A 57,218-nucleotide genomic window follows, 5' to 3' on the forward strand; every position below is an offset into this window, starting at 1 on the left:
CGAGCTGCTGCACTTCCTGTGGCAGTCGCGGCGTGGCGCGTGCCACGCGGTTCTGCACCTGCACCTGGGCCTTGTCCAGATCCGTGCCCAGCGCGAAGGTCGCGGTCAGGGTCAGGTTACCGTCGGAGGTCGCCTGGGAGTCCATGTACAGCATGCCTTCGACGCCGGTGATTTCCTGCTCCAGCGGCGTGGCGACGGTCGAACCGATGACTTCCGGGTTGGCGCCCGGGTAGTTGGCGCGCACCACCACGGTAGGTGGCACGACTTCTGGATACTCGGAGATGGGCAGCTGGAACAGTGACAGCAGCCCCGAGATGACGATCAGGATCGACAGCACCGCGGCGAAGACCGGGCGCTTGATGAAGAAGCTGGAGACGTTCACGTACGGCCTCCTGCTGCCTGGCGGTCGGCCTCGGCCAGCGCCGCGGCATCCTGATCATTGTCGTGCGACGGCTGATCCTTCTGGTGTTGCGTCAGGCGAGCGACACGCTCGGCGAGGGCCTTGAGGGCACCATCGTCGGACATCTCGACCAGCTTGGGCGTGATCGGCATGCCCGGGCCTGCCTTGGCGGGGCCGGCGGCCAGCACGCGATCACCGGCGGCCAGGCCATCGGTGACGGCACGCAGCGGGCCAAAGCGCGGGCCAGTGGTGATGCCACGGTAGGCGAGGGTGTCATCTTCGCCGATCACCAGCACGAACTGACGATCCAGATCGGTGCCGATGGCACGCTCCGGGATCAGCACGGCATCGCGAATCTCGGGGGAGGCGATGCGCAGGCGCGCGAAGGCGCCTGGCCGCAGGGCAGGGTCCTCTGCGGCGAAGGTGGCGCCAATGCGCAGGGTACCGGTATCGATGTCGACGCTGTTGTCGATGAAGTCGAGCTCGCCCTGGAACGGGAAGTCCTGCTGGCCTGTCAGCTGCAGTTCCACCGGCAGATGATCCTCGGCGGAGACGTCGGCAAAGTCCTGATTCCAGGTCAGCTCGCTGATGTCGATATAGGCGTCCAGCTGGCGAGTTTCCACCAGGGTGGTCAACACGCTCTGACCGGCTTGAACGGTATTGCCGCGCGTGATGCGGGCATTGGACAGTCGGCCATCGATCGGGGCACGCACCGTGGCGTAGTCGAGATCCAGACGGGCGCGCTCGAGCTGGGCGATGGCGGCCTTGAGCTGGGCGTTGAGACCGGAGACGCTGGTGCTGCGTGAATCGGCTTCCTCGCGGGAGATCAGGTTGCGCTTGACCAGGCTGGCCGCGCGTCCGGATTCACTGCGGGCGTTGGCCAGTTCTGCCTTGACGCGAGCCACCTCGGCTTCCAGACGATCAACCTCGGCCTTGAAGGGGCGCTGATCGAGGCGGACCAGCGGGGTGCCGGCGCTCACCTGACTGCCTTCGGTGAACAGGACCTCTTCGATTTCACCGCTCACGCGCGGGCGCAGCTGTACGCTCTGCGGAGATTCCAGGCGGGTGGTGTAAGTGTGCCAGGCCGCGACCGGCTGAGCCTTGGCCGCGACGACTTCCATCGTGGGAGGTGTCGGCTGGGCGCCAGCGGAAGCCTCGTCATCGCCTTCACTGCAGGCGCTGAGCGCAAGGAGACCGCCAAGGGTCAACAGCAGGGAAGAGGCGATACGAGAAAGGCGCGCCGGACGTGAAGGATGTCTCGACATGGGCATGACATGGGAGGCGATCTTACTTCTTCTCGCCGAAGTACTTGGTGTGGATGGTGTCGTAGGTACCATCGGCCTTCAGTTCCGCCAGTGCGCCGTTGATCTGCTCGGCCAGGTCCTTGTCACGCTTGCGCATGGCGATACCGAAGCCGTCGCCGAAGTATTTCTTGGGCTCGGTGACCACTTCCCCCACGGCCTTGTAGTTGCCGTTGCCGCCATCGATGAGGGTGGACTTGCCGACCGGGAAGTCGAGGAAGGCGATGTCGAGGCGACCCGCATCCATGTCCAGCACCAGGTCATCGGCGGTGGTGTAGCGCTTGACCTCGGCATTCTTGGCGTAGAGATCCGTGACGTAGTTGTCCTGCAGGGTGCCGCGCTGCACGCCGATGGCCTTGCCCGCCAGGGCCTCGGTGGAGGTGGCGCTCAACGCGCTGTCGGACGGCGCGAACCAGGCAGACGGCGGCGTGATGTAGGTGTCGGAGAACAGCACCTTCTCACGGCGTTCTTCGTTGATGGTCATCGAGGACATGATGGCATCGTACTTGCGTGCCATCAGGCCGGGGATGATGCCGTCCCATGCCTGGATGACCCACTCGCAGTCGCGGTTGATCTTCGCGCAGATGGCATTGCCCAGCTCGATGTCGAAGCCGGTCAGCTCGCCGTCCGGTGTCTTGTATTCCATCGGCTCATAAGGCACATCGACGCCGATGCGCAGTGTCTCGGCGGCCTGTGCGCCACCGGCCATCAGTGCTGCACCCAGCAGGGAAATTCCCAGAAGCTTCTTCATGTCGTTCCCGTTCCTCGTTGTTGTTGGTCGAGCTGACGTGTCAGCGACACCAGACGCTCCCTGTTCAATTCAATGGTTTCAAGTGTGCCAGCAGACGTTTCTCCAGCTGCCTGAAGATGGCAATGATGGTGAAGGTCAGACACAGATAGATGGCGGCGACGAACAGGAAGGCCTCGAAGGGGGCATAGAAGCGTGCATAGATGTCACGCGCCGCCCCGGTGAGATCCAGTAGCGTCACCACGCTGCAGATGGCGCTGGCATGCAGCATGAAGATGACTTCATTGCCGTAGGCCGGCAGTGCACGTCGGAAGGCACTGGGCAGAATGATGCGACGCATCATCTTGCCCCGCGACATGCCATAGGCGCGTGCAGCTTCCATCTCGCCCTTGGGCGTGGACTGGATGGCACCATGGAAGATCTCGGTGGTATAGGCCGCGGTATTGAGCACGAAGGCCAGCAGCGCCGGGACGAAGGGGTCACGGAAGTACTCCCACAGCCAGGTGTCCTGAATGCTGGGGACATGCACGCTGGTGATTCCCAACGAGATGTCGAAGCCATCGAAGAACACCACTCCGTAGTAGATCAGGTAAAGCTGGATCAGCAGAGGGGTACCACGGAAGACATAGGTGTACAGGTAGACCGGCATCTTGATCCAGCGGCGGCGCGAGCCGCGCAGGATCGCCAATGGCACGGCCAGCACCAGCCCGATGATCAGCGACAGGAACACCAGCTGCACCGTGGTGACCAGCCCCTCCCAGTAGTGCCAGAGAGTGGTGGCGGTGAAGATGTAGTTGTCGCTCAGCACATCATCGAGCATCTGGCCAAGCTGGGCGATGATGCCTGTCGGGCCCGCATCGTTCAGTTGTTCCATGCGCTGGCCTCCCCGAATCCGGTGTTGTAGCGCTTCTTGAGGCGCGAAAGCCCCCATTCGGACACGGTGGCGATCAGCAGATAGCCCGCCGCGACCGGCAACAGGAAGGTGAAGGGCTCATGGGTCGCCTTGGCGGCCTCGCTGGCGACACGCACCATGTCGACCAGCCCGATCACCGACACCAGGGCGGTGGTCTTGAGCAGTACCATCCAGTTGTTGCCCAGCCCCGGCAGGGCGTGACGCATCATCAGCGGGAAGCGAATGCGCTTGAAGACCTTCCAGTTGCTCATGCCATAGGCACGTCCGGCCTCGATCTGGCCAGCATCCACTGCCATGAAGGCACCGCGGAAGGTCTCACCCATGTAGGCGCCGAAGATGAAGCCGATGGTGATGACGCCCGCGGTGAATTCGTCGACGTTGACGAAGACATCGATGTCATAGCGGTCATACAGCCAGTCGGTGACCATGTTGATGCCGATCTGACCACCGAAGAACAGCAGCAGCATCAACACGATGTCCGGTACGCCACGGATGATGGTGGTGTAGAGCGTCGCGATCCAGCGCAGTGGTGTGGAACGCGACATCTTGGCGGTCGCTGTCATCAGCCCGAGGGCGATGGCCAGCAGCTGGGCCAGCACGGCCAGCTGCACCGTGACCCAGGCACCCTCCAGCAGACTTGGCCCGTAGCCTTGTAGGTCGATCATGGGAATCCTCCCGTGAAGCGCCGTGCAAACCGCTCAGCGGTTTACTGGCTGTTGGCGGTCGCGGGGCGCTGGCGAAGTACTTGGCGTTGAGACGCTCGAGCGTGCCGTCGGCCTTCAGCGTGTCCAGTGCCTCGTCGATGGATTTCTTGAGATCACGATCGCGCTGCTTCATGGCGATGCCGAAGCCGTCACCGAAGTACTTCTTCGGTTCGCTGATGGCGCTGCCGGTATTGACGAAATTGCCATCATTGGCCTCGACCAGGGTGTCCTGACCGACCGGCAGATCAAGGAAGGCGACATCGACGCGACCGCTGTCCATGTCCAGCACCAGATCATCCAGTTTGGTATAGCGACGCACCTCGGCCACGCTGGCGTAGAGGTCGGTGACGTAGTGATCCTGCAGGTTGCCGCGCTGGACACCGATCACCTTGCCCTTGAGAGCCTCGGCATCGAGGCTGTCCGCGCCGGCCAGTGGGCTGTCCGCCTTGACGAACCAGCCGGACGGCGGCGTGAAGTAGGGCGCGGAGAACAGCACCTGACGTTCACGCTCCGGGTTGATGGTCAGCGCGGACATGATGACGTCGTATTTGCGTGCCATCAGGCCCGGGATGATGCCGTCGAAGTCCTGCTCGACCCACTCGCAGCGAGTGGCGAGCTGCTCGCAGATGGCATTGCCCAGCTCGATCTCGAAGCCGGTCAGCTCACCGCTCGGCAGCTTGTAGCCGAAGGGCGCGTAGGGCACGTCGATGCCGAGGCGCAGCGGGTCCGGTACATCGGCGGCCTGCACGGCGCCTGCCGAGATGGCGAGAGTGGAGAGGCCGAGGGTGAGGCCCATCAGGGCGCGTGTCGCGAACTGTTTCATCACTTTCATTCCTGAAATCTCTTGCGCCTCGAGGCCTGCCGATGGCATGGCGCTCGCGGTGCTGAATCATGTGCCGGACACGGGATCACCGTGCCGGGGGAAGCGCCGGCGGAGCGAGCGGTTGATCAGAGCCGTCCGTCAGTCCTGTTCATCAGTCCTGCCTGTCAGTACTTGGGCGCCAGGAACTGCTTGAGTCGCTCTGACTGGGGATTGCCCAGTACCTCAGCCGGATCGCCGGCTTCCTCGACCAGACCCTGATGCAGGTAGACCACCTGACTCGAGACGTCGCGCGCGAAGCTCATCTCGTGGGTCACCACCACCATGGTGCGGCCTTCCTCGGCCAGGTCGCGCATCACCTTGAGCACGTCACCGACCAGTTCCGGGTCGAGTGCCGAGGTCGGCTCGTCGAACAGCATCACTTCCGGCTCCATCGCCAGGGCGCGCGCGATGGCACCACGCTGCTGCTGGCCCCCCGACATCTGGGCCGGGTAGTAGTCGGCGCGTTCGAGCAGGCCGACGCGATCCAGCAGGCTGCGCGCGTGCGCGATGGCTTCTTTCTTTGGCTTGCCGAGCACGTGGATCGGCGCCTCGATGACGTTTTCCAGCAGGGTCATGTGTGACCACAGGTTGAAACCCTGGAAGACCATCGACAGGCGCGCGCGCATGCGCTCGACCTGACGCCAGTCCATCGGCTCGCGACCGCGGCGGGTGTCCTTGAAGCCGATCTGCTCGCCATGGACGAAGATGTCGCCACCGTCCGGCTGTTCCAGCAGGTTCATGCAGCGCAGAAAGGTACTCTTGCCGGAGCCAGAGGCACCGATCAGCGTGATGACGTCGCCCTTGCGTGCCTTGAGCGACAGGCCCTTGAGCACCTGATTGCTGCCGAAGGACTTGGTGATGTCGCGAACCTCGAGGGGCAGCACCTCGCGGTTCGGGGTCTCGATCCCGGGGGATGTCTTGGTCATGCCGTTACTCCGATCCAGACGCAGCTGGCCAGCAGCAAGGCGGCGCGAGCGCCGATCTCGACACTGGCATTGGGGAATACCACGCTCAGCGGCGTGTCCCCGATGATGCAGGGGCCCGCCTGCGCATCCCGGGCGATCAGCGTGCCGGGGGCGAAGCGGGTGAAGTTGGCGACGTCCTCGCTGAAGCACAGCGCGAAGTCTGCGGAGTGGCGCATCAGCTCCACTTCCACCTTGAAGTAATCCATGGCACCGGGATCAGACTCATCCGGCGGCGTTCCAGTGGCTAGAGCCGCGAGCAGGCGGGACATCGGCGCCAGTGCCGCCATGTCATTGGCGCCGAATGGACGCACCTGGCCCAGCTCCAGCGTGAAGGCATCGGCATCATGGTAGTGGCGCGAGTAGTGCGAGAAGGTCCAGCTGTGCTGATGTTGATGCAGCACGGCCTGGAGGCCGGCAGCGCTCAATATCGACCACTGTGAGGGACTGATGGCCTCTCCCTCGCTGAAGGGCACCACGGCAAAGCGCGGGTAGTGACTGTCGCGGATCGCGGTATGCATGTCGTAGTGCAGGTGTCGCGTGCCATCGGCCGGCGGGAAGCGGGCGTAGAAGTCATCCACTGCCGCCATCAGCTGGCGGGCGCGTGCCGGCTCATCATTGGCTGGACAGTCATTGGCCTTGCCGGCAGCCGTCGTCGGAACAGCCGATTGAGGTTGGTCGCATGGAAGCGCTCACCGGTGCGGATGGCGGGTAGGTTGCCCAGAATCAGCAGCAGCGGGGCACCGGCGATCAGGTGGCCGCTCTCGAGACCGGCGATCAGCTCACCCAGCAGTTCGATGGGCGCCGTCTCGTTGCCGTGAATTCCCGCCGAGAGCACGCAGGGGCGAGCCGCAGGCCCTTGGGTGTCCGGACAGATCTCCAGCACGCCGGGGGCGACGATCTCATAGCGCCCACCGGGGATGCGTCCCATGCCACGCGCGCTGGCGTGGCCTTCGAGTGTCAGGTCAAGCCAGTCGGCAATCACGGGGTGGAGTGCTCCGGTGGATTCGAAGATCTTGTCGGCACTGGCGGCCACGAAACCCTGATACAGCTTGCCGTCGGCATCCGGATAGCGACGGGCGAACTCGTAGTAGCAGGTCGCGATCTCGTGCTGCTCGCCGCCGGCGAAAGTGAAGGTCTGGCGGTCGGCGAGGGTGGAGGCCTGCTCCAGCAGGACCTCGGGTGAGCCCTTGATGCGTCCGCCGGCCGGATTGATGCCCAGGCCAAGTGCTTCGACGCGCGTCAGTACCTTGTCGAGCGTGTCATGACGGGTAAGTGCATTGACGCTGATGGTGAAGTGATTGGCACGCAGGCCGATGATCGACAGCCAGGCCGCGTATTCGCTCTCCTCCATCAGACGCTGATACTGCTCGAAGGTCGGCGCGTCCCACAGGCGACCTGACCACAGCACGGAGGGCTGGGTGGCGGCATCCGGCGAGATCTGGCTGACCAGACCATCGATGATCGACTGGGCGCGCTCGGAAAGCTCATGACATTTCAGCTCGGAGAGGAAGACGCGCGGCATGTCGGGAGACGGCGGCAGATAGCCGAAGGCGCGCAGTTTCTTCTCAGCGAAGTCATAGGGGGCGAAGCGGGTGTAGCCGAGCGCCAGCAGATGAGGTTCCAGCGCGCTCAGGGTGATCGGCCCGCGGTCGAAGGTCCGGAAGGCCACGTGGTCGTTGACGATGGTCTCGCCGTCGGCCACGAAGGCATCCTGGATCTGTTGGGCCTGGGGCGTCATGGCGACGTAATCATCCCATAGGGCGCTGAAGAACTGCTGGATATCCATGGCACGAGCTCCCTCTGAACTGAGTTGCCCAGTGCAGCGAGGTGTCACTGACACTGGGCGACGGCATGTGGCGATTGGCAGCAGGGCAGCGCACTCGGCGAGACGCTGCCTCGGCAGATTGTCAGCTCACCATTGGCGAGCCGCTGGCGCGTGGCAAGAGGCAAGGTCGGTTGGATGAAAGCGGCTGTCCGCACCATGTAAACGTCACGTGTCGGTTTAGACCTTGGGCCGTCAGCGACGGGACATGTCTCACCCTGCTCGACCTTGATCAGTGAATCGGTGGCGAAGCCGAGCTCGGCGGCCTGATCGACCAGCGCCTGATAGGTGCCGTCATCCAGCTGCGGCTCGCGCGCCAGTATCCACAGGTAGTCGCGATCGGCACCGGCCACCAGCGACCACTGATAGTCATCATCCAGTGCCAGCACGTTGTAGCCACCATAGAAGGGGCCGAAGAAGCTGACCTTGAGGGCCGCGGTCTCGCTGCCCTGCGTGAAGTAGGCCCGCCCTTCGGCCTGACTCCATTCGCCCTTGTCGGCATCAAGGCCGCGATTGATGACGCGCACGCCGCCGTCCTCGCGGGGCGAGTAATCGGCGGTGACGCAGCTCAGTCCCTCCTCGAAGCTGTTGGGCAGGCGGGCGATCTCGTGCCATTGCCCGTAGTAGCGTTCGAGCTGGAAGTCCCCGACGGGCTGGGTGCCGGACGGGACACCGGCACAGCCGCCAAGGAGGCTGAGGCCAGCGAGCGAGAGGGCGAGATGCGGCAGGCGTGTCATTGGCGGGCTCCATGAGACAGGACGCCCCGGCGAATCGTCGCGGGGCGTCGTTACGTGATGTCACAGCACCAGGCGCAGCGGGTTGGCCGCGACCACTCGCCCGCGGCCACGTTGCTTGGCTTCATACATGGCACCGTCCGCACGCGCTATGATGGTTTCCGGCGTGGCACCGGAGAAGGGGAACAGACAGACGCCCACGCTGGCGCTGACACCGATGATCAGCGGCTCGCCGTCGACCTCGAGGTGGATGGGCCTGCTGATCGCGTCCACCAGACGATTGGCCAGTGTTTCCGGGCCCTGGCGGCTATCGCCTTCACGACTGATCAGCACGAGAAATTCATCGCCTCCCAGGCGGCCGACGATATCGTTGCCACGCAGGGTGTCTCCGAGTCGTTCGCCGATGATGCTCAGGACCTGGTCGCCGATGTGGTGACCATGGCGGTCATTGATGGGCTTGAAGCCATCCAGGTCGATGAACAGCGCAGCCTGTATGACGCCGGGTGCCTGGATGTCGAGCACCTGATCGAGATGCTCCATCAGGGCGCGTCGATTGAGCAGTCCGGTGAGCGAGTCGCGGGTCGCGTGGTCACGCAGATTGTCTCGCTCGTCGGTGACGTGACATTCGCGCAGGAACAGCAGGCGGCTCTGTCGCTCTCGCGAGTAGGCGCTCATGCCGGCCAGCAGGTTGGCGGACATCATGAAGAAGGCTTCGTTGGCTTCCACCAGCACGCCGGTACCACTGTGCAGGATCGCGCAGCTGGCGGTGCAGCCCATCCAGATCAGCAATCCGCAGGCCAGTGCATAGATGAACTGCAGCCCCAGCAGGGTGTAGGTCCAGAACACCAGCAATAGCAGACTGACGAAATAGGCCGGGAATTCACCCTCATGCATCTCATGGTGATCCACTGCGTGGGGTGATCCACTGCGTGGTCATTGCCGAGATGGAACATGGCCAGCGTGCCCAGCGCCGCGCTCAGGGAGGCCAGGCACAGCAGGCCATTGACCCGGTGTCTGTATCGCGCATGGCGTGACAGCAGGAACAGGCTCAGGACACTGACGAGAATGCCGGCGCGCAGCAGCAGCAGGCTCTCGAAATGGTGGGTAAGACTTATCTCGATCAGCGCATAGGACGCGAACATCACACAGCTCAGCGGGATGGTGAACCGGCTGAGCTTGTGTGAGGTCTCGATCTGTTGTCGACGATAGCGTCGTTCCAGGGTGTCATCCGCAAAGCAGAGCGTCATGGGATTCATGGGCCAGCTGGCGCGCTGTGACGCGCAATGCCGATTCCACCATGTCGTAATCGACGTAGCAGCCTTGCAGGTGCCGGCGCCCGGTGGTCGGGTCGAAGGACCGGCGCCCATGCATCACGCGGCGGTTGTCGAAGGCCACCATCTGACCGGCCTCGAGCTTGAGGTGCAGGCGGAAGTCCGGTTCGCGCAGGATGCTCCAGTAGTGGCGGTAGGCGTCGTACCAGGCCTGCATCCGTTCCAGCGGCAGGCGCAGGCTATCGCGGATCCAGTTGTTGAAACGCACCTCGATGACCTTGCCGCTGGCATCCAGATGGATGACCGGTTCGCGCACCACGAGGTCGGTCTGCTCATCCGCGAAGCGAAAGTCCACCGGCGTCTCGGCCAGCAGGCGGAAGGCGGCAGGGTCACGCCGGCGCAGTTCCTCGGCGACGGCCATGCCGTCACCGAAGATCGACTCACCGCCCTCGGCGTCATTGACCAGGCAATAGAGCATCTGGATGTCCGGCGGCTGGCGCCAGTTGGGCAGATCCGTGTGCAGTTCCAGCGCGATGGGCGTGTAGGCGGCATTGTTGGGCGCCTGCTTGGAGAAGACCTCGAAGCGCCCGCCGAAGTTGGTGGCACGGATGGGGCCGATGGTGGCCGCGATGGCATCGATCTCACCGCCTTCACAGGTGCCGCCGTCCAGAATCGCGAAGCCGTCGCGGCACAGCGCTTCCAACCAGCCAAGTCGTGCCTGTCCACCGGCCATGTAGTCGGCAAAGGCGGTAGCGTGAGGCTGATGGCCCTGCTGCCAGGCGCGGCTTGAGGGGACCGGCGTGGCTGGCGGCGCATCACTCGGGCGACGTTGCAGCAACCAACCGGCATCGAAACGACTGGTGTGGCCGTCCTGCCAGATGACGACGAGATTGCCTTGCTCGACACGCAACTGATGCACCGTCAGGGCCGCATCATCCATGAGCATGAAGGTGCGCTCGAAGGTCTGCGGATGACGGCAGGCGTCGCAGGCGCAGTGATCACGCAGCCAGATCAGCGGAAAGCGTGCCTGATCCCCATCGGCCCAGCTCAGAGTCGCCAGTGCCTCGTCATGGGTCGCCTGAATCAGGGGAGTGCCGCGATGATGGGGCTGATATTCCTTCATGTCCCACTGATGACGCGGTGTCGGAATCAGATGCGGTGAGAGTCTCCATGGGCGCCTTCCTTGTCTCTGTCGGTGTCGGTGAGTCTTGTGCTGAGAGTGAGTCTATTGTCTTGCGTGTCATGAGGGCTGACCAACGCGAAATATGACGCCCATGGCTTAGCTGAGCTAATGTGTGCCTTGTCCAGCCCGTTGCCACCCCTGGCCTGGCTGCAGGCCTTCGAGGCGGCGGCACGCCTGATGAGTTTCACGCGGGCGGCCGATGAGCTGAGCGTCACCCAGTCCGCCATCAGTCAGCGTATCCGCCAGCTGGAGGGTCGGCTCGGCCAGCCGCTGTTCGTGCGCCATGCTCGCAGTCTGAATCTGACACCGGCCGGGCAGGCCTGGCTGCCGGCGCTGCAGGATGGCTTCCAGCGTCTGCAGGAGGGCACGCTGGAAGTCTTCGGACCCTCGCGCGCCGCGCCGGTGAGTCTGCGTGCGACGCCGATGAGCCAGCAGGCCTGGTTGTTGCCGCGTCTGGCCAGCTTTCATCGAGATCAACCCGAGATCGCCCTGCGGCTGGTGAGTGCCTTCTGGGCGCGTGATTTCGATGGCGAGGAAGTGGATATCGAACTGCGCTATGGCCAGGGGGACTGGCCGCAGGTCGAGGCGATCAAGGTGGGAGCGGAGCAGGAGCGGATGATCGTCGTGGCAAGCTCGGCACTGAGCGCCCGGTTGAGCACGGCGGCGGATCTGACCGGAATGACGCTGCTGCATGCGGCGGGATTCGCGGTGGGCTGGCGTCGCTGGCTGGTCGCGGCCGGTCAGCTGGGACTGGAGAAGACGACGTCCACCATCAGTTGTGACACCCAGGTCATGACACTGGAAATGGCGCGTCTCGGCATGGGCGTGGCGCTGGTGCATGAAGGCCATTTTCAGCAATGGATGGCCTCCGGCAATGGCGGACTGGAGCAGGCCTTCCCGCTGGCGATTCCTGCCGAGCAGCATTTCTGGCTGGTACGTTCCTCCCAACGTCCCATGCGACCCACGGCCCAGCGTGTCTGGGATTACCTGGTGGAAAAGTCAGGCGATCAGTCGTGAGCCGTCGGGCAGCGTGGCAATGGCGATTGATGGAAGAAGCGTTCCAGCAGGGCATACAGCTCGGGATAGGCGGCTTCGAGGGTGTCCGGTGCGGTAAAGAAATACTCGCAGCACACGGCGAAGCATTCGGCGGGGTGACTGGCGGCGTAGTCATCGATCGGCGTGGGAATGCCGTGTGCCAGGCGCTCGCTCAGGTCATCCCAGACGGCGGTGAAGGTGGCGTGCCATTCCTGAGCACTGATGTGGCCAGGCAGAGGCGGAAAGCCATCGGCATCGGTGGCGTTGGCCATGTCGAGCTTGTGGGCGAATTCGTGGATGACCACATTGAAGCCGCTCCAGTCACCGCTGGCGGCCAGGTCCTGCTGCGTGACCACCACCGGCCCCTGGTACCAGGTCTCACCGGCACGGGTGTCCTGGAAGACATGCACCACGCCTGCCTCATCCATCTCTTCCACTTCACGGCGGATGGCCTCGAACGGCAGCATGATCTCATGGACGCGAGCGCCGGCATCCTGCCAGCGCTCGGCATGCGCCCAACCATTGAGCAACAGCATCGCCTGAGCCGCCAATGCCAGCGCCTCGACCTCCTCGAGAGGCTCGGCGCTGGTCAGCTTCCAGTCATGCAGTTGCCGGCGGGCGCGGCGCTCGAGACGCGTGAGCGCCTCGGCGTCGAGTCCCTCGAGGATCGGCAGACGCTCGCGGACGGATTGCCACAGGGTGTCCATCATGGCCGTGGCGCTCGGATCGCTGCCACAGTCGTTGCCACCAGGGGGGCATCGAGTCAGTCCTGACGACTGCCGGACTTCCAGGACCAGTCGCGCAGGCGCAGGTCGAAGAGGTCCTTGCGACGGTCCTTGAGGTTGGTCACCGAGCCTTCGCTGCGCACGACCTTGAGACGTTCCAGATCAAGATCCGAGAACATGATCATCTCGGTGTTCGGGGTCGTCTCGGCCATCACCGCATCATGCGGGAAGGAGAAGTCAGAGGGCGAGAATACCGCTGACTGGGCGTACTGGATGTCCAGACTCTCGATGGACGGCAGGTTGCCGACACTGCCGCAGACCACCACATAGCACTCGTTCTCGATGGCGCGCGCCTGGGCGCAGTGGCGGACGCGCAGGTAGCTGTTCTTGGTGTCGGTCCAGAACGGCACCATCAGGATGTCCATGTCCTGGTCGGCCAGCAGGCGTGACAGCTCCGGGAATTCCACGTCGTAGCAGATCAGCATGCCGATGCGACCGGCATCGGTCTCGAACACGGCCAGCTCGTCGCCGCCCTTGATGATCCAGTCACGGCGCTCCTGAGGCGTGATGTGCAGCTTGGCCTGACGGTCGATCTCGCCATCGCGGTGACAGAGATAGGTGACGTTGTAGAGCTCGTTGTCATCACCGACCTCCACCATGGACCCGGCCACGATGTTGATGTTGTAGGCCACCGCCATGCGCGAGATTTCCTGCTTGAAGCGCTCGGTGAAGCCGGCGAGGAAGCGGATGCAGCGCACCGGGTCACTCTGGTCTTCCAGCAGGCCGATCAGCGGCGTATTGAACAGCTCCGGGAAGACGGCGAAGTCGCTCTGATAGTCCGAGAGAGCATCGACGTAATATTCCACCTGCTGCAGCACGGATTCGACACAATCGAACTTGCGCATCTGCCACTGGACGGCGCCGACGCGAATCATCGTCTTGCGGCTTTCCAGCACACGCTCGACCGGCTCGAAGAGGATGTTGTTCCACTCGAGCAAGGTGGCATAGCCCTGTGAGCTCTCGTCTTCCGGCAGATACTGGCGCATCAGACGCTTGACCAGAAAACCATTGGCCAGCTGGAAGGACAGGATGGGGTCGTAGATCTCGCGTCGCTCGACCTTGTCAATGTAGTCGGTCGCGGACAGCTCCGCGGCATACTCGTGATACTGGGGAATGCGCCCACCGGCCAGAATCGAGCGCAGATTCATGGAGCGACACAGTTCCTTGCGCGCTTCATACAGGCGGCGGCCGAGACGATAGCCCCGGTAGTTGGGGTCGATCAGGACATCCAGGCCATAGAGCGCATCTCCCTCGGGGTTGTTGAGGATGACTTCGCGCTGGCCGATCAGATCATCGTACTTGTGCGGGTTCGAGAAGGCGTCGTAATCCACCAGCGCCGTCAGCGCGACCCCGACCAGCATCTCGCCGTCCTCGATCACGATCTGACCATCGGGGAATTCCGCGACCAGGCGGTTGATGGTGTGTTCCGGCCAGGCGCCGCCGATGTCGTCGTAGATGCCGTCCATCAGGCGTTTCAGCTGGGGGTAGTCGGATGCCTGCAGGTTGCGCAGGTTAAGGTGCAGGTCTTCGACGGACATCGAGACTCCTTGGGAAATGAGTGATGAGGGATCCATTATTCGCGCTGTCGAGGCCGAGTGTCATCAATATCCTTTGGTCAATGACCGGCGCGTGTCGCGAATCCCTCCTCAATGGGTCCAACCTCGCGCCACTGCAAGGGTGAGCGGGTGGAAGCACGGCGAGCGGCGTATCGGCGGGATATTGAACGAATGCTCATTTTGCTTGCATTTGCGCGGCACAACGTCCAAAACATTGCCATGGGCAAGACGCCCACGGCGACGTCATGCCGAACATCTTGAGCTTGAATGACACCGGCTTGAATGACACCGGAGGATACCTGCATGACCCCAGTACTCTATGAATTGCGAGGTCGTGATGACCGTCTGCGTTTCTCGCCGTTCTGCTGGCGCGCGCGGCTGGCCCTGGCCCACAAGGGCATCGAGGCGGAACTCGTTCCCATGCTGTTCACCGACAAGAGCCCGATCGACTTCTGCGATTCCACCACGGTGCCGGTACTCAAGGATGATTTCGGCGTGTCGATGGACAGCTACGACATCTTCCAGCACCTGGACGAGCATTATCCGAATGCAGGCCATGGCCCGCTGATCGGCGATGCACTGGCAAGGGCGCGCCTGAATTTCGTCAAGGTCTATGCCGAGCAGGTCATGGCCGTCGGTTTCTTCCGCCTGGTGGCGCTGGATCTGGTGCAGGCCATTCACCCGGATGACCGTGAATACTTCCAGAGCGCCCGAGAAGCCCGCTTCGGCATGTCGTTCGAGGAGTTCCACGATGTCGAGATCGCCCGTGGCATTCTCGACAGCGCCTTCAAGCCGTTGCGTGGCCTGCTGGGCAATCAGCCCTTCATGGATGGCGAGTCACCGGCGGCGGCGGATTACCTGATCTTCGGCTTCTTCATCTGGGCCCACATCGTCTCCGACACCTCGCCCTTCGGCGAGACGGAAGACCCCGCTGATCCGCTGGTGCAGTGGCGCGAGCGCATGATGGATCTCCATGACGGCATGGCACGCAAGTCGCCGCGTGCCAGCGATATCCCGCAGTAAGATGATTGACCTGTATTACTGGACCACGCCCAACGGCCACAAGATCACGATCTTTCTGGAAGAGGCCGGCCTCGAGTACCGACTCATACCGGTGAACATCAGCAAGGGCGAACAGTTCGCGCCAGCGTTTCTGGCCATCTCGCCCAACAATCGCATGCCGGCGATCGTCGATCATGCGCCGGCCGATGGTGGCGAGCCGATTTCCGTGTTCGAATCCGGCGCGATTCTGGAATATCTGGCCGACAAGACCGGCCAGTTCCTGCCGCGCGAGACGCGCCCACGCAATGATGTGCTGCAGTGGCTGCATTGGCAGATGGGCGGCCTGGGGCCGATGCTCGGTCAGGTGCACCACTTCACGCACTACGCGCCAGAACCGGTGGAGTACGCCATCGAGCGCTATCACAAGGAAGGCGAGCGCCTCTACGGCGTTCTGGAGCGCCAGCTTGCGGGGCGTGACTTCGTGGCGGGGGACGAGTTGAGCATCGCCGACATGGCCATCTGGCCGTGGCTGAAGGCCGAGAAGCAGGAGATCGATCTGGCCCGCTTCCCGGCGGTGGCTGCCTACCGCACTCGCATGGCAGAGCGTGATGGCGTCAGGCGGGCGATGGCGCGCATCGACGACATCAATCCGGCGGCCAATGTGGCGATGGATGAAGAGGCGCGTCGCCACCTGTTTGGCCAGGGCCGCTGAGCCAGTCCTTGGGCACATGGCGCCGGATACGATCCAGCAGCGCGCCCAGCTTGCGCGGCGGGTGCCCGAAGGGGTAGTGCAGGCTGACCGGAATCGAGGGCCCTTGCCACTCGGGCAGACAGGCCTCGAACTGGCCGGGATGTGCCACGGAGCGGGTGCGCACGTGGTGGTCCGGCAGCAGGCCGATACCGGCGCCATGCGCGATGTGGTCGGCATGTACCACGACATTGTCGACCGTGAAGCGCGAGGGCGGCAGGCTCACTCGGTACTCGCCCTGTTCCGGATGGTGGAGCACCAGATCGGGATGATGGCGGTCGATCAGGTTGACCCAGTCGTGGGAGGCAAGCTCGCCGGGATGCTGCGGATGGCCATGCTGGCGCAGATAGTCCGGGTGGGCATACAGATGCTGACGCTGGTGGCCCAGCACCTCGTCACGCAGGCCGCTGTCACGGGTCGGACCTTCCCACAGCCACAGCATGACCTGATCATCCTCACGTGTCGGAGGCTGCAGGTTCGAGGTCAGCGTCAGGCGAATGCCCGGATACTCCTCGATGAACTCGGTGAGCAGACGATTGAACCAGCCACGCAGGAAATGCGGGTGGACGCTGATGCTGAGATCACCGCTCACCTCCTCGCGCAGCTCGTCCAGTGCCATCTGCGAGCGCTCGCCCAGCGACAGCATCTGCTGGCAATACTGATGGAACAGCGTGCCGGCCTCGGTGGGAATCAGGCGGTTGGCTTGGCGATGCAGCAGCGGCTGACCGAGCTGATACTCGAGGTGACTGATCCGACGGCTGAGCGTGGACTTGGAGATACCGAGGTGTTCGGCGCCGGCGCCCAGGTTGCCATGGCGCATGATGGCATCGAAGGCACTGAGGCCCTGAAATTCGTCAAGTACGGGAGGCATGGATTGGTGGCACCTGATGACTGTTGGTGGCGCTGCTGGCGGCACCGGTGCAGGCCGACGAACCCACCCGGATTCGCGTCATGGCTGCCGCCTCGCTGCATGATGCGATGGATGCCATCGAGGCCCGCTACGAGCGCCTCGCCAACGTGGATATCCTGCCGGTCTACGCCTCGTCCTCGACCCTGGCGCGTCAGCTGGCCAATGGTGCTCCAGCCCAGTTGTATCTGTCGGCCAACGAGCGCTGGATGGACTGGCTCGAGCAGCAGCCCGGCGTGGTGGTGACAGGGCGTCATGATCTGCTGGGCAATCGTCTGGCGCTGGTAGCCGCCGGGGCAAGTTCTCTGGATGCCGGCGTCAGCAATGCCCGGGACGTGACGGACGTGGCCAAGCGACTGGCCGCGACGGGCGACGCCTCCCGGCTGGCGGTGGGGGACCCGGATCACGTGCCGGCGGGCATCTATGCACGTCAATCGCTGGAATCGCTGGGTCAGTGGCAGGCACTGCGCTCGCATCTGGCCAGTGCCGAGGATGTGCGTGCGGCGCTGGCGCTGGTCGAGCACGGTGAAGCCCCACTGGGCATCGTCTACTCGACGGATGCCTCCGTCAGTCATCGCGTCCATCAGATCGGCCTGCTGCCCGAGAGCAGCCACGACCCCATCCACTATCCTGCCGCCTTGATCACGCGGGGCGGGGATGCGCCCGACGAGGCAGCGGAAACCTTCGCCCACTGGCTGTCCAGCAATGAGGCAGGGGCCATCTTCCATCGCTTCGGGTTCACCACCCTTGGGACCCAGGCTACCTGATCTTGTTCGAGGAGAGTGCATGCTGAGCGCACTGGAATGGGAAGCCCTGAGCCTGAGTCTCAAGGTCGCCTGCGTGGCCGTCGGCTTCAGTCTGATTCCCGGCTTCGCCGCGGCCTGGTGGCTGGCGCGACGCGAGTTTCGTGGCAAGGCGCTGGTGGATGGCCTGTTGCATCTGCCACTGGTGCTGCCACCGGTGGTGGTCGGCTATCTGCTGCTGGTCACCTTCGGACGCAACGGCGTCATCGGTCAGTGGCTGGCGAAGATCGATATCGTGTTGCCCTTCACCTGGCAGGGCGCCGCCGTCGCGGCAGCGGTCATGGCCTTTCCGCTGATGGTGCGTGCCATGCGCCTGTCGCTGGAGGCCATTGACCCGGGGCTGGAGGCCGCGGCTCGTACCTTGGGGGCCAACCCGCTGCGGGTGCTGTTCACGGTGACGATGCCGCTGGCGCTGCCCGGCATTCTGACCGGCGGCATGCTGGCCTTCGCGCGCGCGCTGTCGGAATTCGGCGCGACCATCACCTTTGCGGCCAACATCCCCGGCGAGACCCGTACCTTGCCCCTGGCGCTCTATACCCTGATCCAGACGCCGGGCGAGGAGGGCGCGGCCGCGCGTCTGTGTCTGATCGCGGTGGTGATCGCGATGCTCTCGCTGTTGTCTTCCGAATGGCTGGCGCGCCGGGCCCGACTCCGGATGGAGGGGCGTGATGCTTGATTTCCACCTTTGCCGCACGCTGGGCGCCTTCCATCTCGATGCCGAACTCAAGGTGCCGGCACGCGGGGTCACGGCGCTGTTCGGACGTTCCGGCAGCGGCAAGACCAGCATCCTGCGCATGATCGCAGGGCTCGACCGCCCGGATCATGGCCATCTGCGTCTCACGGGCGAGTGTCTGATCGGCGGCGAGCATGATCACTGGGTGCCTGCCCATCGGCGCAATCTGGGCGTGGTCTTCCAGGAGCCTCGTCTGTTTCCGCACTACAGCGTGCGCGGCAATCTCTGCTACGGCATGCCGCTGGCACTGACGCGTGCTCAACGCCAGCGCAACCGTGACCACCTGCACGAGATCGTCGCGCTGCTGGGCATCGAGGACCTGCTGACGCGCATGCCGGGTCAGCTGTCGGGTGGCGAGGCGCGGCGTGTCGCCATCGGGCGCGCCCTGCTGTCACGCCCACGCATGTTGTTGCTGGATGAGCCGTTGACCGGCCTTGATGGCGCCCGCAAGCAGGAACTCCTGCACTACATCAGCCGTCTGGCTCGCGAGATCGAGATTCCGATCCTGTTCGTCAGTCACGATACCCGGGAGCTGTTCGCCGTCGCGGACCGCCTCGCGCTGGTCGACAACGGGCGCATCACCGCCAGCGGCGAGATCGGCGACATGTTGTCACGTCTTGATCTGGCCCCGCAGACAGGCCGTTTCGAAGCCGGCTCACTGCTCAGTGCCGAGGTGCTCTCGCACGATGAGACGCATCAGCTGACCCGCCTGGGGCTCGGGGCGGGATTGAGTCTCAAGCTGGCGCGTCTGGCGATGCCGGTCGGGCGTCGGGTACGCCTGCGACTGCGTGCCCGTGATGTCAGCATCGCGCTGGAAACCCCGCTGAATACCAGCCTGCGCAATACGCTGCCCGCCGTGATTCACGAGATCGAGAGCGAGCGCGGCCACGCCAGTGCGGAACTGGTGCTGGGCATCGCCGGCCAGCGGCTCAGAGCGCGCGTGGACCGGCTGGCCTGCAAGGAGCTGGGGCTCAAGGTCGGCCTTGGCGTCAAGGCATTGATCTCGAGCGTCGCGCTCTCCGGCCCGGACGTGATCAGTCTCGATGTCGGAGACGAGACAAGGAAGACCCTGATGCAGCTGACCCACCTGTGGCGCTACCCCTTGAAGTCAGGCGCCGCCGAGGCACTTGAGAGCACGACTGTCGGCGAGGAAGGCCTGACGCAGGACCGCCGTTTCGTGGTGGTCGCGGCACGCGGCAAGTTCGTCACCGCACGCACGCATCCGCAGATGCAGCGTCTGGCACTTCGCGAGCAGTCGCCGGGCCACTGGCGGCTGTGGCAGCTGGACCGCCCGGCCTGCGGTGAGGTGAGCTTCGCGACCCGTGATGAGGCCGAGCGTCTCGACATCCAGGTGTGGGCAGACCAGTTCAGCGCCCTGAGCGTCAGTGACGAGGCGGATGCCTGGTTGAGCGAGCAGCTCGGCATGCCGGTGCGGCTGTGCTGGCTGGGCGAGCGCTCCGAGCGCTATCGCGAGATCATCCGACAGCGCGTGAGTGCCGCGGACGGCTTCCCGCTGCTGCTGGCCAACGAGGCCTCGCTGGAAGCGCTCAATCGCGAGACGCCGACGGCGGATCACGGCATGAACCAGTTCCGGCCGAATCTCGTGATCAGCGGTGCCGAGGCCTGGGCCGAGGATGGTTGGCAGGAGGTGATGATCGGCGAGGTACGTTTCCGCCTGGTGTCATCCTGCACGCGTTGCGCGATGGTCAATGTCGACCCGGCCACCGGCGAGAAGCGCGGTGACAGGGAGCCGCTGACGACACTGGCGCGGGTGCGCCGTTTCGAGGATGGCCAGGTGCACTTCGGCTACAACCTGGTGGCGGTGGACCCGACGCGCCAGCCGCCGCTGCGGGTCGGTGATCCTGTCGAGGTCACGGCCTTCAAGTGACGCCAGGCTCAGTCCGGCGGCCCGAACAGGGCAGGCTGACCATGTGCCTCACGCCAGACATCCAGCGCTGCCCGGTGCAGCTGACTGTGTCGCCACGCCAGCGCCTCGATATCACGGTCATAGCCGCCGCCGATCACGCAGGCCACGGCCGCGCCCGCCGCGCGACAGCGCCGGATGACATGCCGCTCGCGCCGGTAGAGGCCGCGGTCGCTCAGTTCGAGATGGCCGAGCCTGTCGGCGGCGTGCGGGTCGACCCCGGCATCGAAGATCACGAGTTCCGGCTGCACCCGCGTCAGCACCGCCTCCAGCGTGCGCTCCAGCACCGCCAGATAGTCCTCATCGCCCATGCCTTTCGGCAGGGGCACGTCCAGATCACTCTTCTGCTTGCGGGCCGGGAAGTTGCTCTCGGCATGCAGCGAGAGCGTGAAGACCCGTGGCTCGTCAGCGAAGATCAACGCGGTGCCATCGCCCTGATGGACGTCGAGATCGACGATCAGCACCCGCGTCACGCCATCTTCCAGTGCCTGATGCGCCGCCACGCCGATGTCGTTGAGCAGACAATATCCGCTGGCCGCCTCGGGATGGGCGTGATGGGTACCCCCGGCGGTATTGCAGGCCAGGCCGCGCGTGAGGGCTTCGCGCACGGTGGTCAGCGTGCCGCCCACCGCCAGCACGCTGCGCTCGCGCAGGGCCTCGCTCCACACGAAACCGCTGCGACGCTGGGCCTGATGACTCAAGGTGCCACTGAGAAATTCATGCACGTAGCGGCGGGTGTGCACGCTGAGCAGGTCTTCCTCCTCGGCGGGCTGGGGCATCACCCACTCGACGGCCCAGGCGCAGTCGGCCAACTGGCGGTCCAGCAGCCGTTTGAGCACGCTGAACTTGTCCATCGGGAACGGATGCTTCTCGGGCAGCGCGATGCGATAGCCGGGGTGATGGATCAGCGCCAGTGGCGGGCAGGCAGCCTCAGCGACGTGGGACAAAGTGCACCTCCCGGCCCTCGGTGGTCAGCTGACGAATGGCGATGGGGCGGCCCTTTGCATCGAGATCCACCAGTCCGATACCGCAGGCATTCAGCAGGCGTTCGCCGTGACTTGCGGCATCGTGACGACGTGGCGTGATGCGCATGTTGCGACGCCGTGTCAGCAGGTTGAGCGGTGAGCGTGGGGCGTACAGCCAGCGATTGAGGCGATCCAGCACGTCAAGCAATCCCACCGGGAAGCGGTTGCGGATGCCGCTGCTGGTGATCTGCCAGATGTGCGGGCTGGAGCGGCGGTGCCTGAGGCGCACATCGTAGGCGAAGGAGTAGTGCACATCGCCGGACAGAATCACGAAATGCTGCGGCGTGCGCGAATGGCGGAAGATGTTGAGCATCACGCTGGCGGCGCCCTGGTGGGCCATCCAGTTCTCGGCGTCCACCATCAGCGGCTTGCCGGCGAAGGTGAACAGCTTCTGGATCGTCTCGATCAGCTTGACCCCGAACACGGGAGCCGGAGACACCAGTACCACCGCGCGCTGCTCCACCAGACGTTGCTGGAGTTCACACAGCGCCTCCCAGTCCATCAGACCCGAAGGGTGCGACAGCTTGCGCTCACTGCGCCAGCGGCGAGTGCGGGTGTCCGCCACGATCAGGGCCGGCGTGGTCTCGAGCTGATAGTCCCAGCGCTCGCAGCGCTCGAGCCGGGCGATCAACGCCTCCTGACGCTCGACGTCGAAATGGCCCTCCGGCGCGGTCTCGGTGTCGGCATGCGCATCGGTGAACAGCTCGCTGGCCTGCTCCAGCAGCTCACCGAGCGCCCGAGGTGCGTTGCCCGCGCCCTGACACAGCAGGTAGCCGGTCAGCGCATTGCCGATGATGCGCCGCGAGAAGGGATTGCCGTAGGCGGCTTTTTCCCAGGCGGCACTCAGATTCCAGTCATCGGTGACGTCGTGGTCATCGAAGATCATCAGGCTGGAGACGTTGGCCAGCAGGCGGCGCACCTGACCGAGCCCAGCGCGGAAACGTGCCAGATGGCGTGCCTCGCGGGCATGGCGCTCGCGGGTGGCCTCGTCATGGCCTTCGAGCGCTGACGGGTCTTCCAGTTCGACCCCGAGGGCCGCCCACGGCACGTCGGACCACACCAGCAGGTACATGGCGACGACTTCCGACAGGCCGATCAGGTGATTGTCAGCCCCGGTGGAGGTGAAGATGGGCTTGCGCTTGGCGCCGAAGAAACTGGCGGCCAGTCCCTCATTGGCTGGCATGTCCGGTAGCAGCTGCGGGCGATGATAGAGGTGCGACGGGTGCTGGCGCAGTTCGCGGCTGTCGGAGACCTCGGCGCCCAGCAAGGTCTCTTCCGGCAGTCCCAGGCGCTCGATCACCTGATCGATGGCCCCCAGCATGGGGCCGGCGACGTCATCGGCGTAGATCTGATCGCCCGTGAACAGCATCACTTCCGGCCATTCCAGCGGTGTGGTGCGCCGCTCACTCAGCCAGTGATCCAGTGCGACCAGACCGTCGCCGGCCGGGCCTTCAGGCTCCTTGTCACTCAGGCCGTGATGCGGCTTGCGGCAGCTGCCATGCGCGATGCGGGTCAGCTTCGCCGGCAGACGGAAACGTGGCAGAGGCTCGCCGGGGTAGCAGATCTCTGGGCCCCACTCGGCGATGCCATGCCAGTCGCGCTCGCTCAGTGCCAGCTCGTAGGCGATGGCGCAATCGGCGGGCAGGGGAGACTCGGCATGGGCCTCCAGCAGCATCAGCCAGGCATGGGTGCCCAGAGGGATGGCCAGATGCTCCGTCAGTCGAAGGGAGGCTCACCCGCTCAAGGCCAACGAATGCCTGCCTGCGCCCAAGGGCAAGGTCGTGCTGACCATCAGCGGCGTGGTGACGTGTGGCAATGCCGGCAGTGAGGCGTCGCCATTGGCTCGCTTTGACATGCCGATGCTGGAGGCGCTGCCCTCGCGCGTGAATGCCACCCACACGCCATGGACCCAGGGAGTCGTCCGCTTCAGTGGGCCCTTGCTGCGCGAGCTGATCCAGCGGGTGGGGCAGGATGTCTCGACGGTGAGCGTGAAGGCCATCAATGACTTTTCCGCCGATATCCCGATGTCGGATATCACGCGATACGAGGTGTTGCTGGCGACGCGCCGCGATGGCGAGCCGATGCCGGTACGGGATTTCGGTCCCTTGTTCATCCTCTATCCCTTCGATGCCCATCCGGAACTGATGACGGAAGAGATTCGCTTCCGTAGCGTCTGGCAGGTCAACGGGCTGGTGCTGCGATGACCAAGGGCGAGGCTGCAGACGCTGAGCGACGAGATCAGTGACGTCACCCAGACGTTGCTGCTGCGGGTGAGAGCCCAGCTTGCCGAGGAGTCCACCCAGGAACGCCAGCAGCGCGATCGACTCGTGCATTGGATGCTGCTGCTGCTCGGGCTGATGGTACTGACGACCCTGCTGGTCAGTCGCCAGGTCTGGCTGCAGGCCCGTGCGCGGGAGCAGGCCCGCCAGCAGCTGCTGAGCCTGTCCACGGCCCTCAAGCATGAAGCCGAACGCGCCGAGCAGGCCAGCCGTGCCAAGTCCGAATTCCTCGCCACCATGAGTCATGAGATTCGCACGCCACTCAACGGTGTCATCGGCATGAGCGAGCTGCTGCTGGCCGAGCCGCTGGACAACAGCGCGCACCGGTATGCCACCAGCCTGCGTGACAGCGGGGAGGTGTTGATGGGGCTGGTGGATGACGTGCTGGACTTCTCGAAGATCGAGGCCGGCAAGTTGACCGTCGAGCGGCGACCCTTCGATCTCCAGCAGGCCGTCGATGGCGTCATCGATCTGTTGCTGCCGCAACTGGACAGTACCCGTGTGGCCTTCGTCGATCATCGCTCGGCCCAGCTGCCACGCTGGGTCATGGGAGACTCCGTTCGCCTGCGTCAGGTGCTGCTCAACCTGTTGTCGAACGCCTTCAAGTTCACCCGGCACGGCAGGATCACCCTGATGGTGCATCCGCTGCCGGCGGGGCGAGTCCGTTTCGAGGTCAATGACACCGGTATCGGCATCAGCGAGATGCAGGCCAAGCGTCTGTTCGAGCCCTTCACCCAGGGGGATGCCTCGATCGCGCGGCGCTTTGGCGGCACCGGACTGGGACTGGCCATCGCGCGCCGCCTGGTGGAGCTGATGGGGGGGCGTCTGGGCATGAACTCCCGCGAGGGCGAAGGCGCCTGTTTCTGGTGCGAGTTGCCGCTGCCGCTCGCCCCCATGAGCCAGCCGCAGACCGACTCCCACGCGCCTCTGCCGCTCAGCCGTGGAGAGAAGGTGCTGGTGGTGGATGACAACCACATCAATCGTGAAGTGGCGCGCGCCATGCTGTGCAGTCTCGGCTATGCGGTGACGGTGGTCGAGAGCGGTCAGGCGGCGCTGGACTGGTGTGCGGAAAACGACGATATCGTGCTGGTGTTGCTGGATCTGCGCATGCCGCGGATGGATGGCTTCGCCGTGGCGCGAGGCTTGAGGGCACTGGAGCGGCGCGACGGACGCACCGCCAGCTTGATCGTGGCGATGACCGCCAATGTGGAGGCCGGTGAACGGGCGCGCTGTCTCGCGGCCGGCATGAATGACTTCCTCTCCAAGCCGATGCGCCGTCACCAGGTCGCCACCATGCTGGCGCGCTGGCAGCTGCGGGACGGAGGCCTGGCTGGCTGGCCTAGCGGCGACGCAACTCGCGTTCCACCAGGGTCAGGCCCGGCGTGATATCGCTCTGGATGGCGGCGAGCGCCAGGGTGAGGGTGGTATCCGCGATGCGCTGGTGGCACTGGGGCAGCGAGTGGATCGGCAACGGCAGGAAGTCGAGCAGGCGATCATCGCCGAAGCTGGCCATCGCCCTGGGGGCGTTGACAGGCGGGCCCTTCGAGAACAGCACGTCCAGCACGCCGTCCATCAAGGTGTAGGAGGCGGTCACGATCGCCTCCGGCATGGGCGAGTGCGCGAGATATCCGCGCAGTGCCTCGGCACCGGCGGCGCGCTCATAGCGGGCGGCGTGCAGTGTCGTCGCCTCAAGCGGCGTCTGGCTCTGATGGGTCTCGAGCGCCGAGCGCATGCCCTGGGCACGTTCCCGCGATATCTCGAGTTCCGGCAAGGCATCCAGCCACAGCAGGTCTCGTGGTGAATGCTCAAGCACCGCACGGGTCAGCTGGCTGGCGGCATCGGCATTGTTGCTGACCACGCTGGCGAAGTGGCGCGTGTCCAGTGCGCGGTCCACCCCGATCACCGGGAAGCCATCCAGCGTCAGTTCGCGGTAGAAGGGATCATCCGGTGCCAGACAGCTGGCGGTGATCAAGGCATCGACCCTGCGAGCCTTGAGCATGCGGGCCAGTTCGCGCTCCGTGTCGGGGATGTCGTCGGAGCAGACGATGAACAGCTGATAGTCGCGCTCGCGGGCACCGCGTTCCAGCAGCTTGGCGAGGCGTGCGTAACTGGCGTTCTCCAGATCGGGCAGCATGAACCCCAGTGTCCGGCTTTCCCCACGGCGCAGGGCGGCTGCCTGGGCATCGATCCGGTAGTGATGGCGTTGCACCACCGCCATCACGCGCTCGACCGTCTGTGGGCTGATACGTCGTGCCTGTGCCTGCCCATTGACCACATAACTGGCGGTGGTACGTGAAACGCCTGCAAGACGCGCGATTTCTGCCAGGGTCATGCCACTGTCCTTGCTGGAAGAGGGAGAACGGGACCTGCGAGCTCCATGTGCGAGGAATGATGCTCACTTGTGGCCTGAGGTGCAAATCCTCACTGATGACGGTATCCCTCGACCGACCCCTCGCAACCCCGCACCACAGGCGGCTCTACGCCCAATGTCTAGTCACGAAAACCGCTCATCTGCATGGCATTCACTTGATCACGCGCAAGAAAACGGCCAGCATGAATCCCACGCCCGCGCCGCACGTCACACATCCAGGCCTCTTGCCAGAGAGGGGCCTCAAGGAGCCCGCCATGCTCAGCCTTGCTCATGAGGATGTCCTCCTCGCCGCCCACGCCAATGACTGGCGCGACGCCCTGAATCAGGCCGCTGATGCCCTGGTTGCCGGTGGGCGCGCCACGCCGGCCTATCGTGAAGGTCTGCTGGCTCGCGAAGCGCAGTCTTCCACCTACCTGGGGCAGGGCATCGCGATTCCCCATGGGACACCCGACAGTCGTGAGGCCGTGCTGGCCACCGGCGTGCGTGTCCTGCAATTCCCGCAGGGGGTGGAGTGGCACGATGGCAACCGTGTCTTTCTGGTGGTGACCATCGCGGCGCAGTCCGATGAGCACCTCGATATCCTGCGTTCCCTGACGCGCGTGCTGGACCGCGAAGGCGTCAGTGAGCGCCTGGCATCCGCGACGACCGCGGAGCAGATTCTCGCCGAGCTTGGCCGCGAGGTGATTCCGCCACGTCTGGATGCCGATACCGTGCTGTGTGGCTTCCCGGCACGCGACCGCGATGAGCTGGTGCTGGCAGGCGCGGCGCGATTGCGTCAGGCCGGTTGCGTCGGGGACGGCTTTCTCACCGCGATGCTCCAGACCGAGCCGAACGCTCTGGGCCAGGGCATCTGGCTGGTGCAGTCCCGACAGGACGTGAGCCAGCCGGCGCTGTCCGTGGTCACGCCCGAGAAGGCGCTGGATACCCGTCACGGGCGCATCAACGCCGTGGCCTGTCTGGCACTGGACGCTGATGGCGGGCAGCACCGCGTGTTGCTGGAGCGTCTGCTGACGCTGCTGGAAGATGGCGCAGGCGAGCGCCTGCCGGGGCTGTCCACCTCTGCTCTGCTGGCGCGGCTGCTGGGGGAGTCCTCCACGGCACAGCTGGCGAGCGTGACGCTGCTCAATGCACATGGCCTGCATGCCCGTCCCGCCAAGCAGCTGGTGCAGGCCGCGCGGGACGCCGGCGAGAGTTTCGGCATCATTCCCTCGCTGCGCCTCGAGCAGGGGGAAGGCGGTATCGTCAGTGCCGCCAGCCTCACCAAGGTGCTGGGGCTGGGAGCACGTCGTGGCCAGACGCTGGTCTTCAGTGCCAACGGCGAGGATGCCCGGGCCAATCAGGCCGCGCTGGATGCCATGGTCGCGGCGGTCAAGGCAGGACTTGGCGAGTCCGTGGAGCCGCTGATGGACCAGCGTCCCGAGGCCAGTGCGCCGGATGCCCAGCCGGCTTCCGACAAGGTGGCAGCCCCCGAGGCCGACAGTGTCGTGCCGGCGGTGGCGGCCTCGCCGGGCATGGCCATCGCGCCCTGCTGGGTGATGTATCAGCCGCGCTTTCTCTATGAGGCGCGCAGCGATGCGGGCGCCGAGCACGAGGCCCAGCGGCTGGCGAGCGGCATCCAGACGGCGCGTGAGCAGCTGCAGGAGCTGGTCAATCGGGCCGAAGGCGCCGAGATGGCCGAGATTCTCTCCATGCACGAAGAGATGCTCGGCGACCCGGAGCTGTTTGCCGCGGCGCGCGAGAGTCTCGAGGAAGGCCACAGCGCCGAGGCTGCCTGGTGGTCCGCCATCGACAGCGCCGCGCGAGCCCAGGAAAACCTCGCGGACCGTCTGCTGGCCGAGCGTGCCGCTGACCTGCGCGACGTCGGGCGCCGTGTGCTTGGCGTGCTCACCGACACGCCGCTGCCCAGCGCCCCCGAGACGCCGCATGTGCTGGTGACCGAGGATATCGGCCCGTCGGATGTGGCGCGTCTGGATACCTCCCGGGTGCGTGGACTGGTCACGGCCCTGGGCGGGGCCACCTCGCACAGCGCGATTCTGGCGCGTTCACTGGGCATTCCGGCGGTGGTCGGGGCTGGTCCGAGCGTGCTGGCGATCGCCGATGGCAGCGAGTTGATCGTCGATGGTGAGCGCGGGCGTGTCAGCGTGATGCCTTCCGCCAGTCGCCGCGCCCGGGCCGAAGAGGCGATCGCCGGCCATGAACAGCGTCAGGCCGCGGCCTGGGAAACCCGCATGGCGCCAGCCATCACCCGGGATGGCCATCAGGTCGAGGTGGTGGCCAACCTGGGCAATACCGCGCATGCCGGCGACGCCGTCGAGCGCGGTGCCGAAGGGGTCGGCCTGCTGCGGACCGAATTCGTGTTCATGGCCCATCCGCAGGCACCGGATCTCGCCACCCAGACCGCCCAGTACGGTGAGGCACTCGATGCGCTGGATGGCCGCCCGCTGGTGGCACGCACCCTGGATGTCGGCGGTGACAAGCCGCTGCCGTACTGGCCGCTGCCGCGAGAGGACAATCCCTTCCTCGGGCTGCGTGGCATCCGTCTGGCGCTGACGCGTCCGGAAGTGCTCGAGACTCAGGTCAGGGCACTGCTGATGGCGGCGGGCTCCCGCCCGATCCGCCTGATGTTCCCGATGGTCAAGGACCTTGCCGAACTGCGCGCTGCACGTGCCATCGTCGAGCGCGTACGCAGCGAGCTGGACGCCGCCCATGAAGCCGAGCACGGCCAGCCGCTGGTGCGTGACGTGCAGGTCGGCGTGATGATCGAGATTCCCTCGGCGGCGCTGACGGCCGCCAGCATCGCTCCCGAAGTCGATTTCTTCTCGGTGGGCACCAACGATCTCACCCAGTACACCCTGGCCATCGACCGCGGCCATGCCACGCTCTCCGCACAGGCCGATGGGCTGCATCCGGCAGTACTGCGTCTGATCGAGATGACGGTGGCGGCCGCGCATGCCCATGGTGCCTGGGTCGGCGTCTGCGGTGAGCTGGCCAGTGATGATCAGGCCGTGGGTGTGCTGGTCGGCCTGGGGGTGGATGAACTGTCCGTCTCCAGTCGCCAGATTCCGCTGGTCAAGGCGCGGGTGCGTGAGCTGGATCTGACCATGGCGCGCGAACAGGCACGCGTCGCCCTGGCGCAGCCGACGTCGGAAGACGTGCGCAGTGCGCTGGAGGCTGCTGACTGTCCCGTGCTGTGCGTGACGCTCAATCCTGCGCTGGATCTGAGCATCGGGCTGGACAGTCTGACGCTGGGAACGGTCAACCGTGCACGCAGTCATCATCTGGAAGCCGCGGGCAAGGGCATCAACGTGGCGCGCGTGCTGGCGACGCTGGGCCACCCGGTGACCTTGAGCGGCTTTCTGGGGGCCGACAATCAGGCCGATTTCACCGTGGCCTTTGCCGACTGGGGGCTGGTGGACGCCTTCGAGCGCGTGGCCGGTGCGACGCGCATCAACGTCAAGCTTGGCGAGGCCAGTGGCCGGGTCACCGACGTGAACGGTACCGGCATGCGGGTGGACGAGGACGCCCTGGCGCGCCTGGAAGCGCGCATCGATGACTGGATCGACCGCCAGCAGGCCGAGGGCAATCTGCCACGTTGTGCGGTGGTGATCGCCGGCAGTCTGCCGCCGGGGATCAGCCATGCCCAGCTGGCAGCACTGGTCAGTCGCGTGCGCGAACGCCATGTCGCCTGCTGGCTCGATACCAGCGGCGCCGCGCTGGAAGCGGGGCTGGCGGTGCCGCCCACGGCGGTGAAGCCCAATGAACAGGAGCTGGCGCTGTGGGCCGGGGAGCCGCTGGACAGTGATGCGGCCCGCGAGCGTGCGCTCAGGCGTCTGATCGATCACGGCATCGAGCAGGCGCTGATCTCCGCCGGGCCGGAAGGCGTGCTGTGGGCCAGCCCCGGCGCCGCCATGCTGCGCGCTCGGCCGCCGCGCATGCAGGTCGTCAGTACCGTCTGCGCCGGCGATACCCTGCTGGCCGCCATGCTGCATGGCGTGCTCTGTCAGCCCGATGCCTCACCCGAAGACCGCAAGCGGATTCTGCGCCATGCCACCGCACTCTCCGCCGAGGCCGTGACCCATCCCGGTCCCGGCAATCCGCTTGCCACCACACTCAAGACCCTCCAACAACACACCAGCATCGAGACATTGGCGTCTGCCGATGTCGAGACAGCCGGAGAGCCACGCCAATGAACGTCATCATCGTCACCGCCTGCCCGAGTGGCATGGCGACCACCTTCCTGGCGGCGCGCCGCCTGGAGCAGGCCGCGCGTCGTCGTGGCTGGAATCCGATCATCGACATGCGCTCGCGCATCGAACCCGAGATCACCCTCAGCGAGGCGCAGCTGGCGGAGGCGGAGCTGGTGCTGATCGCCGCATCGCCGCTGGCCAGCGTGGCGCTGGACGACTTTCTCGGCAAGCGGGTGCATCTGGCCCCCATCGAGGATGCGCTGCCGGACCCGCAGGCCTTTCTGGAGCTGGCCGACTCGCGTGCCCGGGTGCTGGAGCGCAAGGACATAGCGCCGTCCATCGTGGCGGTCACGGCCTGTCCCACCGGTGTGGCGCATACCTTCATGGCCGCCGAGGCACTGAGCGAGGCCGGGCGGACGCTGGGCTATCCGACCCGTGTCGAGACCCAGGGCTCGGTCGGTGCCCAGGATGCGCTGACCGAACAGGAGATCGCCGAGGCCGAGGTGGTGATTCTGGCCTGTGACATCGAGGTCGACCCGACCCGCTTCGCCGGCAAGCGCGTCTGGCGCACCTCCACCGGTACCGCGCTCAAGAAGCCGCGCGACACCATCGAACAGGCGCTGGAAGGTGCTGAGGTGGAATCCGCCACGGCCTCTGGCGGTCAGGGTGGCCAGCAGAAGGGCGAGAAGCGCGGCCCCTACAAGCACCTGCTGACCGGGGTGTCCTTCATGTTGCCGATGGTGGTGGCGGGCGGCTTGATGATCGCGCTGTCCTTCGTGTTCGGCATCAAGGCCTTCGAGGAGGAGGGCACGCTGGCGGCGGCGCTGATGCAGATCGGTGGTGGCTCGGCCTTCAAGCTGATGATTCCGGTACTGGCGGGCTACATCGCCTACTCGATCGCGGACCGTCCGGGGATCACGCCGGGCATGATCGGGGGCTGGCTGGCCGCGACACTGGATGCCGGGTTCCTGGGTGGCATCATCGCCGGCTTCCTCGCGGGGTACACGGCCTCGGGGCTCAGCCGCTACGTGAAGCTGCCGCAGTCCATCGAGTCGCTCAAGCCGATCCTGATCATCCCGCTGGTGGCGAGCATGGTCACCGGGCTGGTGATGATCTACGTGGTCGGCACGCCGGTGGCGGGGCTGATGACGGCGCTGACCGAGTTCCTCGAGTCCATGGGCTCGGCCAACGCGGTCCTGCTGGGCATTCTGCTCGGCGCGATGATGTGCTTTGACCTGGGTGGGCCGGTCAACAAGGCCGCCTATGCCTTCGGGGTCGGCCTGCTGGCCAGCGAGACCTACGCGCCGATGGCCGCGATCATGGCCGCGGGCATGGTGCCGGCGCTGGGCATGGGACTGGCAAGCTTCATCGCACGTTCCAAGTTCGCCGAACCGGAGCGTGAGGCCGGCAAGGCCAGCTTCATTCTCGGGCTGTGCTTCATCTCCGAGGGCGCGATTCCCTTTGCCGCCAAGGACCCGCTGCGCGTGATTCCCACCTGCATGGTCGGTGGCGCCGTGACCGGTGCCCTGTCGATGCTGGTGGGTGCCAAGCTGCTGGCGCCGCACGGTGGTCTGTTCGTACTGCTGATCCCCAATGCCATCAACGTGCCGCTGATGTATCTGGGCGCCATCGTCGCCGGCACCCTGGTGACCGCGATCAGCTATGCGATGATCAAGAAGGGCGCACAGCAGGTCGAGACCGTCGCCGCGACCTGACTTGCCGATCACGCCTGGCATCACCGGGGCTTCATTGACCGTATCGTTGCGCACGAAGGCCAGATGCTGCTGATAGGCGGTGACCACTTCATCGAGCACCTGAGCACGCGACAGGCCGTTGAGCTCCTGACCGCTGCCACCCTCGGAGAGGTGGACGGCCAGACGCAGGTAGTAGTCATCGTTGGCATCGATGAAGCTCGGCGTCTGGTGACGCACCGAACGCACCTGGTAGACGAAGTTGGAGGCATCCTCGAACTCGACTTCCAGTGTCACGCGCGGCAGCGGCTCGCCCTCTGCCGTCTCTTCACTGACGGAGGAGACCTGGCCGCGACGGTTGAGCTCTTCGGCCAGCTGATTGAGTGCCGGACGAATGGAGCGCTTCAGCGTTGCCTCGGCACTGCCGCTCTTGGCGAAGTCGAGCACGTGATCCAGACGCTCGTGCCAGTCGACCCCTTCATAGACGCAGCTGTTGTCCTGACGCACGTTCTCCTTGCGGTCCTCGATCATCAGCGCCTTGTACATGCCGATCATCATGAAGATCAGCACGATGGAGAAGGGCACGGCGGTGATCACCACGGCGCTCTGCAGCGCGCTCAGCCCCCCGACCATCAGCAGAGCCAGCGTCAGCAGGCCGATGATGGCGGACCAGAAGATGCGCAGCCAGATTGGTGCATCGTGGTTGACGTCCTTGAGGATGGACGTGAAGTTGGCCAGTACCAGCGCGCCGGAGTCGGCGGAGGTCACGAAGAACACGATCCCCAGAATCGCCACCACGGCGGTGGTGATGGTGGAGTACGGCAGCTGCTCCAGGAAGGTATAGATGGTGTCGGATGGTGCGGCCACGTGAGATGCGCGCGAGGAACAGGCCCACGAACGGGGTCCAGGCGATCCACCAGCCCCAGAAGAACAGGGTCCAGCCGCTCATCCATTCATCGGTACCCGGTGTGTAGGCATAGGTATCGAAGCTCTTGGCGGTGAACTGGGTCAGGTAGTCACCGATGTTGAGCACCAGCGCGTTGAGCAGCTGGGAGGTGTCGCTGACGGCCAGCACGAAGATCAGCAGGGCGGTGGCCAGCAGCATGTTGAATTCGGACAGCAGGCGGATGCCCTTCTCGACACCGGTGATGACGGAAATCGTCGCCAGAATCATCACGCCGATGATCAGTGCCGCTTGCACGGCGAGGTTCTCGGGCACGCCCAGCATGAACTTGAGACCGTAGTTCAGCTGGATGACGCCGATGCCCAGTGAGGTGGCGATCCCGAACACGGTGGAGATGATGGCGAAGATATCCACGGCGTTGCCGATCGGGCCATTGATGCGGTTGCCCAGCAGCGGATAGAAGGCCGAGCGGATGGCCAGCGGCAGGCGGTGGCGATAGCTGAAGTACGCAAGCGACATGCCGGCGAGCACATAGATGCCCCAGCCGGAGAGCCCCCAGTGGAAGAAGGTTTCCACCATGGCGTTGCGGATCGCCGCCTGGGTCTCGGGGTCCCCCGTGACCGGTGCCACATAGTGGGACAGCGGCTCGGCGATGCAGTAGAACAGGATGTCGATGCCGATACCGGCGGCGAACAGCATCGCGGCCCAGGACATCAGCGAGAATTCAGGACGCGAGTCGTCCGGTCCCAGGCGGATGCGCCCGAAGCGTGAGCAGGCGATCAGCACACCGAAGACCAGATAGGCCACGATGGCCAGCATGTAGAACCAGCCGAAGGTATCGATGGTCCAGCTCAGGGCATTGCCGATCCACTGGTCAGCCAGTTCGGTGAACAGCATCGCGAAGGCGAGGAACGCCACGATACCGATGATCGATCCGTAGAAGACCGTCGGATTGATGCGACTCGAGGTCGGCGCAGCGCTCTCGGAGGAAGCGGGTTTCTGCATGAGGAACTCCTGTCATGGGGAAGTTTCACTCGTGCGTAGTGCTTTGCTGACAGCCTGCGGCCAGTCAGGAAAGCACGACTCTCATCATCACGCCATGTAATGCTCAAGGCCTCGCAAAATTATTTTAATTGATTGTTCAATAAAAATATAACCCCCATTCGCCATGACGCATGCCATTGGCCATGAAGGCCTCCAGCGCGTCCAGCTGTTCGGCGGACAGGACATCAGCCAGTTTCTCGCGGCCTTCCTGACGCAGTTCCAGGCGCTGCTCCTTCATCTCCTTGCGCATTTCCTGACGGGCCGCGACACGCTCCTGTCTGGTGTCGGCGTCCTTCATGGCATCCTGCATGTCGTCGTGCATCTCTTTCATGCTGTCATGCATCTCGTCACGCATTTCCTTGCGGACTTCCTTGAGCGCCTGCATCTGATCATCGCTCAGATTCCAGCTTGCCAGCAGGGCCTTCATGCCTTCGCGCTGCTGACGCTCCGCCATCTTCGGGCCGCGCTTGTCGCGCTGGTGCATCATGTCCAGCACCTTGATCTGGTCATCGTTGAGCACCTTGGCGAGGCGCTCGTGCTGCGTCTCGCGCAGTTCCTTGAAGGCGGCCTTGCGCGCTTCACGCGAGTCGAAGTCGGTCTCCTTGAGCGACTTCATGTCGTCGCGCATGGCGTCGAAGGAATCCTTGAGGGACGCACGCTGGTCCTCATCCAGGTTCCAGCTGTCGAACAGGGCGCCCATCAATGCCATGCGCTGATCGCCATCGCGTCCCATGTGCTTGCCGCCGCTTGGCATCATGCTTGCCGTGCATCGGCTTGCCTGCGGCCCAGTAGGCTTCAAGCACCTTGACCTGGTTGTCGTCGAGAATCTCGGCGAGGGCCGCCTTGTGCTGGTCACGCTGGGCCTTGATGGCATCACGACGTGCTTCGCGAGAGTCGAAGGTCTGTTCCTTGAGCTGCTTGCGGCTTTCCATCTGCTGCTGCTTCAGCGTTTCGAGCTTCTGTTTCTGGGCATCGCTGAGGTGCCAGCTGGCGAGAATCTTGTCCAGGCCTGCCTGGCGGCCGGCGGCACCGTCGTGCTGTTCCTGTTGCTTGACGCCGCTGGCGGCCATGGCGGTCATCGGCAGTGCCAGGGCGGTCAGCAGACCGGAAACGATGAGCTTGCGAGAAATGCGGTTCATGGCGTACTCCGTATGTCGAGATAAAGAACTGCGTTCATGCGATATAGCGAGTATCGGCGGCGAATGTGCCGGGATTGTGCAAGTACTCGCGGGTAAGTGTGCAATGTGTCATGTCAGGATCTGCAACGGGCCTTGTCGGGGTAGTGGCGATCGAAGTGCTGATGAAAACGGCTTGTCTGCTCGGCGTTCAGGATTCTGTCGACCTTGGCCAGATAGTCCTGACGGGCCTTGGCCAGCGCCTTTGCATCGTGGTGGCTCTCGGCCGCCTGACGCTGTTGGCGGTAGTGACGATATTGCGTGTCGAGGGTGTCGCGCTGACTGACGTTCAGGCTGATGCCATCCAGCAATACGCTCAGGGAGACATCGGCGGCGCTGGCACTGCTCACGGTCAGCGGTGACACCATCAGCATGACGCTCAGCATGCCGGCACTGATCAGACGAGTGCGAGGACGCGCACGCTTGGCAGGACGGTGGGACATGGCGAATACCTCACTTGTGGCGTGAGCCCGAGCCTATGCGGCAGTCGATGTCGCGTACTCAGGCAGTGATGACAGTATCCGTCGCAGTTGGACAGCAAGTTAGCACCGCGGGTGCAACAAAAACGCAACCGCCGTCTGTGGTCACAGACGGCGGCTGTCATGTTGCTGAAAGGTTCGCGGGCCTGGGGAGAGGCGGGGAGTCAGTCCAGCACGTCAGGCTCGAACTTGTAGCCGACGCCATAGATGGAGCGGATCACGTCGCGCTCCGGCCAGGCACTGGCGATCTTGCGGCGCAGCTTCTTGACGTGGGAATCCACGGTGCGCTCCGAGACGATGCGGTGATCCCGGTACATGTGGTCCATCAGCTGATCACGGGAGAAGATGCGCCCCGGTGATTGCATCATCACCTTGAGCAGCTGGAACTCGACGGCGGTCAGCCCCAGGTCATGGCCATCCGCCAGGGCCTGCCAGCCTTCTTCGTTGAGCGTCAGCTGGCCCTTGGCGGAGCTTTGCGAGAGCGTCTGGTCGAGTGCCTGGCTGCGACGCAGCACGGCCTTGATGCGGGCGACCACCTCGCGCGGGCTGAAGGGTTTGCAGATGTAGTCATCGGCGCCCAGCTCCAGCCCCAGCAGGCGATCCACTTCCTCGACGCGGGCGGTCAGCATCACGATGGGCAGCAGGGCGTCTTCAGCGCGCAGCTGACGGCACAGGGTGAGGCCATCGGTGCCCGGCAGCATCAGGTCGAGCAGGACCAGTGCCGGTCTCTCGTCATTGACCGCGGCGATGACGGCATTGCCATCATCCACGTGGCGGGTGCGATAACCGCTGCCATTCAGATAATCGCACAGCAGGCTGGCGATCTTGGGCTCATCCTCGACCACCAGAATCAGTGGCTTGCGAGATTGTGCCTGGTCATCGGAGTGGTCGGCGTGAATGTCGCTCATGGTCAAGAGTCCTTGCGGATGAAAAAGAGTCAGTCTCAAGTAGACAACAGCGGCAGGCGAATGTCCCATCGCAGCCCGCCCAGTGTGGAGTGCCCCGGCACCAGCTCGCCTTCATGGGCACTCACTAGCGCGCTGGCGATGGCCAGCCCCAGCCCGCTGCCACCGCTTGAGCGATTGCGCGAGTTCTCGACGCGATACAGTCGCTCTGTGAGGTGGGCAAGCTCGGCGTCCGGCACGCCGGGGCTGGAATCCTCCCAGCGCACGATCGCCCAGCCGGGGTGGCCGGCTCCCTGGGCGGGGCTGGCGGCTTCGTGCAGCAGACTGACCTTGAGCCTGCCCGGTGCATCGGTATAGGCGCTCGCGCCAGGCTTCCAGCGTACCGGCATCGCTCTGTGCCAGCAGGCGCAGGTCCGCCACCAGGCGATTGAGGGCGTCCACCTCCTGGGCCAGCGAGCCGAGGCTTGAATGGCTCATCGGGCGGAAGCCATCCTGCATGGCTTCAATCTCGCCCTTGAGCACCGCCAGGGGAGTCCGCAACTCGTGGGAGATGTCGCTGACCCAGCGCTGGCGGGAATCGCGATTGCTCTCCAGTGTCGCCGCCAGGGCATTGAAGTCCTCGGCCAGCCGCGACAGCTCATCCTGCCCGCGGACCGGCAGACGGGTGGCATAGTCGCCACTCGACAGGCGATTGGCACCAGAGGCCAGGTCACGGACGCGGTGCCCCAGCCACCAGGCGATCCCGGCGGCCGCCAGCAGCGAGGCGAAGGCGGATGAGAGCATGATGATGGCCAGATCGCGCGACTGACGTTCCAGATACTGGTCCTTGCCGCGCTTCAGCATCTCGCTTACCGGCAGATAGCCGAGTTCTCCGATCTTGCTGCCATCAAGCATCAGGTCCTTGAACTGCATGCCGGGAATGGGGCGCGGTGCCCCATTGAGACGCTGGCCATCGGCATCACGCAGCATGTAATCCTGTGGGCGCGTCATGTTGGGCCCCAGCAGCATCGGCGGGCGGGAGTGCACGATACGCCCCCAGTTGCGCCGACTCTTGAGCCATTGCCAACTGCCCTCGGCGGCATAGGCGCTGATCAGGTCCGTCGAGATCATCTCGACGCGCTCCTGCTGGGTCTGCTGCAGGTACTCGGCGAAGCCCTTGTCCATGCTCTTGGAAATGAACAGGTAGATGCTGCCGCCGATCACGACATTGGTCAGCAGCAGGATCACGAACAGGCGGACCGAAAGTCTCGAGCGCAGGGCGGTCACGGGTTGGATCATGACGCACGTTCCTCCTGAGACGGGGTGCGGGGCGGCAGTCCCAGCAGGCGACGCAGGCTGTGCTGCAGGTCTTCCAGCAGCAGATAGAGCGACGGCACCAGGATCAGCAGGATGACCGTCGCGAACAGGATGCCGAAGCCGATGGAAACGGCCATCGGGATCATGAAGCGAGCCTGGCGCGAGGTCTCGAAGATCATCGGCGCGAGACCGAAGAAGGTGGTCAGCGTGGTCAACAGGATCGGGCGCAGACGTCGCGTGGCGGCCATGATGATCGCCTCACGCGCACTGGCTCCGGCCAGCCGCTGGCGGTTGGCATAGTCGATGAGGACCAGCGCATCGTTGATGACGATGCCCGACAGCGCCAGCATGCCCATCAGGCTGATCACCGATAGCCCGTAGCCCATCAGTTGATGGCCGATCACCGCGCCGATCAGGCCGAAGGGGATCGCCGTCATCACCAGCAGCGGCTGCAGATAGCTTCTGAAGGGCAGGGCCAGCAGCAGATAGAGCGCCGCCAGGGTCAGCAGCAATGAGACCTGCAGGGACCCCAGATTGTCGGCGGTCTCCTCCTGACGCCCGCCATAGCCGATGCTCAGAGTTGGATACTGACTCTTCAGCTCGGGATAGACATCGCTTTCCAGACTGGTGATCACCTGACTGACCGCATCGGACGGCGTGACGTTGGCGGTGACCTCGATCACGCGGCGACCATCGATGCGCAGGATGCTGGAGGCAGCGCGCCCCTGTTGGATGTCGGCTACCAGTCCCAGCGGCACGCTGACGCCGTCGGCCGTCTGCACGCCGAAATTCTCCAGCTGGGCCAGACTCGCGCGCTGGGCTTCGGGCAACAGCACCTTGACCTCGACCTCATTGCGACCCTGCTGCTGCTTGAGTGCCGTGGCGCCGGACAGCGGTCCGCGCAGCTGGTTGGCCAGCGTCGCGCCGTCCAGTCCCAGCGAGCGTCCATAGGCATTGAGCTGCAGATAGAGCTCGCGCTTGCCGTCATCCAGGCCGCTGTCGATATCCGACAGCGAGCTGTAATCCTCAAGCGAGGTCGCCAGGGTCGCGGCGGCCGCCATCAGCGCGGCACTGTCGGAGGATGACAGTCGAATGGTGAGGCCCGCGCCGCGTCCCGGCCCGCCGATATCGGACTCGAACAGCAGCGATTCGGTATTGGCGATGGTGCCTGCTTCCTCGCGCCAGGCCTTGATCAGCTGCGAGGGCGACCAGTTGTTCTCCACCGTGGTGTCCAGATTGGCGATGATGCTCAGCGAGTTGCCTTCTATCTCGGCGCTGGTGGAAAAGACCGCCAGGTCGGCTTCGCGCTCGCGCACGCGGTCCAGCGCCGCCAGCAGCAGGGTGCGCACTTCGCGGTCCTGGCTGATCGGGCTGCCCACCGGCAGATTGGCGGTGACGCCGGCACGGTTGGATTCCACGCGTGGCATCAGCGAGAAGCCGAGACGGCCACTGGCCATCCAGGCCATCGCCAGCACCAGCAGCGCCAGGCCACAGATGGCGGTCAGGCCACGGTAGTTCAGACATCCCTCGAGGAAGGGCTGGAAGCGCTGACGCGTGAAGCGCTCAAGTCCGTGCTGGACGCCGTGACGCACGCGGTCCAGCGGTGCCAGCCAGCGAATCGGCTTTTCGCTGGTGTGTCCCAGGTGCGCGGGCAGGATGAAGATCGCCTCGATCCAGCTCAGCGCGAAGATGCTGATCACCACCAGCGGGATGATGCCGAATACCAGCCCGAGGAAGCCGGGCAGGAACAGCAGCGGAATGAAGGCCACGATGTTGGACAGGATCGAGAACGCCAGTGGCACCGCGATCTCGCGTGCGCCGAGGATGGCGGCTTCGCGCATGCTGGCGCCGCGCTCGCGATGCGAGTGGATGTTCTCGCCGACGATGATGGCGTCATCCACCACGATGCCCAGCGCGATGATGAAGGCGAACATCGAGATCATGTTGATGGACACGCCGACCAGCGGCAGGAACAGCATCGCGCCCAGGAAGGCCGTGGGGATGCCCAGGGTGACCCAGAAGGCGAGGCGCGCCTCCAGGAACAGGCCCAGCAGCACCAGTACCAGCACCAGCCCCATCCAGGCGTTCTTGAGCAACAGTTCCAGACGGTCCTGATAGACCAGCGAATCATCGTCCTCGACACTCAGCGTCAGGCCGCGCGGCAGGCTGGCGGACAGCTCCGGCAGCATCGCCATGGTCGCGGCGGACAGCTCGTTGGGTGTCTGGGAGCCGACCTGATAGATGTCCAGGCCGATCGCCGGCTCACCGTCATAGAGCACTTCCTTGTCACTGTCGGCGAAACCGTCGGTGACGGTGGCGATATCGCCCAGGCGGATGACATTGCCTTCCTGACTGGAGATCACCGGCAGCTGCGCGAACTCGGCGGCACCGTCGCGCCGCGCCTCGTAGCGCACCAGGTACTCGCCCTGCTGGGTGTCCAGGCTGCCGCCGGCCAGGTTGAGCGCCTGATTGCCGATCAGGCTGGCCACATCCTGATGCGAGAGGCCGTAACGGCGCAGCGCTCCTTCCTCCAGTGACACGTGCACTTCCCGGTCACGGATGCCGGTCAGCTCCACCTTGGTGATGTCGTTGCTGTCCAGCAGGCTCAGGCGCAGACGCTCGGCGACGTTGCGCAGGGTCTGGTCATCCGTCTGGCCGTGCAGCTTGAGTTCCATCACGCTGCGCGAGCGACCTGCCAGCGAGTAGACGGGCGGGTCGGACTCATCGGGCAGGGTAGTGATGCTGTCGATGGCCTGCTGGATGTCCTGGTAGGCGCGCATGGTCTCGACGCCATCCTGAAGCTCGATGGACAGTGAGCCGAGGCCTTCCTCGGCCGTGGCGGTGATCTCCTCGATCCCCTCCACGTCCTGCACCGCGGATTCCATGGCCTGCAACAGACTCTCGGACACTTCATCGGGGGTCGCGCCGGAATAGCTGACGCTGACGTTGATGATCTCGAGCTCGAAGGAGGGGAAGACCTCCTTCTTGATCTGGCTGGACATCAGCAGACCGCCGAGAATCAGACACAACATCAGCAGGTTGGCGGCGACACCATGATCATGCATCCAGCGGATGGGGCCCTTGAGGCGCGACGGTGCCGTCATGAGTCACTTCCGGTGGTCGTGGCGCGCTTGTCGGCAACCGGGGCGTTCTTGTCACCAGTCGCGGTGTCCTGCTCAACTGTCGCGGTGCTTCCGCGGTTTGTCCGCCGTCGTCTTGTCGTCAGCCGCCTTGTTATCAGGGGTCCTGGTGGTCGGCGTCGGCGCATCACCGCGGGCACGCAGCGCCATGCCGGCCTCGACATTGCTCAAGGCACTCACGATGACCCGCTCGCCATCGCTCAAGCCTCCGGCGATCAGCAGGGTGTCGTTGCCCAGATGGCGCACGCCCACCGCACGTTTCTCCAGATAGCCATCCTCCGTCAGCACCCAGACCTGCTGGCCGCTGCGCAGGGCGCTGACCGGCAGCTCGATCAGCGATGCGGTGCGCTGAGGTGTCAGAGTCGCTTCCACCACATCGCCCAGGCGCAGGGCCGGCGTGCTGGCGCGCGCCTCCTCGGAGACGTCGAGCGCCAATGGGTCTTCCACTGCCACCATCACCTGGGTCAGCAGGCCGTTGTCCTCCAGGGACGGCAGGACGCTCCACACTTCGCCGCGCCGATGCTGGCCCTCCGGCCATGCCTTGCTGGACAGCAGGACCGGCGTGCCCTGACCGTCACGGGCATGGGTCGAGAGCCATTCCATGTCGGCCTGCGGGAGATTGAGACGCACCCAGAAGCGGTCGGTGGCCACCAGCGTCAGCAGGTCGGTGAAGGCGTTGAGGTCACTGCCTTCGCCGACCAGACGCTCGCTGATCAGGCCGTCATAGGGCGCGCGGATTTCGGTACGTTCCAGATTGAGTCTGGCCTGGTCGCGGCTGGCGCGGGCACTGTCCACCGCGGCCTGAGCCGACTTGAGCTGAGGCTCGCGCAGCACCAGCGCTTTCTGCGCCGCCGGCAGGTTGCGACCGAAGGTCTTGTATTCCGAGGCCGCGCGGATCTGCTCGCCCTTTTCCGAGGCGAGGCTGGCTTCTGCCGCGGCGAGATCCGCCTCGGCCTGACGCAGTGCCAGCTGGTAATCCAGCTGGTCGAGGCTCGCCAGCAGCTGGTTCGCGCGGACTTCACGGCCCGCCTCGATGCCCTCGGGGAAGGGGGCCAGCTGACCGCTGACCCGGGTGGATACGGTCGTCTGACGATCGGCGATCACGCGGCCGTAGCCTTCCAGTGTCGGTGCACTGGCCGTATGGCTGACCGTCACCACTTCCACGCTGGGAACCGGGGCGTCACTGGGCGCACGCTTGGGGGCGCCGGGGCGGTGGGTCATCCACCAGGCCGCCAGCGCTATCGCCAGCGCGAGAATGATCAGCGCCAGCAGGCGCATCCAGATCAGAGCGGCGGGAGGAGACGTAGGATCATGGGCCAGAATGGCGGACGAAAGGGTGGATGATCGCATGATGTCATGCAGGCGCAATGCAAAAGTGGGAAATAGCGTGCAAGACGCGCGATAGGGAATTCTGGCATTTGCCAGGCACAAAAAAAGCTGCCACACGCCGTGGCAGCTTTTCGTCAGCGCTCCGGGTCGCGGGTGTCTAGAGGAACAGCCCGATCAGCAGCGCCATGCTGACGCCGATCACGCCGATCAACGTCTCCATCACCGTCCAGCTTTTCAGGGTGTCCTTCTCGGTCAGGCCGAAGTAGCGGCTGACCAGCCAGAAGCCGGAGTCATTGACGTGACTGAGCACGGTGGCGCCACTGGCGATGGCGATCACCACCAGTCCCAGCACCGGACCGGACAGCGCCAGCGTATCGATGACCGGCGCCATCAGGCCGGCGGCGGTGATCATCGCCACGGTAGCCGAGCCCTGGATGACACGCACCGCGGTGGCGATCAGGAAGGCGAGCAGGATCGGTGGCAGATTGCTGTCGGCCATCAGGGTGCCGAGCACGTCACCGACGCCTGAGTCGATCAGCATCTGCTTGAAGACACCGCCAGCCCCGGTGACCAGAATGATGATGCCGGCCGGCTCGAGTGCCTTGGTGGCGACTTCCATCACCTGTTCACGCGTCATGCCGCGACGCGTGCCCAGCAAGGTGAAGGCCATCAGCGTGGCCAGACTCAGCGCCACGAAGGGATGGCCGAGAAAGCCCAGCCAGCCGACCAGCGGACTGTCGTCACCGAACAGGAAGCCGGAGACGGTGTTGAGCACGATCAGCGCCAGCGGCAGCAGCACGATGGACAGGATCAACCCGAAGCCCGGGGCGCGCTGATTGACCTCTTCATCGCTCATCACGCTGCCGGCATTTTCCATGTACTCCGGGATCTTGGCATCGATACGCTTGGCGATGAAGCGACCGAAGATCGGGCCCGCGACAATCATCGCCGGCAGACCGCACAGCGCCCCGAACAGGATCACGTAGCCGAGGTCGGCGCCGATCAGCTTGGCGACCGCGATCGGCCCCGGGGTCGGCGGAATGAAGGAGTGGGTGACGGCCAGACCGGCCAGCAGCGGAATGCCGTAATAGAGCAGCGAGCGGCCGCTGCGACGCGCCAGTGCATAGACCAGCGGCACCAGGATGATGAAGGCCACATCCAGGAATACCGGAATCGCGACCAGGAAGCCGGTCAGCGCCAGCGCCCACTGGGAACGTGAGGTCCCGAAGCGCCCCAGCAGGGTATTGGCCATGCGGTCGACGCCGCCGGACACTTCCAGCATCTTGCCGAACATCGCGCCGAGCCCGACCACGGTGGCCACGAAGCCCAGGGTGTTGCCCATGCCGTTGGTGACGGAATCGATGATGGCATCGGGCTGCATGCCGGTGGCCAGTCCGACCCCCAGACTCACCACCAGCAGGGCAACGAAGGCATGCAGGCGCAGGCGCATGACGAGGTAAAGCAGCAGCAGAATGCCGCCGAGGGCGGCAAGGACGAGGGTGCTATCTGGGGACATGATGGCGAACTCTTGCGGCTGGCAACGGCGTGATCATCGGCCATTGCCCAAAGGCGTATTGTGTGAGGCGTCGTGGGTCGTGCAGGATGAAAGTTACCGGTAACATTAACGCTTACGCAATGATCCGAAAGGTGCATGAGGGACAAAAGTCTGTCGCGTCTGGCAGCTGACTGTCCGCCAACGGGCAGTCGCTCAGTGCGCGACAGCCGTCCCGAGGCGCCGGAGAAGGGATTGATCGGCAACATCGGGTACGCTGGTGGGCCATCGTTTTCATTCAGGGGGAGAGGGTTTTCATGCAGCAGCAGGCAGAAGGAGCATCAGCGGTCGCGTCGATGCCGACCAGGTCAGAGGCTCTGGCCGCTCAGGGTGGCGTGCGTCTGGTGGTCATGGGGGTGTCGGGCTGTGGCAAGTCACACGTCGGGCAGCAGCTGGCGGCGTGCCTGGGCGCGCAGTTCATCGATGGTGACGATTATCACGGTGAGGCCAACGTGGCCAAGATGGCGCGCGGCATCCCGCTGGATGACGATGATCGCCACGGCTGGCTGGCCCGTCTGGCCGAGCTGATCGAGGATGCGCGTCGCGACGGGCGCAGTCTGGTACTGGCCTGCTCGTCCTTGAAGCGACGTTATCGGGATCAACTGCGTGGCGGGGACCCCGCGCTGGGCTTCGTGTTCCTCGAAGGCTCGCGCGAGCTGCTGCTGGAACGCCTTGAGGCGCGGACCGATCATTTCTTCAAGGGCGCTGACATGCTCGACAACCAGCTGGCGACGCTCGAGGTGCCCGGCGACGATGAAGGGCGCATCCACACCCTCGACATCAGCGCCACGCCTCAGGCGCTGGTCGAGAGTGTCTGTCAGCAGATCCTCGACGCGCCGGAGCGCTAGTCAGCCGCCAGACGTCTCACGGCGACAGGTTACTGCCGCGTATCACAACTAGAGGCTGCCACCACGTATTCACGAGGACAGGCTACCGCCAGTCTGCAGGCTGAAGCCCAGGTCTTCCCACAGGCCGTGGGGCGTGGCGTCGAGATCGCCGCTCAAGCGCGCCAGCAGCAGGGCGGCGGCGCGTTCGCCGATCTTTCGGCGCGGCGTGACCACGCTGGCAAGCGCAGGCCAGGTGCCACGGGTCATCTCCAGACCATTGAAGCCGGCCAGCGCCAGCCGTGCCGGCACTTCCAGGCCGCGACGCTGACACTCGAACAGTGCACCGGCGGCCAGGTCGTCGTTGCAGCAGAAGACGGCGTCGAGATTCGGCCACCGAGTCAGCATCTCGTCCAGCAATTCGCCGCCCAGCTTGACGCTTGAGGGTGCCGGAGTGGTCATCAGGTACTCCTGTGACAGGCCGGCGGCCTCGACGGCGGCGCGCCAGCCCGCCAGACGCTGCTCGACGCGGCGGTCCATGCGCGCGGCCAGAAAGCCGATGTGCCGGCGGCCGCTCTCGATCATCGCCTCCGCCATGGCGCGGCCGGCGGCGTGCTGATCCAGCCCCACCGCCATGTCCAGTGGCGCCTCACGCTTTTCCATGCACTCCACCACGGCACAGCCGGAGCGCGCGATCATCTCGGTGACGCGTTCGCTGTGGCGGCTGCCGCACAGCACCAGACCGTCCACGCCGAACGAGAGCCAGGTCTCGATCAGGCGCTCCTCTTCTTCCATCGAATAGCCGGTATGGCCGATCAGCAGCTGATAGCCGGCGGCGGCCAGCGGTGCCTCAAGCCCTCGATGCAGTTCCGAGAACACGGCATTGGACAGTGACGGGATCAGCAGCGCGATCAGCCGGGAGCGACCACTGGCGAGGCTGCCGGCCTGGCGGTTGGGCATGTAACCCAGTTCGCGGGCGCACTCCCGTACCCGCTCGCGCATGGCGGCGGAGACCTTTTCGGGCTGGTTGAGCGCGCGCGAGACCGTGACCTTGGTCACGCCCAGGCGAGCGGCGATGTCGGCGAGCGTCACGCGTCTGGGGCGCGGTGGAGTGTGATGCAGAGGCGGCATGGCAATGTCAGGCGCTGGAAAGAGAGATCAGACGTGGCTGAGCGAGAGCAGGAACAGGATCATCGGCGGCGAGGCCAGCGAGAGCAGAAAGCCGGATACGACGGCCACGGGCACGCAGGCAACGCCGCCGGTCTGCTGGATGACCGGCAAAGTGAAGTCCATCGAGGTCGCGCCGCCGAAGCCGATGGCCAGCGGCGTGAAGCGTTGGATGGTCAGCGGGATCAACAGGAAGGCGAGCAGTTCGCGGCTCAGGTCATTGAAGAAGGCTGCGCCACCCAGAATCGGCCCGAGCTGATCACCGATCAGGATGCCTGACAGCGAATACCAGCCGAAACCGGCCGACATCGCCATGCCCTGATTCCAGTCGAGTGCCAGAAGCGGTGCCGCCAGCAGTCCGCCCAGCAGCGAGCTCGCCATCACCGTCAGCGCGATGAACAGGCCATGGCGGTTGAGCAGGATCTGGCGCAGGCTCATGCCGGAGCTTCTCAGCTGGCAGCCGATCAGCGCCAGCAGGGCATAGAGTGCCCACTCGGCCAGGGTGTCGGTGTCGAGCGAGATCTCCATCAGTCCCAGCACGACGCCCGCCGCGACGCCCAGCGCGACCGCCGCCGCCAGTGTCAGGGAGCCGGACAGCGCTTCCCAGCGGGTCATCGGCGCTCCCTCCACCACGCGTGAGGCATCCGCACGCAGTGCACTGCGGCGTGACAGCGCCCACAGTGCCAGCAGATTCAATGGCGTGATGATGGCGAACAGAATCACCGCCTGCCCGCTCATGGCGGCCATGCCGGCGCCGAGTTGCTCCAGCCCGGCAAGCCCCATGCCCATCAGGAACAGGATGACGTAGATCGAGGCATTCACCAGCTGATTGACGACCGCCAGACGTGCGGGCTGCTCGATACGCACCAGATAGCCGAGAATCAGCGGCAGCAGGATGAAGATGAGACCCGAGAGCATGACCCTTCCTTGTCATTGGTCCTCGTAGTCGAGGTAGTCGAGAGCCACCATCAGGCCCGGCCAGCGGGGGGCCAGCCACAGGCGGTAGTGCTTCTGATCACGATGCTTGCGCCAGGTGTCCAGCCGCAGGGTGCGGAAGGTCTGACCGGCGGCCACGCGGGATTCCTGGGCCTGGATCTCATACATCAGTGTCCGGGTGCGTCCCTTGTGATCCAGATATTCCAGCGCACAGGGGGCTCCCGTCAGGCAACTTCCCGCGGCCCACTGGGCATCGGCCTGCTGGCTCAGCAGTACCAGCAGGGTCTGGCGGTCGGGGAGGAGCGTCTCGTCAGGCTCGGGTGCCTCGCGGCTGTAGTCCTTGCCGATACCCGCCAGACGATAACCGGAACGATACCCGGCCGGCTGCAGCTGGCCCTCCTTGAGGAGGAAGCGTCCCTGCTCGTAGCCGCTGGCCACCTTGATGGAGGCCTCCATGCTGGCGATGTAAAGCTCCCCGCTCTGGCTGATGCGCTGCGTGATGGGCACATCCGGCCAGCCGTCCAGCACCAGGATGTATTGAGCGGTGAAGGGCACGGGGTTCAATCAGGAGATCATCATGGCCAGCATTGTCATCATTGCCGGAGATTTTGTGGAAGACTATGAGCTGATGGTGCCGTTCCAGGCGCTGCAGGCGATGGGTCATCGGGTCGATGTGGTATGCCCGGACAAGCGTGAAGGCGATATCGTCAAGACGGCGATCCACGACTTCGAAGGCGATCAGACCTATACCGAGAAGCCGGGTCACAACTTCGCGCTCAACGCGAGCTTCGCCGACCTCAAGGCGGAAGACTACGATGCGCTGCTGATTCCCGGTGGCCGCGCCCCCGAGTACCTGCGTCTGGACGAGCGCGTGCTGAACCTGGTGCGTCACTTCGTCGAGGCCGACAAGCCCATCGCCGCCGTCTGCCATGGCCCGCAGCTGCTGGCGGCTGCCATGTCGCTGGAAGGCCATCGCGTCAGCGCCTATCCGGCCTGCGCGCCGGAGGTCAAGCTGGCAGGTGGCGAATTCGTGTCACTGGAAGTCACCGATGCCGTGACCTCCGGCAAGCTGGTGACCGCGCCGGCTTGGCCGGCCCACCCGGAGTGGCTTCGTCAGTTCAATGCCCTGCTGGCATGAGGCGGTGTCGTCGTTTCAGGCGGTGAGTCTCTCGATCCAGGCGCGATGCGGGGCGAGGCGTGACTGGTGTTCCGCCCGCCAGACGGGGTCGCCCAGGGTGCTGGCGTAGCGGCTGGCATGATCACAGGCCAGCAGCAGCCAGCTACCCGTCAGCGCCTCGCCGCGGGCGTGCTTGAGCTCGAGGGTTTCCAGCAGGCCCGCGAAGGCGGTGCCGGTGGAGGGCCCGACGGCAAGCCCGGCATGCTCTGCCAGCCATAGTGCCGCCGCCTGGCTGCGGGCATCCGCGATGCGTCGATAATCATCGAAGTGCACGGGGTCGAACGCCTCCAGTACACAGGGGCGGCCAATGCCCTCGATGGGGTTGGGTGCCTGAGGCGCGGGTAGTGAGGTCATGCGGGTGCCATGGGTGTGATGGTGCTGCCAGCAGGCATGATAGACGGAGTGTTCGGGGTCCACGCCGATCACGCGAGCGCCATGGCCCCTGTGGTGTAGAGGCCCCGAGTGGTGAAAAGGCCCCGTGTGGTGTAGAGGCCCCGAGTGGCTCGCTCTGCCAGTCGCTGGCCGTGGCGGCATGCTGGAACTGGTTGAGGAAGTGGCCGCCGCTGTCCTCGGCCAGCGCCTGGGCGGACTGGCAGAGGTGGACGGCATTCTCGATCTCCACGACACGCCCGCCCTCGTCACGAATCGCCTTCAGCTTGTCACATGCGGTGCCCTTGGGTACCACGGCGATGAATTCCAGTCCCAGGCGGCGTGCCAGCCACGCTTCAGAGACCGCCGTGGAGCCTGACGAGGCGTCGATGACCGGGCGTCCGGGACTGAGACAGCCTTGCTTCAAGGCCTGCTCGAACAACGCCATGGCCAGTCGATGCTTGAGTGAACCACTGGCGTGGGCGCGCTCGTCCTTGATCAGCACGCGCGCCTCGCCAAGCCCGCAAAGCGCAAGCTCCCTGAGCGGAGTGACGGGCGTGGCTGCCTTCAAGGCGGCCAGCTGTGCCAGGCACTCCTGTCGCCATGCTTCCAGAGGCGCCCTGTGCAGATGGAGAAAATTGTGCTCGATGCCACGGACCGCGCGCTGCTGCGGCTGTTGCAGCGTGATGCCAGCCTGTCATTGGCGGCACTGGCGGAGTCGGTGCATCTGACCACCTCACCCTGCTGGAAACGCCTCAAGCGGCTGGAGGAATGCGGGGTGATCACCGCGCGGGTGGCGCTGCTGGATGCCGAGCGGGTCGGGCTGGGGCTGACCGCCTTCGTGCAACTCAAGACCCGCGATCATTCGCGGGCCTGGTTCGAGCGGTTCGTGGCGGTGATCGAGGAGATCGAGGAAGTCACCGAGTTCTATCGCATGGCGGGCGACTATGACTACCTGCTCAAGGTTCAGGTCGCGGACATGAATGCCTACGACCGCGTCTACAAGCAGCTGGTCAATACCCTCGATGACCTCACCGATGTCTCGGCACGCTTCGCGATGGAGTGTCTCAAGTCGACCACCGCGCTTCCGGTGTGAAACGCACGCCTCAGTAGCCGTGTTCCAGACTGATGCCCGTCAGGGACTCACCGCGCTGCACGCGGCGGATGTTCTCCGCCAGCTGGTCGGCGGCCTCGGAGACCGGGGTCGGGGCGGCGGCGTGCGGGGTGATGATCACCTTCGGGTGCTGCCACAGCGGGCTGTCGCCGGCGAGCGGCTCATGCTGGAAGACATCCAGCAGCGCGCCGCGCAACTGATCCTTCTCCAGCGCCGCGAGCAGATCCTCCTCGACCACGCTGCTGCCGCGGCCGGGATTGATCAGCACGGCGTCATCGGGCAGGGCCGCGAAGACCTCTGCATTCAGCACGTCGCGAGTGGCGGTGGTGTTGGGCAGCAGGTTGATCACCGCCTTGAGGCCAAGCGTTTCATCTCCCAGCACTGCCTTGAGCGAGCGACCGCCTTCCCCCTGTTCATGGTGGCAGGTCACGCCCTCCAGGGTGTGGGCGCTGCGGCTGAAGCCATGCACGGGGTAGCCGTCTGCCGCCAGCGCCTCGGCGATCTGCCGGCCGATGGCACCCAGGCCGAGCACCGCGACCGGATAATGCCTGGCGCGCACCACGCGATGTGGCGCCCAGTGACGCTCTGACTGCTGGACAGCGTAGCGATCGAAGTCACGTCGGAAGTGCAGCAGGCCGTAGCGCACGTAATCGAGCATGTGGCTGGCCATGCCGGCATCGCGCAGCTTGAGCACCGGCACCTCTCGAGGCAGGGCGGGATTGGCCAGCAGGCTGTCCACGCCGGCACCCAGATTGAGAATCGCCTTCACGTCGCGATCCTTTGACCCGCTGTCGGCAGAGTGACAGACTCGAATCAAGAGGGGAATTCGGATGTTCGCATATACGTTGACGGCTCCGCCCCGACGTGCTGCTTGCCTCAAGGCCTGATTGAACAGGAGCGCTGCATGAGCCAATTCCCGTCGCATCCGCCTATTGCCCAGCCTCCATTCGCGGGGCTCTACAACTTGCCGAATGGCGAAGCGCAGGCGATGCCCGACAACTGGGTACCGCGGCCACTGTCGGCCGGACGCCAGGCCTTCACCATCGGGGAATATCACGCCCGTATCCAGCGTGTCCGGGAAGCGATGGCGCGTGCCGGCATCGATGTGATGGTGATTTCCGACCCCTCCAACATGGCCTGGTTGACCGGTTATGACGGCTGGTCCTTCTATGTGCACCAATGTGTACTGCTGGGTCTGAGCGGTGAGCCAGTCTGGTACGGACGCCGTCAGGACGGCAACGGCGCGCTGCGTACCTGCTGGATGGGCGAGGACAACATCCTGTGGTATCCGGATTACTACGTGCAGAATCCGGACATGCATCCGATGGAGTTTCTCGCCCAGTCTATCCTGCCGCAGCGCGGCTGGCACGACGGCGTGGTGGGGGTCGAGCTCGACAACTACTACTACTCGGCGCGTGCCCATCTGGCGCTGGTCAAGGAGTTGCCCCACGCGCGACTGGTGGACGCCAACTCGCTGGTCAACTGGTGTCGGGCGATCAAGTCCGAGCAGGAGATCGCCTACATGCGCGTGGCGGGGCGCATCGTCGAGCGCATGCACTCGCGCATCCTCGAGATGATCGAGCCGGGCCTGCCCAAGAGTGCACTGGTCGCCGAGATCTATCGTGTCGGGGTCGAGGGTGTGGTCGGGCCGAATGGCGAGATTCTCGGCGGCGACTATCCGGCCATCGTGCCATTGCTGCCGACCGGCAGTGATGCCGCTGCCCCTCACCTGACCTGGGATGACACGCCGTTTCGCGAGGGCGAGGGCACCTTCTTCGAGATCGCCGGCTGCTACAAGCGCTATCACGCGCCGCTCTCGCGCACCGTGTTTCTCGGTCGGCCGCCGCGCGATTTCGTGCGTGGTGAGTCCGCCCTGCTGGAAGGCATCGAAAGCGGCCTGGCCATCGCCAGACCGGGCAATCGCTGCTGCGACATCGCGCTGGCGCTGGGCGCGGCGATGGACAAGTACGGCTTCGACCGGGGGGGCGCACGTTGCGGCTATCCCATCGGCATCAGCTATCCGCCGGATTGGGGCGAGCGCACCATGAGTCTGCGCCCCAGTGACGAGACGGTGCTGGAACCGGGCATGACCTTCCACTTCATGCCCGGCATGTGGATGGATGACTGGGGGCTCGAGATCACCGAGTCGATCCTGATCACCGAGAATGGTGCCGAGCCATTGTGTGACGTGCCCCGCCAGCTGTTCGTCAAGTGACGGGCTGGCAGTTCGTCCGGCCAAGGAGGCCTGTCATGCGTGAATCTCCCGTCAGCCTGACCATTGACCTGAACGCCGATGGCCTTCAGCACGGCTTCTTCAAGTTGCCGATTTCCACCGATGAGTCTGCCTGGGGTGCCGTGATGACCCCGATCAGCGTGATCGCCAACGGTGAAGGCCCCACGGTGCTGCTCACCGGCGGCAATCACGGTGACGAGTACGAGGGCATCACCGCGCTCTACAAGCTGGCGGCCCGCCTCACGCCCGAGGACGTGCAGGGGCGTGTCATCATCGTGCCGACCATGAATGCGCTGGCGGCCAAGGCCGGCCGGCGCTGCTCGCCACTTGATGGCGGCAATCTCAATCGCAGCTTCCCCGGCGATCCCGAGGGGGACCTACCGAGCAGATCGCCGACTATTTCACCCGGGTGCTGGTACCGCAGTGTGACTACGCGCTGGACCTGCATTCCGGTGGCCGCACCCTGGATATCCTGCCGTTCGCGGCCGCGCACCGCCTGGACTATCTCGAGGCGTCGCTGGGCGTGGAGCAGTGCCGTCATCAGGAAGCCGAGAGTCTGGCCGGCGCGCTGGCCTTCGGTGCGCCTTCGGCGATGATGATGTTCGAGCTGGATGCCGAGGCGCTCTACGACACTGCCGTGGAGCGCCAGGGCAAGGTCTTCGTCACCACGGAGCTGGGGGGCGGCGGTTCCACCACGCCTGAGCGCCAGGCGATCGCCGACCGTGGCGTCGACAACTTCCTCGCCTTCAGTGGCGTGCTGCGCGAACGCAGTCGTGCCGACCTGGAAGGCGATGTCGAGCGACGCCATGCCGACCAGGCGGCCAGGCCGCTGCTGATCGACATGCCGGATGCCAGCTGCTACGTGCAGAGTGAGCATGAAGGCCTGCTGGAACTGTGCGTGGCGCTGGGTGAGCAGGTCAGCGCGGGGCAGTGCGTGGCTCGGGTCTACCCGCTGGGGCGGGCCGGTCAGCCGGCGGTGGAATATCGTGCCGAGCGCGACGGCGTGCTGGTGGCCCGGCGTTTCCCGGCGCAGGTCAGTCTCGGCGATACGCTGGCGGTGATCGCCGAGGTGGTGGACGATCTGGCGCGAGATGCCTCATGAGTTCAGGCGCTGCGCGCGCGATGCCCGCGCCCAGGCTTGATGCCTTCGATCTGAAGATTCTGGCGATCCTCGAGCGCGATGGTCGCATTACCAAGTCGCGGCTGGCCGAGGAGATCAATCTGTCGGTCAGCCCGTGCTGGGAGCGGGTCAAGCGCCTTGAGCAGGCCGGTATCATCGAGGGCTATTCGGCGCGCATCAATCAGGCGCTGCTCGAGGCGCAGCGCGGCGGCGCCGTGGTGGCAGCCCCGCGCACGCCGGTATGGGTGGAGATACACCTCAAGCATCACGATGCCGAGAGCTTCCAGCGCTTCGAGCGCGCCATGCGCGAGGCGGACGAGGTGATCGAGTGCGTGGCGGTCGGCGGCGGCGTGGATTATCTGCTGCGTCTCGAGACGGCGAGCATCGATGCCTACCAGCGATTGATCGACCGCTGGCTGGTCTCAGAGCTGGGGATCGATCGTTACTTCACCTACATCGTCACCAAGCAGGTAAAATAGCGCGCCGGTGCTGATCTTTGATTCGGGGGTCGGAGGACTCTCGGTGGCGGCGGAGATTCGCCGCCAATGGCCGACGTTGCCGCTGGCCTATGTGTGTGACAACGCCGCGCTCCCCTACGGCACCAAGGCCGATGACTGGCTGGTGACGCGCATCGCGCAGGTGTGTGCGGCGGCGGTCGAGGCAAGTGGAGCGCGTGCCCTGGTGGTGGCGTGCAATACCGCCAGCACGCTGGCGCTGCAGGCATTGCGCGAGACGTTGTCGATTCCGGTGATCGGTACCGTACCGGCGATCAAGCCTGCCGCGCTGCTGGCGCGCAGCCGTCAGAGCGCGGTGCGCCGCGCACAGGGCGAGCCGCCAGTGTTCGGCTTGCTGGCCACCTCCGCCACGGTGAGGCGTGCCTATACCGAGCAGTTGATCCATGATTTCGCGGCGGACTGCCAGGTGATTCGCGTCGCGGCGGACCCGCTGGTCGCCGAGGCCGAGCGCCGTCTGCGTGGCGAGGCTGCTCGCCCCGAGGTGGTCGCGGCGAGTCTGGCGGATCTCGCGGCGGTACCGGGGCTGGAGGTGGTGATTCTCGGCTGTACCCACTTCCCGCTGCTCAGTGCGGACATCGCCAGCGCCTTGGGCAGGTGAGTCACCAACCCGTGCTTGAGCTTCGCGCTGCCGGTGGTAGGCTAGCGCGCCCAACCTTTGAATGGACGTGATCGGCATGGCTTGCCATGACCCCATCCGCGTCCCTTTGCTCATCGTTTCAGTGCTGCGGTATGCCCGCAGGCAGGAGTCAGTGTGGCCATCGCCATCGTCGATCCCAGTCAGTATGAACAGCAGCTTGCCGAGAAGGCCGAGCAGACCCGCGCCCGTTTCGCCGCCTTCGATGCGCCGGAGCTCGAGGTGTTTCCCTCGCCGCCCAGTCATTACCGCATGCGCTGCGAATTTCGTATCTGGCATGAGGATGACGACCTCTACTATGCGATGTTCGAGGTGGAATTCGACGACGAGGGCAACAAGAAGAAGACGGTCGTGCGGATGGACGACTTCCCGGTGGCCAGCCAGCGCATCAATACGCTGATGCCGCTGCTGCGTGAGCGACTCAAGGCCAGTCCGGTGCTGCGTGAGCGTCTGTTCCAGTGTGAATTCCTCACCACCCTGAGTGGCGAGGCACTGGTCACGCTGATCTATCACCGCAAGCTGGAAGAGGACTGGGAAGCCGAGGCGCGCGCGCTGGAGCAGGAACTCGACATCATGATCATCGGGCGTTCACGCAAGCAGCACCTCGTGCTGACGCGCGATCACGTCTTCGAGCGTCTCGAGGTCGATGGACGTGAATATGTCTATCAGCAGGTCGAGAACAGCTTCACCCAGCCCAACGCCGAGATCTGCCGCTCCATGCTCAGCTGGGCGCGCGACGTGACCCATCCGGACAAGGCGCGAGCGGAAGGCCGGGAGCAGGGCGATCTGGTCGAGCTCTATTGTGGCAACGGCAATTTCACCATCGCGCTGGCCGAGAACTTCCGTCGCGTGCTGGCCACCGAGATCTCGCGGACGTCGGTGGCCTCGGCGCAGGTCAATCTGGCGGCCAATGGCATCGACAATGCCCAGGTGGCGCGCATGTCCGCCGAGGACTTCTCGCTGGCACTGGCCGGTGAGAAGGAGGGGCGTCGCGTGGCGGAGATGGACCTCGAGAATCATGACTTCCGCACCGTGCTGGTGGACCCGCCGCGCGCCGGTCTCGATGCCGACAGCTGCGAGCAGACCGCGCGCTACGAACGGATCGTCTATATCTCCTGCAACCCGCAGACGCTGAGCGAGAATCTCGAGGTGCTGTGCCGCACGCATCGCATCGAGCGTTTCGCGCTGTTCGACCAGTTCCCCTATACCGATCACCTGGAGTGTGGGGTCTATCTCGTCAGGAAGTGAGTGTTAGACTTTCGTTTCATGACGCGAGGCGCAAGTCAATACCCGATGCACAGATGTCATGCAGCATGACCAATATGGAACAGGCATGGGGCCGAGGCACAGACTGCGCTAGTCTGTGATGCACTGCATGAGCCTGCGCCTTGGCATCCTGTCACGGGTGCGAGCGTGGGCTCTCTATGACTATTCTTCCTGATACTTCCATCAGGTCAGTCGAGGTGATTGATGCTACACGTGGCGACGGACGGCAAGCAGGAATTCCTTGCGCAGCTCCAAGAGCAGCTGGACAAGCGACTTCCCAAGGACAAGGTGCAGGAAATCGCGGCCTTTGCGCGCGATTATCATGCGACGGCTTCCTTCGAGGACATGGCCGAGCGCAAGCTGGATGACCTCTACGGCTCCACTCTGGCCATATGGCACTTCCTGCAGAGTCACGCTGCCCCCAAGGTGCGCGCCTACAACCCTGACTTCGAGAAGCATGGTTGGCAGTCCACCCATACCATCATCGAAGTGCTGCACCCGGACATGCCCTTCCTGGTGGACTCGGTGCGCATCGAGCTCAATCGTCGCGGCATCACCGTGCATGCCATCCACAATGCCGTGCTGGCCGTGGCGCGCGATGCCTCCGGTCAGCTGGAGCGCGTGACCGCGCCGCGCGCCGAGAACGCTCCCGAGACGCGCGAGTCACTGATCTACATCGAGATCGATCGTCACAACGATGGCGAGATGCTCGAAGATCTGGAAAACAGCCTGAGTGAAGTGCTGGCTGAAGTGCGGGTCGCCGTGGCGGATTTCGAGGCCATGCGCTCCCAGGGGGCTCAGGCGCTCAGAGAGCTGCGTGACAACCGTCCTGCCACCGTGTCCGAGGCGGATCACCAGGAAGCCTGCGAGTTCATGGAGTGGATGGGCAACGATCACTTCACCTTCCTCGGCTATGACGAATACACCGTCGAAGAGCAGGAAGACGGCACTCGCGTGCTGAGCAAGGTCGAGGGTTCCGAGCTTGGCGTCCTGAAGCTGGACCTCGAGCGCTATCACGAGCAGTCCCGCCATCAGCAGAGCGTCAACAGCGATCAGTACGTGCTGATCCCGGAGCTGCTGTCCTTCGCCAAGAGCGCCTTCCACGCCCGCGTGCACCGTCCGGCCTATCCGGACTACATCACTGTCGAGCGCTTCGATGCCGAAGGCCGCGTGATCGGCGAGCGTCGTTTCCTGGGGCTCTACACCTCAACGGTCTACAACCAGAGTCCGCGCAACGTGCCGATTCTGCGTCGCAAGGTGCAGGACGTCATGGAGGCCGCCGGGGTCAACCCGAAGGGCCACAACGGCAAGCACCTGCTGCAGATTCTGGAAGTCTATCCGCGTGATGACCTCTTCCAGATCTCCACGGATGAGCTGACCCGCACCGCCACCAGCATCCTCAATATCCGTGAGCGTCGTCGCGTGCGTCTGATCGTGCGTGAAGACCGCTTCGGCAAGTTCTTCTCCGTGCTGGTGTTCGTGCCGCGCGATGTCTACTCCACCGACCTGCGCGTGCGCATCCAGAATCTGCTCTGCGAAGAGCTGGATGCCACCTTCGGTGATTTCACGCCGTATCTGTCCGAGTCCGTGCTGACACGCATCCAGTTCATCCTGCGCTTCAAGGGCGACGAGCCTGGTCAGTACGACATGCGCGCGCTGGAGAACAAGATCGCCCAGCTGGCACGCAGCTGGCGTGACGAGCTGCACGCCGCGATGGTGGAAGGCTTCGGTGAAGAGCAGGCCAATGAACTGATGAGCCGTTATCGCGATGCCTTCCCGGGCAGCTACCGTGATGACTTCTCGCCGCGCACCGCCGTCTACGACGTGGGCCATCTGCGTGCGCTGGATGAAGGCGATGTCGTGGCCTTGAGCACCTATCGTCTGGTCGAGGATGACAACTCGGGTGTCAACCTGAAGCTGTTCCACAAGCATCAGCCGATTCCGCTGTCCGACGTGCTGCCGGTTCTCGAGAACCTGGGGCTGCGCGTCATCGGCGAGCGTCCTTACGAGATCGAGCGCAGCGATGCCACCTGCTGGATCCACGATTTCGATCTGGAGCACCACGGCAAGGGCGCAGTCGAGCTGTCCGA

General features: G+C 64.8%; 49 protein-coding genes and 5 pseudogenes (2 of these 54 running past the window's edge). 19 read left to right on the forward strand and 35 right to left on the reverse strand.

What is annotated here, in order from left to right:
- The 13 genes and pseudogenes from CU110_RS02885 to CU110_RS02940 all read right to left on the reverse strand — a co-directional run.
- Positions 1–382: the 5' end (the start) of a multidrug efflux RND transporter permease subunit gene (locus CU110_RS02885; RefSeq protein ID WP_127734489.1), read on the reverse strand. The gene continues 2,900 nt to the left of window position 1, outside the view; only the first 382 of its 3,282 coding nucleotides appear in the window; it begins with the start codon at positions 380–382; the stop codon falls past the left edge of the window.
- On the reverse strand, positions 379–1,665 hold the full coding sequence (locus CU110_RS02890) for an efflux RND transporter periplasmic adaptor subunit (RefSeq protein ID WP_084207918.1): 1,287 nt from the start codon (positions 1,663–1,665) through the stop codon (positions 379–381). Before CU110_RS02890 ends, CU110_RS02885 begins: the two co-directional genes overlap by 4 nt.
- 22 nt (positions 1,666–1,687) lie before the next feature.
- The gene (locus tag CU110_RS02895) at positions 1,688–2,452 is read right to left on the reverse strand and encodes a transporter substrate-binding domain-containing protein (RefSeq protein ID WP_077378307.1); all 765 of its coding nucleotides are present in this window, start codon (positions 2,450–2,452) and stop codon (positions 1,688–1,690) included.
- A gap of 64 nt (positions 2,453–2,516) precedes the next feature.
- Positions 2,517–3,269, reverse strand: a complete 753-nt coding sequence (locus CU110_RS02900; protein WP_077378483.1) for an ABC transporter permease — start codon at positions 3,267–3,269, stop codon at positions 2,517–2,519.
- A gap of 41 nt (positions 3,270–3,310) precedes the next feature.
- Positions 3,311–4,027, reverse strand: coding sequence for an ABC transporter permease (locus tag CU110_RS02905; protein WP_084207919.1), 717 nt, complete (start codon positions 4,025–4,027; stop codon positions 3,311–3,313).
- An 82-nt stretch (positions 4,028–4,109) separates the two neighbouring features.
- Positions 4,110–4,937: pseudogene (locus tag CU110_RS02910) on the reverse strand (transporter substrate-binding domain-containing protein); the annotation flags it as partial.
- A 116-nt stretch (positions 4,938–5,053) separates the two neighbouring features.
- A complete protein-coding gene (locus CU110_RS02915; protein WP_077378316.1) occupies positions 5,054–5,854 on the reverse strand; it encodes an ATP-binding cassette domain-containing protein in 801 nt (266 codons plus the stop codon).
- Positions 5,851–6,480 carry a succinylglutamate desuccinylase gene (locus tag CU110_RS17825; RefSeq protein WP_346427153.1) on the reverse strand — a complete coding sequence of 210 codons (630 nt, stop codon included), beginning with the start codon at positions 6,478–6,480 and terminating at the stop codon, positions 5,851–5,853. Before CU110_RS17825 ends, CU110_RS02915 begins: the two co-directional genes overlap by 4 nt.
- On the reverse strand, positions 6,480–7,679 hold the full coding sequence (locus tag CU110_RS17830) for a DUF1338 family protein (protein WP_346427154.1): 1,200 nt from the start codon (positions 7,677–7,679) through the stop codon (positions 6,480–6,482). The genes CU110_RS17825 and CU110_RS17830 overlap by 1 nt, the downstream gene beginning before the upstream one ends.
- 44 nt (positions 7,680–7,723) lie before the next feature.
- Positions 7,724–8,452, reverse strand: a complete 729-nt coding sequence (locus CU110_RS02930; protein WP_127734493.1) for a lipocalin family protein — start codon at positions 8,450–8,452, stop codon at positions 7,724–7,726.
- 60 nt (positions 8,453–8,512) lie between these two features.
- Entirely contained in the window at positions 8,513–9,343 is an 831-nt protein-coding gene (locus CU110_RS02935) for a GGDEF domain-containing protein (protein ID WP_127734495.1), read from the reverse strand.
- Positions 9,232–9,696 (reverse strand): hypothetical protein, encoded by a 465-nt coding sequence (locus CU110_RS15675; protein WP_164850254.1) that lies wholly within the window; start codon positions 9,694–9,696, stop codon positions 9,232–9,234. Before CU110_RS15675 ends, CU110_RS02935 begins: the two co-directional genes overlap by 112 nt.
- A complete protein-coding gene (locus CU110_RS02940) occupies positions 9,674–10,843 on the reverse strand; it encodes a TauD/TfdA family dioxygenase (protein WP_127734497.1) in 1,170 nt (389 codons plus the stop codon). The genes CU110_RS15675 and CU110_RS02940 overlap by 23 nt, the downstream gene beginning before the upstream one ends.
- A 168-nt stretch (positions 10,844–11,011) precedes the next feature.
- On the opposite strand from CU110_RS02940, the gene CU110_RS02945 reads away from it, so the two are divergent.
- Complete coding sequence (locus CU110_RS02945; protein ID WP_127734499.1) at positions 11,012–11,920, forward strand: LysR substrate-binding domain-containing protein; 909 nt, start codon at positions 11,012–11,014, stop codon at positions 11,918–11,920.
- On the opposite strand, the gene CU110_RS02950 is transcribed toward CU110_RS02945, so the two are convergent.
- Positions 11,911–12,648 carry a M90 family metallopeptidase gene (locus CU110_RS02950; protein WP_127734501.1) on the reverse strand — a complete coding sequence of 246 codons (738 nt, stop codon included), beginning with the start codon at positions 12,646–12,648 and terminating at the stop codon, positions 11,911–11,913. The genes CU110_RS02945 and CU110_RS02950 overlap by 10 nt on opposite strands.
- 53 nt (positions 12,649–12,701) lie before the next feature.
- Complete coding sequence (locus CU110_RS02955) at positions 12,702–14,261, reverse strand: bifunctional GNAT family N-acetyltransferase/carbon-nitrogen hydrolase family protein (RefSeq protein ID WP_084207922.1); 1,560 nt, start codon at positions 14,259–14,261, stop codon at positions 12,702–12,704.
- 321 nt (positions 14,262–14,582) lie between these two features.
- Between CU110_RS02955 and CU110_RS02960 the strand changes: the two genes are divergently transcribed.
- Positions 14,583–15,302 carry a glutathione S-transferase N-terminal domain-containing protein gene (locus CU110_RS02960; protein WP_084209603.1) on the forward strand — a complete coding sequence of 240 codons (720 nt, stop codon included), beginning with the start codon at positions 14,583–14,585 and terminating at the stop codon, positions 15,300–15,302.
- A 1-nt stretch (position 15,303) separates the two neighbouring features.
- Positions 15,304–15,993, forward strand: coding sequence for a glutathione S-transferase C-terminal domain-containing protein (locus tag CU110_RS02965; protein ID WP_084207923.1), 690 nt, complete (start codon positions 15,304–15,306; stop codon positions 15,991–15,993).
- Here the strand turns inward: CU110_RS02965 and CU110_RS02970 are convergent.
- The gene (locus CU110_RS02970) at positions 15,926–16,900 is read right to left on the reverse strand and encodes a LysR family transcriptional regulator (protein WP_127734503.1); all 975 of its coding nucleotides are present in this window, start codon (positions 16,898–16,900) and stop codon (positions 15,926–15,928) included. The two genes, CU110_RS02965 and CU110_RS02970, sit on opposite strands and share 68 nt — an antisense overlap.
- Before the next feature lie 26 nt (positions 16,901–16,926).
- Between CU110_RS02970 and modA the strand changes: the two genes are divergently transcribed.
- From modA to modC, 3 genes are read left to right on the forward strand one after another with little or no spacing between them, the layout of a single operon-like run.
- Positions 16,927–17,703, forward strand: coding sequence for a molybdate ABC transporter substrate-binding protein (gene modA / locus CU110_RS02975; RefSeq protein WP_240665457.1), 777 nt, complete (start codon positions 16,927–16,929; stop codon positions 17,701–17,703).
- A gap of 19 nt (positions 17,704–17,722) precedes the next feature.
- On the forward strand, positions 17,723–18,415 hold the full coding sequence (gene modB, locus CU110_RS02980) for a molybdate ABC transporter permease subunit (protein WP_077378349.1): 693 nt from the start codon (positions 17,723–17,725) through the stop codon (positions 18,413–18,415).
- On the forward strand, positions 18,408–20,360 hold the full coding sequence (modC, locus tag CU110_RS16500; RefSeq protein WP_127734505.1) for a molybdenum ABC transporter ATP-binding protein: 1,953 nt from the start codon (positions 18,408–18,410) through the stop codon (positions 20,358–20,360). The genes modB and modC overlap by 8 nt, the downstream gene beginning before the upstream one ends.
- Before the next feature lie 8 nt (positions 20,361–20,368).
- On the opposite strand, the gene CU110_RS02990 is transcribed toward modC, so the two are convergent.
- Positions 20,369–21,343, reverse strand: a complete 975-nt coding sequence (locus tag CU110_RS02990) for a histone deacetylase (protein ID WP_240499654.1) — start codon at positions 21,341–21,343, stop codon at positions 20,369–20,371.
- Positions 21,327–23,096: an alkaline phosphatase family protein gene (locus CU110_RS02995; protein WP_127734507.1), complete on the reverse strand. Its 1,770-nt coding sequence runs from the start codon at positions 23,094–23,096 to the stop codon at positions 21,327–21,329. Before CU110_RS02995 ends, CU110_RS02990 begins: the two co-directional genes overlap by 17 nt.
- A gap of 25 nt (positions 23,097–23,121) precedes the next feature.
- Between CU110_RS02995 and CU110_RS03000 the strand changes: the two genes are divergently transcribed.
- Positions 23,122–23,625 carry a molybdopterin-dependent oxidoreductase gene (locus CU110_RS03000; RefSeq protein ID WP_127734509.1) on the forward strand — a complete coding sequence of 168 codons (504 nt, stop codon included), beginning with the start codon at positions 23,122–23,124 and terminating at the stop codon, positions 23,623–23,625.
- A gap of 66 nt (positions 23,626–23,691) precedes the next feature.
- The gene (locus tag CU110_RS03005; RefSeq protein WP_127734511.1) at positions 23,692–25,086 is read left to right on the forward strand and encodes an ATP-binding protein; all 1,395 of its coding nucleotides are present in this window, start codon (positions 23,692–23,694) and stop codon (positions 25,084–25,086) included.
- On the opposite strand, the gene cra is transcribed toward CU110_RS03005, so the two are convergent.
- Positions 25,040–26,032 carry a catabolite repressor/activator gene (gene cra, locus CU110_RS03010; protein ID WP_077378370.1) on the reverse strand — a complete coding sequence of 331 codons (993 nt, stop codon included), beginning with the start codon at positions 26,030–26,032 and terminating at the stop codon, positions 25,040–25,042. The genes CU110_RS03005 and cra overlap by 47 nt on opposite strands.
- 293 nt (positions 26,033–26,325) lie before the next feature.
- Here cra and ptsP point away from each other — a divergent pair, with 293 nt between their 5' ends.
- Positions 26,326–30,261, forward strand: a complete 3,936-nt coding sequence (ptsP, locus tag CU110_RS03015; RefSeq protein WP_164850255.1) for a phosphoenolpyruvate--protein phosphotransferase — start codon at positions 26,326–26,328, stop codon at positions 30,259–30,261.
- Positions 30,258–31,973: a PTS fructose-like transporter subunit IIB gene (locus CU110_RS03020; protein WP_127736674.1), complete on the forward strand. Its 1,716-nt coding sequence runs from the start codon at positions 30,258–30,260 to the stop codon at positions 31,971–31,973. The genes ptsP and CU110_RS03020 overlap by 4 nt, the downstream gene beginning before the upstream one ends.
- Before the next feature lie 564 nt (positions 31,974–32,537).
- Here the strand turns inward: CU110_RS03020 and CU110_RS03025 are convergent.
- The 10 genes and pseudogenes from CU110_RS03025 to CU110_RS03065 all read right to left on the reverse strand — a co-directional run.
- Positions 32,538–33,858, reverse strand: a pseudogene (locus CU110_RS03025) (BCCT family transporter); the annotation flags it as partial.
- Positions 33,859–33,994: 136 nt separating this feature from the next.
- Positions 33,995–34,630: a Spy/CpxP family protein refolding chaperone gene (locus CU110_RS03030; RefSeq protein ID WP_164850256.1), complete on the reverse strand. Its 636-nt coding sequence runs from the start codon at positions 34,628–34,630 to the stop codon at positions 33,995–33,997.
- A complete protein-coding gene (locus tag CU110_RS15680) occupies positions 34,563–35,036 on the reverse strand; it encodes a hypothetical protein (protein ID WP_164850257.1) in 474 nt (157 codons plus the stop codon). Before CU110_RS15680 ends, CU110_RS03030 begins: the two co-directional genes overlap by 68 nt.
- Before the next feature lie 113 nt (positions 35,037–35,149).
- A complete protein-coding gene (locus tag CU110_RS03040) occupies positions 35,150–35,515 on the reverse strand; it encodes a hypothetical protein (protein ID WP_127734516.1) in 366 nt (121 codons plus the stop codon).
- 200 nt (positions 35,516–35,715) lie between these two features.
- Complete coding sequence (locus CU110_RS03045; protein WP_084207931.1) at positions 35,716–36,459, reverse strand: response regulator; 744 nt, start codon at positions 36,457–36,459, stop codon at positions 35,716–35,718.
- A gap of 35 nt (positions 36,460–36,494) precedes the next feature.
- Positions 36,495–36,845, reverse strand: coding sequence for an ATP-binding protein (locus tag CU110_RS17835; protein WP_346427155.1), 351 nt, complete (start codon positions 36,843–36,845; stop codon positions 36,495–36,497).
- 52 nt (positions 36,846–36,897) lie between these two features.
- Positions 36,898–37,734 (reverse strand): annotated as a pseudogene (locus CU110_RS03050) (HAMP domain-containing protein); the annotation flags it as partial.
- Positions 37,731–40,856: an efflux RND transporter permease subunit gene (locus tag CU110_RS03055; protein ID WP_084207932.1), complete on the reverse strand. Its 3,126-nt coding sequence runs from the start codon at positions 40,854–40,856 to the stop codon at positions 37,731–37,733. The pseudogene CU110_RS03050 and the gene CU110_RS03055, both read right to left, overlap by 4 nt.
- 72 nt (positions 40,857–40,928) lie before the next feature.
- Positions 40,929–42,242: an efflux RND transporter periplasmic adaptor subunit gene (locus CU110_RS03060; protein WP_127734518.1), complete on the reverse strand. Its 1,314-nt coding sequence runs from the start codon at positions 42,240–42,242 to the stop codon at positions 40,929–40,931.
- Between the two features lie 136 nt (positions 42,243–42,378).
- Positions 42,379–43,737: a gluconate:H+ symporter gene (locus CU110_RS03065; protein ID WP_077378405.1), complete on the reverse strand. Its 1,359-nt coding sequence runs from the start codon at positions 43,735–43,737 to the stop codon at positions 42,379–42,381.
- Between the two features lie 332 nt (positions 43,738–44,069).
- Between CU110_RS03065 and CU110_RS03070 the strand changes: the two genes are divergently transcribed.
- Positions 44,070–44,621, forward strand: coding sequence for a gluconokinase (locus tag CU110_RS03070; protein ID WP_084207934.1), 552 nt, complete (start codon positions 44,070–44,072; stop codon positions 44,619–44,621).
- 69 nt (positions 44,622–44,690) lie between these two features.
- Here CU110_RS03070 and CU110_RS03075 read toward each other — a convergent pair whose 3' ends face one another.
- From CU110_RS03075 to CU110_RS03085, 3 genes are read right to left on the reverse strand one after another with little or no spacing between them, the layout of a single operon-like run.
- Complete coding sequence (locus CU110_RS03075; RefSeq protein ID WP_084207935.1) at positions 44,691–45,728, reverse strand: LacI family DNA-binding transcriptional regulator; 1,038 nt, start codon at positions 45,726–45,728, stop codon at positions 44,691–44,693.
- 27 nt (positions 45,729–45,755) lie between these two features.
- Entirely contained in the window at positions 45,756–46,682 is a 927-nt protein-coding gene (locus CU110_RS03080; protein WP_077378410.1) for a lysine exporter LysO family protein, read from the reverse strand.
- A 12-nt stretch (positions 46,683–46,694) separates the two neighbouring features.
- Positions 46,695–47,255: a hypothetical protein gene (locus CU110_RS03085; RefSeq protein ID WP_127734520.1), complete on the reverse strand. Its 561-nt coding sequence runs from the start codon at positions 47,253–47,255 to the stop codon at positions 46,695–46,697.
- 22 nt (positions 47,256–47,277) lie between these two features.
- Here CU110_RS03085 and CU110_RS03090 point away from each other — a divergent pair, with 22 nt between their 5' ends.
- Positions 47,278–47,838, forward strand: coding sequence for a DJ-1/PfpI family protein (locus CU110_RS03090; RefSeq protein ID WP_077378415.1), 561 nt, complete (start codon positions 47,278–47,280; stop codon positions 47,836–47,838).
- A 15-nt stretch (positions 47,839–47,853) separates the two neighbouring features.
- On the opposite strand, the gene CU110_RS17485 is transcribed toward CU110_RS03090, so the two are convergent.
- Complete coding sequence (locus tag CU110_RS17485; RefSeq protein WP_127734522.1) at positions 47,854–48,486, reverse strand: pyridoxal-phosphate dependent enzyme; 633 nt, start codon at positions 48,484–48,486, stop codon at positions 47,854–47,856.
- Positions 48,416–48,817: pseudogene (locus CU110_RS17490) on the reverse strand (pyridoxal-phosphate dependent enzyme); the annotation flags it as partial. The gene CU110_RS17485 and the pseudogene CU110_RS17490, both read right to left, overlap by 71 nt.
- Positions 48,818–48,874: 57 nt before the next feature.
- On the opposite strand from CU110_RS17490, the gene CU110_RS03105 reads away from it, so the two are divergent.
- Entirely contained in the window at positions 48,875–49,342 is a 468-nt protein-coding gene (locus CU110_RS03105) for an Lrp/AsnC family transcriptional regulator (protein WP_077378421.1), read from the forward strand.
- A gap of 10 nt (positions 49,343–49,352) precedes the next feature.
- Here CU110_RS03105 and CU110_RS03110 read toward each other — a convergent pair whose 3' ends face one another.
- A complete protein-coding gene (locus tag CU110_RS03110) occupies positions 49,353–50,129 on the reverse strand; it encodes an NAD(P)-dependent oxidoreductase (protein WP_164850261.1) in 777 nt (258 codons plus the stop codon).
- Between the two features lie 219 nt (positions 50,130–50,348).
- Here CU110_RS03110 and doeA point away from each other — a divergent pair, with 219 nt between their 5' ends.
- The 6 genes and pseudogenes from doeA to CU110_RS03140 form a co-directional block, all read left to right on the forward strand.
- A complete protein-coding gene (doeA, locus tag CU110_RS03115; protein WP_077378504.1) occupies positions 50,349–51,575 on the forward strand; it encodes an ectoine hydrolase DoeA in 1,227 nt (408 codons plus the stop codon).
- A 35-nt stretch (positions 51,576–51,610) separates the two neighbouring features.
- Positions 51,611–52,695: pseudogene (gene doeB, locus CU110_RS03120) on the forward strand (N(2)-acetyl-L-2,4-diaminobutanoate deacetylase DoeB).
- Positions 52,692–53,192 (forward strand): Lrp/AsnC family transcriptional regulator, encoded by a 501-nt coding sequence (locus CU110_RS03125; protein WP_240499656.1) that lies wholly within the window; start codon positions 52,692–52,694, stop codon positions 53,190–53,192. Before doeB ends, CU110_RS03125 begins: the two are co-directional and overlap by 4 nt.
- A 7-nt stretch (positions 53,193–53,199) precedes the next feature.
- A complete protein-coding gene (gene murI, locus CU110_RS03130) occupies positions 53,200–53,826 on the forward strand; it encodes a glutamate racemase (protein ID WP_127734526.1) in 627 nt (208 codons plus the stop codon).
- A 153-nt stretch (positions 53,827–53,979) separates the two neighbouring features.
- Positions 53,980–55,110 carry a tRNA (uridine(54)-C5)-methyltransferase TrmA gene (gene trmA / locus CU110_RS03135; protein WP_084207940.1) on the forward strand — a complete coding sequence of 377 codons (1,131 nt, stop codon included), beginning with the start codon at positions 53,980–53,982 and terminating at the stop codon, positions 55,108–55,110.
- Between the two features lie 222 nt (positions 55,111–55,332).
- A protein-coding gene (locus CU110_RS03140) for an NAD-glutamate dehydrogenase (RefSeq protein ID WP_084207941.1) crosses the window boundary here: on the forward strand, positions 55,333–57,218 show its beginning. 2,953 nt of this gene lie beyond the right edge of the window; only the first 1,886 of its 4,839 coding nucleotides appear in the window; the start codon lies at positions 55,333–55,335; the stop codon falls past the right edge of the window.

This window comes from Cobetia sp. ICG0124 (genome assembly GCF_004006355.1).
Lineage (GTDB): Bacteria > Pseudomonadota > Gammaproteobacteria > Pseudomonadales > Halomonadaceae > Cobetia > Cobetia marina.

What these genes read in the sequence shown, in the direction of transcription:
- CU110_RS17485 (WP_127734522.1), bottom strand. Translation starts at nt 48,486, where the DNA reads ATGCCGTCCACCTCTGCCAGTCCGCCCAGGCGCTGGCCGAGGACAGCG.
- CU110_RS03030 (WP_164850256.1), bottom strand. Translation starts at nt 34,630, where the DNA reads ATGGGACGCGATGGCGATCAGCGCATGGCATTGATGGGCGCCCTGTTC.
- CU110_RS02970 (WP_127734503.1), bottom strand. Translation starts at nt 16,900, where the DNA reads ATGCCTCCCGTACTTGACGAATTTCAGGGCCTCAGTGCCTTCGATGCC.
- CU110_RS03070 (WP_084207934.1), top strand. Translation starts at nt 44,070, where the DNA reads ATGCCGACCAGGTCAGAGGCTCTGGCCGCTCAGGGTGGCGTGCGTCTG.
- CU110_RS15680 (WP_164850257.1), bottom strand. Translation starts at nt 35,036, where the DNA reads ATGAACCGCATTTCTCGCAAGCTCATCGTTTCCGGTCTGCTGACCGCC.
- CU110_RS03080 (WP_077378410.1), bottom strand. Translation starts at nt 46,682, where the DNA reads ATGCTCTCGGGTCTCATCTTCATCCTGCTGCCGCTGATTCTCGGCTAT.
- CU110_RS03090 (WP_077378415.1), top strand. Translation starts at nt 47,278, where the DNA reads ATGGCCAGCATTGTCATCATTGCCGGAGATTTTGTGGAAGACTATGAG.
- CU110_RS17825 (WP_346427153.1), bottom strand. Translation starts at nt 6,480, where the DNA reads ATGGCGGCAGTGGATGACTTCTACGCCCGCTTCCCGCCGGCCGATGGC.
- CU110_RS03105 (WP_077378421.1), top strand. Translation starts at nt 48,875, where the DNA reads ATGGAGAAAATTGTGCTCGATGCCACGGACCGCGCGCTGCTGCGGCTG.
- CU110_RS02960 (WP_084209603.1), top strand. Translation starts at nt 14,583, where the DNA reads ATGACCCCAGTACTCTATGAATTGCGAGGTCGTGATGACCGTCTGCGT.
- doeA (WP_077378504.1), top strand. Translation starts at nt 50,349, where the DNA reads ATGCCCGACAACTGGGTACCGCGGCCACTGTCGGCCGGACGCCAGGCC.
- CU110_RS03075 (WP_084207935.1), bottom strand. Translation starts at nt 45,728, where the DNA reads ATGCCGCCTCTGCATCACACTCCACCGCGCCCCAGACGCGTGACGCTC.
- CU110_RS03065 (WP_077378405.1), bottom strand. Translation starts at nt 43,737, where the DNA reads ATGTCCCCAGATAGCACCCTCGTCCTTGCCGCCCTCGGCGGCATTCTG.
- CU110_RS02930 (WP_127734493.1), bottom strand. Translation starts at nt 8,452, where the DNA reads ATGACACGCCTGCCGCATCTCGCCCTCTCGCTCGCTGGCCTCAGCCTC.
- CU110_RS02940 (WP_127734497.1), bottom strand. Translation starts at nt 10,843, where the DNA reads ATGAAGGAATATCAGCCCCATCATCGCGGCACTCCCCTGATTCAGGCG.
- cra (WP_077378370.1), bottom strand. Translation starts at nt 26,032, where the DNA reads ATGACCCTGGCAGAAATCGCGCGTCTTGCAGGCGTTTCACGTACCACC.
- CU110_RS02905 (WP_084207919.1), bottom strand. Translation starts at nt 4,027, where the DNA reads ATGATCGACCTACAAGGCTACGGGCCAAGTCTGCTGGAGGGTGCCTGG.
- CU110_RS02945 (WP_127734499.1), top strand. Translation starts at nt 11,012, where the DNA reads ATGTGTGCCTTGTCCAGCCCGTTGCCACCCCTGGCCTGGCTGCAGGCC.
- CU110_RS15675 (WP_164850254.1), bottom strand. Translation starts at nt 9,696, where the DNA reads ATGACGCTCTGCTTTGCGGATGACACCCTGGAACGACGCTATCGTCGA.
- CU110_RS02950 (WP_127734501.1), bottom strand. Translation starts at nt 12,648, where the DNA reads ATGATGGACACCCTGTGGCAATCCGTCCGCGAGCGTCTGCCGATCCTC.
- CU110_RS02915 (WP_077378316.1), bottom strand. Translation starts at nt 5,854, where the DNA reads ATGACCAAGACATCCCCCGGGATCGAGACCCCGAACCGCGAGGTGCTG.
- CU110_RS03040 (WP_127734516.1), bottom strand. Translation starts at nt 35,515, where the DNA reads ATGTCCCACCGTCCTGCCAAGCGTGCGCGTCCTCGCACTCGTCTGATC.
- CU110_RS03020 (WP_127736674.1), top strand. Translation starts at nt 30,258, where the DNA reads ATGAACGTCATCATCGTCACCGCCTGCCCGAGTGGCATGGCGACCACC.
- CU110_RS03055 (WP_084207932.1), bottom strand. Translation starts at nt 40,856, where the DNA reads ATGACGGCACCGTCGCGCCTCAAGGGCCCCATCCGCTGGATGCATGAT.
- CU110_RS02900 (WP_077378483.1), bottom strand. Translation starts at nt 3,269, where the DNA reads ATGCTCGATGATGTGCTGAGCGACAACTACATCTTCACCGCCACCACT.
- ptsP (WP_164850255.1), top strand. Translation starts at nt 26,326, where the DNA reads ATGCTCAGCCTTGCTCATGAGGATGTCCTCCTCGCCGCCCACGCCAAT.
- CU110_RS02995 (WP_127734507.1), bottom strand. Translation starts at nt 23,096, where the DNA reads ATGCTGCTGGAGGCCCATGCCGAGTCTCCCCTGCCCGCCGATTGCGCC.
- CU110_RS02955 (WP_084207922.1), bottom strand. Translation starts at nt 14,261, where the DNA reads ATGTCCGTCGAAGACCTGCACCTTAACCTGCGCAACCTGCAGGCATCC.
- CU110_RS03125 (WP_240499656.1), top strand. Translation starts at nt 52,692, where the DNA reads ATGAGTTCAGGCGCTGCGCGCGCGATGCCCGCGCCCAGGCTTGATGCC.
- modB (WP_077378349.1), top strand. Translation starts at nt 17,723, where the DNA reads ATGCTGAGCGCACTGGAATGGGAAGCCCTGAGCCTGAGTCTCAAGGTC.
- CU110_RS02965 (WP_084207923.1), top strand. Translation starts at nt 15,304, where the DNA reads ATGATTGACCTGTATTACTGGACCACGCCCAACGGCCACAAGATCACG.
- CU110_RS03000 (WP_127734509.1), top strand. Translation starts at nt 23,122, where the DNA reads ATGGCCAGATGCTCCGTCAGTCGAAGGGAGGCTCACCCGCTCAAGGCC.
- CU110_RS02890 (WP_084207918.1), bottom strand. Translation starts at nt 1,665, where the DNA reads ATGTCGAGACATCCTTCACGTCCGGCGCGCCTTTCTCGTATCGCCTCT.
- modC (WP_127734505.1), top strand. Translation starts at nt 18,408, where the DNA reads ATGCTTGATTTCCACCTTTGCCGCACGCTGGGCGCCTTCCATCTCGAT.
- CU110_RS03045 (WP_084207931.1), bottom strand. Translation starts at nt 36,459, where the DNA reads ATGAGCGACATTCACGCCGACCACTCCGATGACCAGGCACAATCTCGC.
- CU110_RS02895 (WP_077378307.1), bottom strand. Translation starts at nt 2,452, where the DNA reads ATGAAGAAGCTTCTGGGAATTTCCCTGCTGGGTGCAGCACTGATGGCC.
- CU110_RS17830 (WP_346427154.1), bottom strand. Translation starts at nt 7,679, where the DNA reads ATGGATATCCAGCAGTTCTTCAGCGCCCTATGGGATGATTACGTCGCC.
- CU110_RS03060 (WP_127734518.1), bottom strand. Translation starts at nt 42,242, where the DNA reads ATGCGATCATCCACCCTTTCGTCCGCCATTCTGGCCCATGATCCTACG.
- CU110_RS17835 (WP_346427155.1), bottom strand. Translation starts at nt 36,845, where the DNA reads ATGCCGGTACGCTGGAAGCCTGGCGCGAGCGCCTATACCGATGCACCG.
- CU110_RS02935 (WP_127734495.1), bottom strand. Translation starts at nt 9,343, where the DNA reads ATGCATGAGGGTGAATTCCCGGCCTATTTCGTCAGTCTGCTATTGCTG.